Here is a 57671-nt window from a genome sequence, read left to right as displayed (position 1 = left end):
AGCCGGTCGGAGATGTCGGCGTAGTCGTCGAATCCGAGGACGCCGTCCGCCTCCGGCAGGGCCTCGGCGAGGTCCTTGCCGTAGCGCTCGGCCATGCAGCCGACGGCGACGACGGCCTGGGTGCGGCCGTGATCCTTCAGATCGTTGGCTTCGAGCAGGGCGTCGACGGAGTCCTTCTTGGCGGCTTCGACGAACCCACAGGTGTTGACGACTGCGACATCCGCGTCGGAGGCATCCTCGACGAGGTCCCAGCCGTCCGCTGCCAAGCGGCCTGCAAGCTCCTCCGAGTCCACCTCGTTACGGGCGCATCCAAGAGTGACAAGGGCGACGGTACGGCGTTCGGGCATGGACTCAAGACTACTTTGTTCCGGCGGCCCCCCTGCCGTGCAGGGTTGCCTGCCCTCACCGCCGCCCCTTCCCCGCTACGGGGAGTAACAGCGTCCGGGCCGGGGAACGCCGACGGGCGCCCGGCGCGGTGCCGGACGCCCGTCGGGACGTGTACGGAAGCGGAGGACGGCGGATCAGCCGGCCTCGGGGTCGCCCTTGGTGTAGGAAAGCCGTTCGACCTGGCCCGGACCGAAGCGGTCCTCGACCTGCTTGCCGTTGACGAAGAGCTCGATCGCCCCGGCGTCGCCGAGGACGAGGTCGATGCGCTCCTTGTCCTGGAAGGTCTTGGACTCGCCCTGGAGCAGCAGCCCGTCGAAGAGCAGCCGTCCGTTGTGGTCCTTGGCCGAGATCCAGCTCTTGCCCCGGTCGGCGCTGAGCTTGACCGTCACCTTGTCCCGGGGGGCGGCGGCGATGGCGCTCTCGGAGGGCACGGGCTTGGGGTCGGAGGGCTTGGTGGCGGTGGGCTTGGCCGCGGTCTTGTCGGGCTTGGAGCCCTCCGCGATCTGCGCGGTGTTCGAGGGCTCGTCCTCGCCGCTGAAGAGGGTGAAGCCGACGAACCCGATGACGGCGACGATGGCCGCGACCATGGCCGCGGTCCAGTTCGGCCGCCGCGGTTCCGAGCGGATGCGTTCCGCTTCGAACAGCGGCGCCGCGGGGGTCGGGGCGGGACGGCCGCCGTGATCGGCGTCGTACTCCTCGACCAGCGGTTCCGGATCGATGCCGACGGCACGGGCGAGCGTGCGGATGTGACCGCGGGCGTAGACGTCGCCGCCGCAGCGGGAGAAGTCGTCCTGCTCGATCGCGTGCACGATGGGGATGCGCACCCGGGTGGAGCTGCTGACTTCCTCGACCGTCAGAGCCGCGGCGATACGAGCCTGCTGAAGGGCACGACCGATCGAAGGCCGGTCGTCTTCGGGGGAGTTGCCGATGGACACGGGGGCGCCTTTCGAGCGTGAGCCACCTGCTGGATGTTCAGTCTAGGGGGGGTACGAAAGGGAGGGGCAACCGGGAGGGACGACTTTGTAGGCCATCGGGTTCGCCGGACGGGCCCGCCGTCGGCTCCGGTGCGGAGCGGGGACGGAGCACGGCCCCGATCGAGGACTGGGCAACCTGTAGTGGGCCGAACGGGGTGGGAGTACGGGTGAGGTGACGACGGAGCGGGCTTCGGGGAGAAGCACGGTTCCGTCCCTCCCTTCAACTGGACGTACGGCCGTACGAAACGGTTGCCCACAAAACCTTTACGGAGCGGATTCCCCGCGGATGACGGCCAACACCCCGTCGAGCTCGTCGGGTTTCACCATGACGTCGCGCGCCTTGGATCCCTCGCTGGGCCCGACGATGTTGCGGGACTCCATCAGGTCCATCAGCCGTCCCGCCTTCGCGAAGCCGACCCGGAGCTTGCGCTGGAGCATCGAGGTCGATCCGAACTGGGTGGAGACGACCAGTTCGGCGGCCTGGCACAACAGGTCCAGGTCGTCGCCGATGTCCTCGTCGATCTCCTTCTTCTGTTTCGTTCCCACCACGACGTCGTCCCGGAAGACCGGGGCCATCTGGTCCTTGCAGTGCTGGACGACGGCGGCGACCTCGTCCTCGGTGACGAACGCTCCCTGCATGCGGGTGGGTTTGTTGGCGCCCATCGGGAGGAAGAGCCCGTCGCCCTTGCCGATGAGCTTCTCGGCGCCGGGCTGGTCGAGGATGACGCGGCTGTCGGCGAGCGAGGAGGTGGCGAAGGCGAGCCGGGAGGGCACGTTGGCCTTGATCAGGCCGGTCACCACGTCGACCGAGGGGCGCTGGGTGGCGAGCACCAGGTGGATGCCGGCCGCGCGGGCCAGCTGGGTGATGCGGACGATCGAGTCCTCGACGTCGCGCGGGGCCACCATCATCAGGTCGGCCAGCTCGTCGACGATCACCAGCAGATACGGGTACGGGGACAGCTCCCGCTCGCTGCCCTCGGGCGCCTTGCACTTGCCGTTGCGCACCGCGTGGTTGAAGTCGTCGATGTGCCGGTAGCCGAAGTTGGCGAGGTCGTCGTAGCGCAGGTCCATCTCCCGCACGACCCACTGGAGCGCCTCGGCGGCCTTCTTCGGGTTGGTGATGATCGGGGTGATGAGGTGGGGGATGCCCTCGTACGCGGTCAGCTCGACGCGCTTGGGGTCGACCAGAACCATCCGCACGTCGTCCGGGGTGGCCCGCACCATGATCGAGGTGATCAGGCAGTTGATGCAGGAGGACTTGCCGGAACCGGTGGCGCCGGCGACCAGGACGTGCGGCATCTTGGCGAGGTTGGCCATCTCATAGCCGCCCTCGACGTTCTTGCCGAGCGCCACGAGCATCGGGTGGTCGTCCTCGGCCGCGTCCGCGAGGCGCAGCACGTCGCCGAGGTTGACCATCTCGCGGTCGGAGTTGGGGATCTCGATGCCGACGGCGGACTTGCCCGGGATCGGCGAGATGATCCGCACGTCCGGGCTGGCCACGGCGTACGCGATGTTCTTGGCCAGCGCCGTGATCTTCTCGACCTTCACGGCGGGGCCGAGCTCGATCTCGTAGCGGGTGACGGTCGGGCCCCGGGTGAAGCCGGTGACCGCGGCGTCGACCTTGAACTCGGTGAAGACGTTGGTCAGCGAGGCGACGACCACGTCGTTGGCGGCGCTGCGGGTCTTGCCCGGTCCGCCGCGCTCCAGCAGGTCGAGCGAGGGCAGCGAGTACGTGATGTCGCCGGACAGCTGGAGCTGCTCGGCGCGTGCGGGAAGCCCCTCGGAACGCTCCGGCGCGGGCTTCGTCAGGTCGGGAACGGCGCCGGACCGGCCGGAGACGTCACCGGAACGGTCACCGCCGGCCGCGTCATCGGCGCCGGGGGACCGGTCCGACCGGCGCCCGGCCCCGGCCTTCCCCGCGGCGTCCCGCTCGGCCTCCCGGGCCCCGGGCACGGGCGTCCCGGTGCGCTCCCGGTCCACGGAGACGCCCTGGGTCAGGTCGGCGACGACCGGCGAGGGCGGCATGCCGTTGAGCACGGCCCCGTCGAGCGCTGCGGCAGCGGCCGCGGCGACGTCCACCGCGTCCAGCGGCCGGTTCATCGCGGGCTGCGCGGAGGGCCTGCGGGGCCTCCTGCGCTTGGTGAGCGCCTCGGCCTCGGCCTCGTCGTGGTCGTGGACCGGGTCCTCGTCCGTGCGCCGCGCGCCACGCCGACGAGTCCGCTCGGGCAGCGCCTCGCGCCACTGTTCGTCGTAGCGCTCGTCGTCGTCCTCGTACCCCTCGCCGGTCCCGGGCGCCGGATCCACGATGCCGAGGCGGACGCCGAGCTGACGCAGCCGCCGCGGGATGGCGTTGACCGGGGTGGCGGTGACGACGAGGAGCCCGAACACGGTCAGCAGCACCAGCAGCGGTACGGCGAGCACCTCGCCCATCATGAAGATCAGCGGCTTGGAGGTGGCCCAGCCGATCAGCCCGCCCGCGTCCTGCATCGCCTCGGTGCCCGCGTCCCGGCCCGGCGAACCGCAGGCGATGTGGACCTGGCCGAGGACTCCGATGACCAGCGCGGAGAGTCCGATGACGATACGGCCGTTGGCTTCGGGCCGCTCCGGATACAGGATCAGCCGCACCGCCATCGCGCCCAGCAGTATGGGCACGAGCAGGTCGAGCCGGCCGAAGGCCCCGGTCACCAGCATCTCGACGAGGTCGCCGACCGGCCCCTGGAGATTGGACCAGGTGCCCGCGGCGACGATCAGCGCCAGGCCGAGCAGCAGCAGCGCGAGCCCGTCCTTGCGGTGGGCGGGGTCAAGTCCCTTGGCGCCACGCCCTATCGAACGGAACAGCGCGCCGACGCCGTGCGCCGCCCCGAGCCAGACCGCCCGCACCAGCCGGTAGACGCCTCCGGTGGGTGACGGTGCGGGTCTGGGCGCGGGCTTCCTGGCCGCCGCCTTCTTCGCGGGCGCCCTCTTCGCGGGAGCAGCCGACTTCTTGGGCGCGGTCTTCTTGGCGGGCGCGGCTTTCTTCGCCGGGCCCGCGGTACGGCCGACGCGCTTCGCGGTGCCCGCCGTGCCCTGGGAACCCTTGCCGGACGTACGTGAGGCCATGGTGCCGAGGTTACCGCTGTCGTCGCCCGTGAACACGTTCGCCTACTGGTTCACCCGACCGTGTCGCCTTCGCGGGGCCCGGAACTGACGTCGCCTCACGGCGGCGTCCGGCCGGCGTCGAGTCGGAGAGGTCGGAATCGTCAGCTCTGTGCGGGCAGTACGCCCGCGGCCCCGCCGGTGCCCGGCTCCAGCGCGTCGAGCGCGCGGCGCAGGCCGGTCAGCTTGCGTTCGAGGTGGGCTGCGGTGGCCACGGCGGCGGCGTCCGCGGATTCGTCGTCGAGCTGCTTGGAGAGCGCTTCCGCCTGCTCCTCGACCGCCGCGAGCCGCGCGGAGAGTTCGGCCAGCAGACCGGCCGGCTCCTTCTCGCTGTCGCCGCCCGCGTGGCCGTCGCCGTCCAACTGGAGTCGCAGCAGCGCGGCCTGCTCGCGGAGCTTGCAGTTCTTCATGTACAGCTCGACGAAGACCGAGACCTTGGCCCGCAGGACCCACGGGTCGAACGGCTTCGAGATGTAGTCCACCGCACCGGCCGCGTAGCCGCGGAAGGTGTGGTGCGGACCGTGGTTGATCGCGGTGAGGAAGATGATCGGGATGTCCCGGGTCCGCTCCCGCCGCTTGATGTGCGCGGCTGTCTCGAAACCATCCATGCCCGGCATCTGGACGTCCAGCAGAATGACCGCGAAGTCGTCCGTGAGCAGCGCTTTGAGCGCCTCCTCCCCTGACGATGCCCGGACCAGTGTCTGATCGAGCGCAGAGAGGATGGCCTCCAGCGCCAGCAGATTCTCCGGCCGGTCATCGACCAGGAGGATCTTGGCCTTCTGCACCATGGCCCGTCCTCCTCGCCCCGGAAATGCACCGGGTGCCGCCCCAGGGGACGACTCCCTTACGCCGTCCGTCCTTGTGCCGGTCATGGTAGCCGCACCCCGCCCGTCACCACACCCTGTCACCGCGATGTCACCGTGCACATACCGCAAACGCGGTGGGAGACCAGAAGGTTCCCCGAATACAGCGCGTTCACACCCGTTCGAGCACAGTCGGTCAACAACTGACACTCATTCGTTCCATTTTCCATCACTCTCCGTGCATCCACTGCTCCATCACCGCAAGCAGGTGATCAGGGTCGACCGGCTTCGTCACATAGTCGGAAGCGCCGCAGTCGATGGCCTTCTCCCGGTCGCCCTTCATCGCCTTCGCGGTGAGCGCGACGATCGGCAGCCCGGCGAACTGCGGCATCCGACGGATCGCGGTCGTCGTCGCGTAACCGTCCATCTCGGGCATCATGATGTCCATCAGCACGACGGTCACATCGTCGTGCTGCTCCAGGACTTCGATGCCCTCACGGCCGTTCTCCGCGTACAGCACCGCCAGTCCGTGCTGCTCCAGCACACTGGTCAGCGCGAAGACGTTGCGGATGTCGTCGTCGACGATGAGGACCTTCTCACCGCGGAAGCGGAACGTCCGCCGGGGCGCCTTCTCCTCCCCGGCCGCCTGGCCCTGAAGCCGGCTCTCGCCCTGACTCCCCTGCGCCTGCACCCACTCCTCCTGCCGCGGGGAGCTCTCGGGCGCGGTCCGGCCGGTCGGCAGCGCGGGCCTGCGAGCCGCGTCCCCCAGGGCCTTGCGCCGCCGCCGGAACATCCCGGCGGAGTTGGCCGGGTCGCCGAACGGAGCCGACGGCCCCTGCGGGGACTGCGCGTGCCCCATCTCGGCCGCGCCGCCCAGCACCTCGGCGGAACCGGAACCCACGGCGGGGTAGCCCTGGGGCGGCAGTTCGGCGCGGTGCAGCGGCAGGTACAGGGTGAAGGTGGAACCGCGCCCCGGCTCGCTCGCCGCGTGGATCTCGCCACCGAGCAGCCGGGCGATCTCCCGGCTGATGGAGAGGCCGAGGCCGGTGCCGCCGTACTTCCGGCTCGTCGTGCCGTCCGCCTGCTTGAACGCCTCGAAGATCACCAGCATCTTGCTGGACGCGATCCCGATCCCGGTGTCGGTGACCGAGAAGGCGATCAGATCGGCGTCCGCGTCGCGCAGCGAACCGGCCTCCAGCAGGTGCTCCCGGATCGCGTTGGGCACATCGGCGCCGGCCGGCCGGATCACCAGCTCCACCGCACCGCCGTCGGTGAACTTCACCGCGTTGGAGAGCAGGTTGCGCAGCACCTGCAGCAGGCGCTGCTCGTCGGTGTGCAGCGTCGCGGGGAGCTCCGGCGACACCCGTACGGAGAAGTCGAGCCCCTTCTCCGCGGTGAGCGGACGGAAGGTCGCCTCCACGTAGTCGACCAGCTGGACCAGCGCGATCCTGGTCGGGCTGACGTCCATCTTGCCCGCCTCGACCTTGGAGAGGTCGAGGATGTCGTTGATCAGCTGGAGCAGGTCGGATCCGGCCCCGTGAATCGTCTCGGCGAACTCCACCTGCTTCGGCGAGAGGTTGCCCTCGGCGTTGTCCGCCAGCAACTTGGCGAGGATCAGCAGCGAGTTGAGCGGCGTCCGCAGCTCGTGCGACATGTTCGCCAGGAACTCGGACTTGTAGCGCATCGAGACCGCGAGCTGCTCGGCCCGCTCCTCCAGCACCTGCCGCGCCTCCTCGATCTCGGTGTTCTTCACCTCGATGTCGCGGTTCTGCTGGGCCAGCAGCTCGGCCTTCTCCTCCAGTTCGGCGTTGGACGCCTGGAGGGCCTTCTGCCGGTTCTCCAACTCCTGTGAGCGGTCGCGCAGTTGCTCGGTCAGCTCCTGCGACTGCTCCAGGAGCTTCTCGGTCTTGGTGTTGACGCTGATCGTGTTGACGCTCGTCGCGATCATCTCGGCGAGCTGGTTGAGGAAGTCCCGCTGGATGTGCGTGAACGGCTGGAAGGAGGCCAGTTCGATCACGCCGAGGACCTTGCCCTCGAAGAGCACCGGCAGCACGATCACATGCGCCGGAGGGGCCTCGCCCAGCCCGGAGGAGATCTTCAGATAGCCGGGCGGCACGTTGTCCACCTGGATCGTCCGCTTCTCCTCGGCCGCCGTCCCGATGAGCGTCTCACCGGGCCGGAAGGAGGTCGGCATCGAACCCGCGGAGTAGCCGTAACTCCCCCGCATCCGCAGCTCGTACGCGCTGGCCGCACCGTCGTCCGGACCCACCTCGTCCGAGTCGCCCGCGCTCATGGCCAGGAAGAACGCGCCGTGCTGCGCCGACACCACCGGCGTCAGCTCGCTCATGATCAGCGAGGCCACGTCGTCGAGATCGCGGCGGCCCTGCATCAGACCGGAGATCCGGGCCAGGTTGCCCTTCAGCCAGTCCTGCTCCTTGTTGGCGAGGGTGGTGTCGCGCAGGTTCGCGATCATCGTGTTGATGTTGTCCTGGAGGACCTGGATCTCGCCGGCCGCGTCCACGTCGATCTTCAGGTTCAGATCGCCGCGGGTCACCGCGGTGGCGACGGCCGCGATGGCGCGGACCTGACGGGTCAGGTTCCCGGCCATCTCGTTCACCGACTCGGTGAGGTCGCGCCAGGTGCCGTCGACGTCCCGCACCCGCGCCTGACCGCCCAGCTGCCCCTCGGTGCCCACCTCGCGGGCCACCCGGGTCACCTGCTCGGCGAACGAGGACAGCTGGTCGACCATCGTGTTGATGGTGTTCTTCAGCTCCTGGATCTCACCGCGCGCGTCGATGTCGATCTTCTTGGTCAGGTCGCCCTTGGCGATGGCGGTGGTGACCGTGGCGATCTGCCGCACCTGGCCGGTCAGGTTGGAGGCCATCGAGTTCACGGACTCGGTGAGGTCCTTCCACGTACCGGCGACTCCCGGCACCCGCGCCTGACCGCCCAGCTCGCCCTCCGTACCCACCTCGCGGGCCACCCGCGTGACCTCGTCGGCGAACGAGGACAGGGTCGTCACCATCGTGTTGACCGTGTCGGCCAGCTCCGCGACCTCGCCGCGCGCCTCCACGGTGACCTTCTTCGTCAGATCGCCGTTGGCGACCGCCGAGGAGACCCGGGAGATGTTGCGCACCTGGCTGGTCAGGTTGTTGGCCATCAGGTTGACGTTCTCGCTGAGGTCCTTCCAGATGCCGGTCGCGCCGCGCACCCGCGCCTGACCGCCGAGAATGCCCTCGGTACCCACCTCGCGGGCCACGCGCGAGACCTCGTCCGCGAAGTTCAGGAGCTGGTCGACCATCGTGTTGACGGTCGTGACCAGTTCGAGGATCTCGCCCTTGGCGTCGACGGTGATCTTCTTGGAGAGATCGCCCTTGGCGACCGCGGTGGTGACCTCGGCGATGTTGCGGACCTGGAGGGTCAGGTTGTTCGCCATGCCGTTGACGGACTGGGTGAGGTCCTTCCACGTACCGGACACGCCCTGGACCTCGGCCTGACCGCCGAGGATGCCCTCCGTGCCCACCTCACGCGCTACCCGCGTCACCTGCTCCGCGAAGTTGGACAGCTGGTCCACCATCGTGTTCAGGGTGTTCTTCAGCTCCAGGATCTCGCCCCGGGCGTCCACGTCGATCTTCTGCGACAGGTCACCGCGCGCCACCGCCGTCGCGACCTGCGCGATGTTACGGACCTGAGCGGTGAGGTTTCCGGCCATGCCGTTCACCGAATCGGTGAGATCGCGCCACACTCCGGCGACGCCCGGCACCTGCGCCTGACCGCCGAGGCGCCCGTCCGTGCCCACCTCGCGGGCGACCCGGGTGACCTGGTCGGCGAAGGCGGAGAGCTGGTCGACCATCGTGTTGATGGTGTTCTTGAGCTCCAGGATCTCGCCCCGGGCGTCCACGTCGATCTTCTGCGACAGGTCTCCCCGCGCCACCGCCGTCGTCACCTGCGCGATCTGCCTCACCTGAGAGGTGAGGTTGCCGGCCATGAAGTTGACGGAGTCCGTGAGCTCCTTCCACGTACCCGACACACCGTCCACGCGCGCCTGACCGCCGAGGCGGCCCTCGGTGCCCACGTCCCGGGCCATCCGCGTCACCTGGTCGGCGAAGCTGGACAGCTGCGCCACCATGGTGTTGACGGTGTTCTTCAGTTCCAGCATCTCTCCGGCCACGTTCACGGTGACCTTCTGCGACAGGTCACCGTTCGCGACCGCCGTGGTGACCTGCGCGATGTCCCGGACCTGACCGGTCAGGTTGCGGAACGCGGTGTTCACCGAGTCGGTGAGGTCCTTCCACGTCCCCGCGGCTCCCGGCACCTCGGCCTGGCCGCCGAGCCGCCCCTCGACACCGACCTCCCGGGCCACGCGGGTCACTTCGGAACCGAAGGACTGAAGCTGGTCCACCATCGTGTTGACGGTGTTCTTCAGCTCCAGCATCTCCCCGGCCACGTCGACCGTGACCTTCTGCGACATGTCGCCGCTGGCCACCGCCGTCGTCACCTGCGCGATGTCACGCACCTGGGTCGTCAGGTTCCGGAAGACCGTGTTCACCGAATCGGTGAGGTCCTTCCACGTCCCCGCGGCTCCCGGCACCTGCGCCTGGCCGCCGAGCAGCCCCTCGCCACCGACCTCGCTCGCCACCCGCGTCACCTCGTCCGCGAAGGTGCGCAGCGTCTCGGTCATCTGGTTGATCGTCTCGGCGAGCTGCGCGACCTCGCCGCGCGCGCTCACCGTGACCTTCTGCGTCAGGTCACCGCTGGCGACCGCCGTCGTCACCTCGGCGATCCCGCGCACCTGGGAGGTGAGGTTGCCCGCCATCGTGTTGACGGAGTCGGTGAGGTCCTTCCACACACCCGCCACGCCCGGCACGGTCGCCTGACCGCCCAGCTCGCCCTCCGTACCCACCTCACGGGCAACGCGCGTCACCTCCGAGGAGAACGACGACAGCTGGTCGACCATCGTGTTGACGGTGTTCTTCAGCTGGAGCATCTCGCCGGCCACATGGACGGTGACCTTCCGCGACAGATCCCCCTTGGCGACCGCCGTCGTCACCAGCGCGATGTCCCGCACCTGGGCCGTCAGCCGGTACGCCATGGTGTTCACGGAGTCCGTGAGGTCCTTCCAGGACCCGGACATCCCGCGCACCTGCGCCTGCCCCCCGAGCTTGCCCTCGGTGCCCACCTCGACGGCTACCCGGGTCACCTGTTCGGTGAAGGCCGACAGCTGGTCGACCAGGTTGTTGACCGTACGGGCGACCTTCAGGAACTCGCCGCGCAGCGGCCGGACCGTCTCGTCCGTCGTGTGCGACCGCAGCTCCATCCGCTGCTCCAGATCACCGTCGGCGATCGCCGACAGCACCCGGCCCACTTCGGAGACCGGTCGCGCGAGATCGTCGACGAGCTCGTTGGAGGCGTCGATCGCGGCGGCCCAGGAACCCTCGCAGGCGCCCGTCTCCAGCCGCTCCGTGAGCTTTCCCTCCCGGCCGACCACGCGCCGTACACGGGCCAGCTCACCGGTGAGGTGAAGGTTCCGGTCGGCGACCTCGTTGAAGACCGCGGAGATCTCCGTCATCACACCGTCGCCGGAGACGGTGAGCCGCCGGCGGAAGTTGCCGTCGCGCATCGCCACGAGTCCCGCCAGCAGTCTGTTCAGAGCTGCCGCGTCGACCTCGACGGTGCCATTGCGCTGCTTTTTCACGGACTGTCCGCCTTTTGTACGCGCCTTCGAACCCCGCGCCGCCACGCCAGACTCCACCGTGTCCCTCCCGCAGGGGTTGACCGTTTCACTCGGGCCTATCAGGAAGCTTGCCCAGTTCCACTTTGGCTCACCGCCACAGCACACCGTCAACGGGCGACCGGGCGGACGTCAAATCGTTGCAACGTACCAGGCCGGGACCGGTCGGCGGGCGACCTGTCCCGGTTGCCCCCCATCCCCTGCACCGGGAGTCCATACTTGTGCGCCCGCGCACCACTGCCGGACCGTTCTGTCCCGAACTCGGCCCTCGTGTAAACGACACCCTCGGCGAACGTCTAGCCTGGCAAGCGAATCGAAGCGGCGATAAACGGGCACAGGACTCGGGGAAGCGACGAGACACCATATGGGGAGTGCTGTGATCACCGCGCGCGCGGCCGCCACCTTCGAACCGGTCGGGCGCTCCGTCGCGACCGCCCGCGCATTCGTCCGGGACACGCTCCAGGGGTGGGGCTACAACGATGTCGTCGACGACGCCGTCGTCCTCACGAGTGAGCTCGTGACCAATGCCGTCGTGCACGCCGGGACGGCGGCCGACGTGCTGTGCCTGCGCAGCGGGGACGGCGTACGTGTTGAGGTCGCCGACCACTATCCGGAACGCGAGGTCCCGCTCCAGAGCAACGGCCTGGACTTCGGCAGCCCCGACCGCGAGAACGGCCGCGGTCTGCTGCTCTGCGCCGCCCTGGCCTCCCGCTGGGGCGTCGAGTACTCCCCCACCCGCAAGCACGTCTGGTTCCAGCTGGACCTGCCCGACCGGCCCGTGGGCATCCGCTCCGCGGGCCCGGTCCTGCCCACCGCGCTGCTCCCCGTCACCGACCAGCGGGTCCGGGTCGCCGTCGTCCAGATCGACAGCACCGGCGCGATCAGCGCGTGGAACGACGACGCCGCGTACGTCTTCGGGCACACCGCGGAACAGGTCTCCGGCAAGCAGTTCACCGACTTCGTGGCCTGGCCCCACACCCCGGGGACCAACACCGGCATCGCCGACGCCCTCCAGCTCTCCCGCTGGGAGGGCAGCTACGGAATCCGCGGCGCCGACGGCCGGACCATCGCCGTCTACGCCTCGCACCTGAGGGTCCGCGACACCGACGGCGAACCCTCCACGGTCTGCCTCCTCGTCCGCGACGACGAGCGCGCCGTGCTCCAGTCCCCCGTCCGCGCCCCGGTCTCCGACGCCTCCTCCGACCACCGCACCGCGGACCCGTTCGAGGTGTTCATCGGCTCCCCGGCCCCCGACGACCTCGACGGCCTCCTCCAGCGGACGGTCGAGCGGGCCCGCGACATGCTCGACGCCGACGCGGCGTTCCTCCTGCTCGCCACGGACGACGAGACGGAGCTGGAGGTCCGCGCCACGACGGGCCTCCCCTCGGCCCGCCAGCGCTTCGCCCGGGTCCCCGTCGAGGCCGGCACGGGACGCTACGGCTCCGCCCGGATGCCGGCCGTCCACGAGGACCTCACCGCCGTCCCCGGCGCCGTGCCCCTGCTCACCGACACCGGGATGCGCTCGGTCGTCACGGTCCCGCTGAAGGTCGAGGGCCGCCTCACCGGCTCCCTCGGCGTCGCGGCGGAAGGTGCGGGCCGCTACACCAACGAGGAGGCCCTGCGCCTCCAGTTCGCGGCGGACCGCATCGCGCTGGCCGTGGAGTCCGCCCGCCTCGGCGAGCTGGAACGGCTGCGCCGCGGCTCCCTGTCCTTCCTCGTCGAAGCCTCCGACCTGCTGGCCGGCACGCTCGACCGGGACCAGACCCTGGCGCTCATGGCCCAGATGACGGTCCCGACCCTGGCCACCTGGTGCGCCGTCTACACGATCGCGGACCAGTCCTCCGAGCCGTATCTCTCGTACGTGCTCCACGAGGACGAGGACCTCATCGACGGGCTCAAGGCCCTGCTCTCCAAGATCGCCCCGCCGGACCCGGTACCGACCCCGGGCGCCCGGGTCTGGGCCGCGCCCTCGGAGGCCGGTCACCGTGCCGCGCTGAGCACCTCGACCCGCAGCCTCCAGCACGACGCTCCGCTGAGCATGAGCACGGCCACCCGCACCATCCTCGCCACGGCCCAGGCCGTCGGCGGCGAGACGGTGGTCCTTCCGTTGGTCGCCCGCAACCGCGTGATCGGCATGCTGACGCTCGGGAAGCCCTCCGACGACCACTTCCGCCAGGAGATCCTGGAGCTGGCCGAGGACCTCTCCCGCAGGGCCGCCCTGGCCCTGGACAACGCCCGCCTGTACTCGGAGCGCACGGCGATCAGCCAGTCCCTCCAGCGGAGCCTGCTGCCCCCGGGCCTCCCCGACGTGCCGAACGTCGAGATCGAGGTCATCTACCGCGCCGCGGGCGAGGGCAACGAGGTCGGCGGCGACTTCTACGACGTCTTCCCGATCAGCGACGGGGCGTACGGCTTCGCGATCGGCGACGTGTGCGGTACGGGGCCCGAGGCCGCCGCCGTCACGGGCCTCGCCCGCCACGCGCTGCGCCTGCTGGCCCGCGAGGGCTTCGGCGGTCCGGCGGTCCTGGAGCGCCTCAACGCGGCGATCCTCGACGAGGGCGCCCGCAGCCGCTTCCTGACCCTCCTGTACGGCGAGCTGTGGCCCCAGGAGGACGGCAGCGCCCTGCTGAAGGTCGTGTGCGCCGGCCATCCCCTGCCGCTGCGCCTGCGCCAGGACGGCTCCGTCGAGTCCGCCGCGGAGCCGCAGCCCCTGCTCGGCGTCATCGAGGACCTCGACCTGTACGAGCAGGAGGTCGTCCTCGACCCGGGCGACGTCCTGCTGTGCGTCACGGACGGCGTCACCGAACGCCGCGAGGGAAGCCGCATGCTGGGCGACGACGGCCTCGCGGACGTCCTGTCGACCTGTACGGGCCTGACGGCCGGAGCGGTCGCCTCCCGCATTCTGCGGGCCGTGGAACGCTTCGCGGCCGAGCCGGCCTCGGACGACATGGCGATCCTGGCCATGCGCGTCCCGGAGCCGCACAGCGTCTGACCTTCAACGCGAAAGGCCCCCGCCGGTGGCGGGGGCCTTTCGCGTTCTCTGAGCCCCAATGCGGAATCGAACCGCAGACCTTCTCCTTACCATGGAGACGCTCTACCGACTGAGCTATTGGGGCCTCGTTGCGCTGTGGCAACGAGGTAAACCATACACGGAATCCAGGGATGCTCATAATCCCGGCCGGCCCGGGTTCACGGGCCCTCCTACGGCCCTCGTGCAGCTCTTGGACGGCCCTCGTGCGGCCCTCGGTTGCCGGGGTCTCCCGGGTCCCGCTGGTCCCGCAGGCCTCACCGGGTCCCCACGGATCTCGGGTGTCGCGGATCGGTCCCGGAACGCAGAAAAGCCCCGCACCAAAAGGTGCGGGGCTTCCCGGAAAAATTGTTCGGCGGCGTCCTACTCTCCCACAGGGTCCCCCCTGCAGTACCATCGGCGCTGAAAGGCTTAGCTTCCGGGTTCGGAATGTAACCGGGCGTTTCCCTAACGCAATGACCACCGAAACACTATGAAATTAACCAACACCGGAAAAACACGGCCGTTCGTTATTTCAGAACTAACACAGTGGACGCGAGCAACTGAGGACAAGCCCTCGGCCTATTAGTACCAGTCAGCTCCACCCCTTACAGGGCTTCCACATCTGGCCTATCAACCCAGTCGTCTACTGGGAGCCTTAACCCTTCAAGAGGGTGGGAATACTCATCTCGAAGCAGGCTTCCCGCTTAGATGCTTTCAGCGGTTATCCTTTCCGAACGTAGCCAACCAGCCATGCCCTTGGCAGGACAACTGGCACACCAGAGGTTCGTCCGTCCCGGTCCTCTCGTACTAGGGACAGCCCTTCTCAATATTCCTACGCGCACAGCGGATAGGGACCGAACTGTCTCACGACGTTCTAAACCCAGCTCGCGTACCGCTTTAATGGGCGAACAGCCCAACCCTTGGGACCGACTCCAGCCCCAGGATGCGACGAGCCGACATCGAGGTGCCAAACCATCCCGTCGATATGGACTCTTGGGGAAGATCAGCCTGTTATCCCCGGGGTACCTTTTATCCGTTGAGCGACAGCGCTTCCACAAGCCACTGCCGGATCACTAGTCCCGACTTTCGTCCCTGCTCGACCCGTCGGTCTCACAGTCAAGCTCCCTTGTGCACTTACACTCAACACCTGATTGCCAACCAGGCTGAGGGAACCTTTGGGCGCCTCCGTTACTCTTTAGGAGGCAACCGCCCCAGTTAAACTACCCATCAGACACTGTCCCTGATCCGGATCACGGACCCAGGTTAGACATCCAGCACGACCAGAGTGGTATTTCAACGACGACTCCACAACCACTGGCGTGGCCGCTTCAAAGTCTCCCACCTATCCTACACAAGCCGAACCGAACACCAATATCAAACTATAGTAAAGGTCCCGGGGTCTTTCCGTCCTGCTGCGCGAAACGAGCATCTTTACTCGTAGTGCAATTTCACCGGGCCTATGGTTGAGACAGTCGAGAAGTCGTTACGCCATTCGTGCAGGTCGGAACTTACCCGACAAGGAATTTCGCTACCTTAGGATGGTTATAGTTACCACCGCCGTTTACTGGCGCTTAAGTTCTCAGCTTCGCCACCCCGAAAGGCAGCTAACCGGTCCCCTTAACGTTCCAGCACCGGGCAGGCGTCAGTCCGTATACATCGCCTTACGGCTTCGCACGGACCTGTGTTTTTAGTAAACAGTCGCTTCTCGCTGGTCTCTGCGGCCACCCCCAGCTCAAGCAGCAAGTGCTATCACCAGTGATGGCCCCCCTTCTCCCGAAGTTACGGGGGCATTTTGCCGAGTTCCTTAACCATAGTTCACCCGAACGCCTCGGTATTCTCTACCTGACCACCTGAGTCGGTTTAGGGTACGGGCCGCCATGAAACTCGCTAGAGGCTTTTCTCGACAGCATAGGATCATCCACTTCACCACAATCGGCTCGGCATCAGGTCTCACCCTTAACGTGTGACGGATTTGCCTACCACACGGGCTACACCCTTACCCCGGGACAACCACCGCCCGGGCTGGACTACCTTCCTGCGTCACCCCATCGCTTACCTACTACAAGTCTGGTTCATCGGCTCCACCACTACCCTCAACTCCGAAGAGATCGGGCCGGCTTCACGGACTTAGCATCGCCTGATTCAGTACTGGGCGTTTCAAAGCGGGTACCGGAATATCAACCGGTTGTCCATCGACTACGCCTGTCGGCCTCGCCTTAGGTCCCGACTTACCCTGGGCAGATCAGCTTGACCCAGGAACCCTTAGTCAATCGGCGCACACGTTTCTCACGTGTGTATCGCTACTCATGCCTGCATTCTCACTCGTGAACCGTCCACAACTCGCTTCCGCGGCTGCTTCACCCGGCACACGACGCTCCCCTACCCATCCGTACTCCCGTTGGGGATATATGTACGAATGACACGACTTCGGCGGTACGCTTGAGCCCCGCTACATTGTCGGCGCGGAATCACTTGACCAGTGAGCTATTACGCACTCTTTCAAGGGTGGCTGCTTCTAAGCCAACCTCCTGGTTGTCTCTGCGACTCCACATCCTTTCCCACTTAGCGTACGCTTAGGGGCCTTAGTCGATGCTCTGGGCTGTTTCCCTCTCGACCATGGAGCTTATCCCCCACAGTCTCACTGCCGCGCTCTCACTTACCGGCATTCGGAGTTTGGCTAAGGTCAGTAACCCGGTAGGGCCCATCGCCTATCCAGTGCTCTACCTCCGGCAAGAAACACACGACGCTGCACCTAAATGCATTTCGGGGAGAACCAGCTATCACGGAGTTTGATTGGCCTTTCACCCCTAACCACAGGTCATCCCCCAGGTTTTCAACCCTGGTGGGTTCGGTCCTCCACGAAGTCTTACCTCCGCTTCAACCTGCCCATGGCTAGATCACTCCGCTTCGGGTCTAGAGCGTGCAACTCAATCGCCCTGTTCGGACTCGCTTTCGCTACGGCTTCCCCACACGGGTTAACCTCGCTACACACCGCTAACTCGCAGGCTCATTCTTCAAAAGGCACGCAGTCACGACTGCATGTGCAAGCACATACAGCGACGCTCCCACGGCTTGTAGGCACACGGTTTCAGGTACTATTTCACTCCGCTCCCGCGGTACTTTTCACCATTCCCTCACGGTACTATCCGCTATCGGTCACCAGGGAATATTTAGGCTTAGCGGGTGGTCCCGCCAGATTCACACGGGATTTCTCGGGCCCCGTGCTACTTGGGTGTCTCTCAAACGAGCCGTTGATGTTTCAGCTACGGGGGTCTTACCCTCTACGCCGGACCTTTCGCATGTCCTTCGCCTACATCAACGGTTTCTGACTCGTCCCACAGCCGGCAGACTGTGAAAGAGAGATCCCACAACCCCGCATGCGCAACCCCTGCCGGGTATCACACGCATACGGTTTGGCCTCATCCAGTTTCGCTCGCCACTACTCCCGGAATCACGGTTGTTTTCTCTTCCTGAGGGTACTGAGATGTTTCACTTCCCCTCGTTCCCTCCACACTGCCTATGTGTTCAGCAGCGGGTGACAGCCCATGACGACTGCCGGGTTTCCCCATTCGGAAACCCCCGGATCAAAGCTTGGTTGACAGCTCCCCGGGGACTATCGTGGCCTCCCACGTCCTTCATCGGTTCCTGGTGCCAAGGCATCCACCGTGCGCCCTTAAAAACTTGGCCACAGATGCTCGCGTCCACTGTGCAGTTCTCAAACAACGACCAGCCACCCATCACCCCACCCCTAAGGGCGAGTTCACTGGGGCCGGCAACCGAAGGACAGACTCAAACGAGCCCGTACCCTCAGATACCCAACAACGTGCCCGGCCCGATGCCCTGTTCACCACGTTCCACGCCGAAGCAGTACTAGTGACCAACAAACCATCGTGCCGAATAGTCAACGTTCCACCCATGAGCAACCAGCACCGAACATTCGCCGGTGTACTGGCCTCTGACCAAGCGAACCTGGTAAGAAGTGCTCCTTAGAAAGGAGGTGATCCAGCCGCACCTTCCGGTACGGCTACCTTGTTACGACTTCGTCCCAATCGCCAGTCCCACCTTCGACAGCTCCCTCCCACAAGGGGTTGGGCCACCGGCTTCGGGTGTTACCGACTTTCGTGACGTGACGGGCGGTGTGTACAAGGCCCGGGAACGTATTCACCGCAGCAATGCTGATCTGCGATTACTAGCAACTCCGACTTCATGGGGTCGAGTTGCAGACCCCAATCCGAACTGAGACCGGCTTTTTGAGATTCGCTCCGCCTCGCGGCATCGCAGCTCATTGTACCGGCCATTGTAGCACGTGTGCAGCCCAAGACATAAGGGGCATGATGACTTGACGTCGTCCCCACCTTCCTCCGAGTTGACCCCGGCAGTCTCCTGTGAGTCCCCATCACCCCGAAGGGCATGCTGGCAACACAGAACAAGGGTTGCGCTCGTTGCGGGACTTAACCCAACATCTCACGACACGAGCTGACGACAGCCATGCACCACCTGTATACCGACCACAAGGGGGGCACCATCTCTGATGCTTTCCGGTATATGTCAAGCCTTGGTAAGGTTCTTCGCGTTGCGTCGAATTAAGCCACATGCTCCGCTGCTTGTGCGGGCCCCCGTCAATTCCTTTGAGTTTTAGCCTTGCGGCCGTACTCCCCAGGCGGGGAACTTAATGCGTTAGCTGCGGCACCGACGACGTGGAATGTCGCCAACACCTAGTTCCCAACGTTTACGGCGTGGACTACCAGGGTATCTAATCCTGTTCGCTCCCCACGCTTTCGCTCCTCAGCGTCAGTAATGGCCCAGAGATCCGCCTTCGCCACCGGTGTTCCTCCTGATATCTGCGCATTTCACCGCTACACCAGGAATTCCGATCTCCCCTACCACACTCTAGCTAGCCCGTATCGAATGCAGACCCGGGGTTAAGCCCCGGGCTTTCACATCCGACGTGACAAGCCGCCTACGAGCTCTTTACGCCCAATAATTCCGGACAACGCTTGCGCCCTACGTATTACCGCGGCTGCTGGCACGTAGTTAGCCGGCGCTTCTTCTGCAGGTACCGTCACTTTCGCTTCTTCCCTGCTGAAAGAGGTTTACAACCCGAAGGCCGTCATCCCTCACGCGGCGTCGCTGCATCAGGCTTTCGCCCATTGTGCAATATTCCCCACTGCTGCCTCCCGTAGGAGTCTGGGCCGTGTCTCAGTCCCAGTGTGGCCGGTCGCCCTCTCAGGCCGGCTACCCGTCGTCGCCTTGGTAGGCCATTACCCCACCAACAAGCTGATAGGCCGCGGGCTCATCCTTCACCGCCGGAGCTTTTAACCCCGTCCCATGCGGGACAGAGTGTTATCCGGTATTAGACCCCGTTTCCAGGGCTTGTCCCAGAGTGAAGGGCAGATTGCCCACGTGTTACTCACCCGTTCGCCACTAATCCACCCCGAAAGGCTTCATCGTTCGACTTGCATGTGTTAAGCACGCCGCCAGCGTTCGTCCTGAGCCAGGATCAAACTCTCCGTGAATGTTTACCCGTAATCGGGTGCACACATCACGAGAGCGGAACAACCGGTCGGAATAAGACCCGTTGTTCACAGCGTCCTCGCTGTGTAATTGCCTGCCGGCCACCGAAGTGGACCCGCAGGACTTTCAAAGGAACCACCAACCTGCCGAAGCAGGCCGGGGTATCAACATATCTGGCGTTGACTTTTGGCACGCTGTTGAGTTCTCAAGGAACGGACGCTTCCTTCGGTCCCGTATCACCGGGGCCCTCCGGGCGCTTCCCTTCGTTTACTTCTTCTGTCTCGCTGTCTTGCGTTTCCGACTCTATCAGACTCTTTCGTGTCCGATTCCCGGTCGAAGCGGGTCTCGCATCCCGCCTTCCAGGTCCTTCGCTTTCGCGTTTTCCCTTTCCGGCGAGTCCGACTTTACCAGACTCTTTTTCGTTCCGTTTCCGGTCCGAATTCGATTTCCGGTGGCCTGCGGAGCGGCCTTGCCTTTCGGCGGATCCGACTTTATCAGAGATTCTGAGTCGGAATTCCCGCCCCGTTCGGGGTTCTCCAAGCGCACGAGTGCGCGCGGTGCTTCCCGTTCAGGCGGAGACGTAAACGTACTGGAGCGGGGCTCCTCGATGCAAATCGAGAGCCCCGCTCCAGGTCAGGCGGTCGTGAGGGGTCAGACCTCGACGACGACCGGAAGGATCATCGGACGCCGGCGGTAGGTGTCGGACACCCACTTGCCGACCGTCCTGCGGACCATCTGCTGGAGCTGATGGGGCTCCATCACGCCGTCCTGCGCCGACTTGTCCAGGGCTTCCTGGATCTTCGGCGTGACGGCCACGAAGGCGCTGTCGTCGATGCCGGAGCCCCGGGCCTGGATGTGGGGGCCGCCCACGATCTTGCCGGAGGAGCTGTCGACCACGATGAACACCGAGATGATGCCCTCGTCGCCCAGGATGCGTCGGTCCTTGAGGGAGGTCTCGGTGACGTCTCCGACGGAGAGGCCGTCGACGTAGACGTAACCGGCCTGGACCTTGCCGACGATCTTCGCCTTGCCGTCGATGAGGTCGACGACCACGCCGTCCTCGGCGATGACGATGTGGTCCTTCGGTACGCCGGTGAGGGCGCCCAGCTCGGCGTTGGCGCGCAGGTGGCGCCATTCGCCGTGGACCGGCATCAGGTTCTTCGGCTTGCAGATGTTGTAGAAGTACAGCAGCTCGCCGGCCGAGGCGTGGCCCGAGACGTGGACCTTGGCGTTGCCCTTGTGGACGACGTTGGCGCCCCAGCGGGTCAGGCCGTTGATCACGCGGTAGACCGCGTTCTCGTTGCCCGGGATCAGGGACGACGCGAGGATCACCGTGTCGCCCGGGACGATCCGGATCTGGTGGTCGCGGTTGGCCATCCGGGAGAGGGCCGCCATCGGCTCGCCCTGCGAGCCCGTGCAGACCAGCACGACCTCGTCGTCCGGGAGGTCGTCGAGGGTCTTGACGTCGACGACCAGTCCGGCGGGAACCTTCAGGTAGCCCAGGTCGCGGGCGATGCCCATGTTGCGGACCATCGAGCGGCCGACGAAGGCGACCCTGCGGCCGTATTCGTGTGCGGCGTCCAGGATCTGCTGGATGCGGTGCACATGGCTGGCGAAGCTCGCCACGATGATGCGCTTCTGGGCGTTCGCGAAGACCGTGCGCAGGACGTTGGAGATGTCCCGCTCCGGCGGCACGAAGCCGGGAACCTCGGCGTTCGTGGAGTCGGAGAGGAGGAGGTCGATGCCCTCCTCGCTGAGGCGCGCGAACGCGTGCAGGTCGGTGAGACGGCCGTCCAGCGGAAGCTGGTCCATCTTGAAGTCACCGGTGGCCACGGCCATGCCCGCGGGGGTGCGGATGGCGACGGCGAGAGCGTCCGGGATGGAGTGGTTGACCGCGATGAACTCGCAGTCGAAGACGCCGATGCGCTCGCGCTGGCCCTCGGTGACCTCAAGGGTGTACGGGCGGATCCGGTGCTCCTGGAGCTTCGCCTCGATGAGCGCGAGGGTCAGCTTGGAGCCGATGAGGGGGATGTCCGGCTTCAGGCGCAGCAGGTACGGGACACCACCGATGTGGTCCTCGTGGCCGTGCGTGAGGACGATGCCCTCGATGTCGTCCAGGCGGTCCCGGATCGTGGTGAAGTCCGGAAGGATCAGGTCGATGCCCGGCTGCTCCTCCTCGGGGAAGAGGACGCCGCAGTCGACGATGAGCAGGCGGCCGCCGTACTCGAAGACCGTCATGTTCCGGCCGATCTCGCCCAGGCCGCCGAGCGGGGTGACCCGCAGGGCGCCCTTCGGGAGCTTCGGCGGGGTACCGAGTTCAGGATGCGGATGACTCAAAAGACTCTCCTTACCACGCGCGCCACGTACCGCTGAGGCACGTGGCGCGCATGTCATTCGTGCACTTGCTGTTGTCTTGGGGTGGTGCTCGATGCGAGTCGCCTCGCGTATTCAGTTGTGAAGTCCGTGTTCAAAGAGGTCGGTGCCTAGAGCTGTACCCCGCCGGCGGCGAGATCGATCTTGAGCTGGGCCGTCTCCTGGGCGCTGAGCTCCACCAGCGGCAGGCGCAGCGGTCCGGCCGGGAGTCCCTGGAGGGTCAGGGCGGCCTTCGTGGTGATGACGCCCTGGGTGCGGAACATCCCGGTGAAGACCGGGAGCAGCTTCTGGTGGATCTCGGTGGCCTTCTGGACGTCGCCGCTCGCATACGCGTCGATCAGGGCCCGCAGCTCGGGGGTGACCATGTGGCCGACCACGGAGACGAAGCCGACCGCGCCGACCGAGAGGAGGGGCAGGTTGAGCATGTCGTCGCCCGAGTACCAGGCGAGTCCCGATTCGGCGATGGCCCAGCTGGCACGGCCCAGGTCGCCCTTGGCGTCCTTGTTCGCGACGATCCGCGGGTGGTCGGCCAGCCGGACGAGGGTCTCGGTGTCGATCGGCACCCCGCTGCGGCCGGGGATGTCGTACAGCATCACGGGCAGGCCCGTGGAGTCGGCGATGGCCGTGAAGTGCCGGAGCAGGCCCTCCTGCGGCGGCTTGTTGTAGTAGGGCGTCACCGCGAGCAGGCCGTGGGCGCCGGTTCGCTCGGCCGTCCGGGCGAGCTCGACGCTGTGCCGGGTGTCATTGGTGCCGATGCCGGCGACGACATGCGCGCGGTCGCCGACCGCTTCGAGCACCGCCCGTACGAGCTGGTCCTTCTCCGTGTCACTGGTGGTCGGGGACTCACCGGTGGTGCCGTTGACGATCAGGCCGTCATTGCCTGCGTCCACCAGGTGGGCGGCGAGCCGCTGGGCGCCGTCGAGGTCGAGAGCGCCGTCCGCCGTGAAGGGCGTGACCATAGCGGTGAGGACCCGCCCGAAGGGGGTCTGCGGAGTGGAGATCGGAGCCATGGGTAACACGCTACTCGCTGCTCAGCGCGCGGGGTCCCCTCGGGGGGACGGGGAAGAGGAGCCCGGCACTGCCTGCTCGGGGGTTCAAGCAGTGCCGGGTCCGTTTGATCAGCCTAGATGAACTTCTCGAAACGCCGCAATACGGACACCGCCTACGGGGCTACCCGTCCATTTTTGTTGAAGGCCGCATGAGTGAGCGGCATGAGCCGCTCCCAGTGGGCTTCCATCTGCTCGCCGACCATCTCGATCTCGCGCTGCGGGAAGGACGGAACCTTCGCCAGCTCGTGCTGGGTGCGCAGGCCGAGGAAGTGCATCAGGGAGCGTGCGTTGCAGGTGGCGTACATCGTGGAGAAGAGGCCGACCGGCAGCACCGCACGGGCGACCTCGCGGGCCACGCCCGCGGCAAGCATCTCCTGGTACGCCGCGTAGGAGGCCCGGTAGGACTCCTCCATGGCGCGGGTCGTCAGGTCGTACTGCTCCTCGGTGCCCTCGACGAACTCGTACTTGCCGGGACGGCCCTGCTGGACCAGCTTGCGGGAGGTTCCGGGGACGTAGAAGACCGGGTCCAGCTCCCTGTAGCGGCCCGATTCCTCGTTGTACGACCAGCCGACGCGGTGCCGCATGAACTCGCGGAAGACGAAGATCGGGGCGCTGACGAAGAACGTCATCGAGTTGTGCTCGAACGGGCTGCCGTGCCGGTCCCGCATGAGGTAGTTGATGAGCCCCTTGGAGCGCTCGGGGTCCTTGGTGACCTCTTCGAGCGACTGCTCGCCGGCGGTGGAGACCCGGGCGGCGAACAGCACGTCCGCGTCGCGCGCGTCGCTCTTCACCAGCTCGACGGTGACGTCACTGCGGAAGTGGGGCTTTGCGGGTTCGGGGGTGTCGGTCACCGACAGGGGTCCTTCCAATGGCGTCGCTCGGGCGGCGACCACTTTACGGGCCGGGCGGACGGGGCATGCACGCGGCGGCCTCGGGCAGCCGTTCGTGGAGTCCTTCAAACGTTACGGCGATTCGGGGCACCGATCGGGCCGTTCGTACGTCTGACTCATTAGCAGCACCCGTCACTGAGATCAAGGAGAGTTTCCTCATGTTCCGCCGGCGTGAAGCCGTCCCGTTCTCGTTCGTCGCCGAGTCCGACCGATTCCGCAGCAATGTCACTCCCCCGCCCGCGACCCGTGCCACCGTTCCCGAACTTCTGGGGCGGTCCCTGGTCGGGCTCACCGTGGTCGCCGGCCTCGTGGGCTCCCTGCTGCTGGGGCTCCCGGCTCTCGAATCCCCGCAGTCCCCGGCGCACGGCAAGCAGTCCGAGGCGTCGCAGGGCCGCTGACCCGTACGCCGCTGACTCGTACGGACCCCCTGGGGTGGTCGGGCCGGTGGCACTCTCGGTAGCCTCACCGGGCACAGCAATCGAGCGTGCTTGTGAGTGAGGATGAGTCGTGCCCCTGCCCTTTCTGACGGCCGACCGCGCATTCGACGCGAGCGCGGAGGACGTCGCGCTGCCGTTCGACGACCACGACAGCTGGCGGCGGCCCTACCGCCCCGGCCCGTGGCGGGTCGCGGCGGCGGCCACCCTGTTGTTGCTGGCCTCGTTCGTTCTGCTCGCGGCCATGATCATCGGGGTGGCCGGAGCGCCTTCGGGCGCCACCGTGTGTCTGGCTCTGGCCGGTGCGCTGATCGCCGCCGCCCTGCGACTGCTGCGGGTCGGCGCGTGGGTCAGCCGCCACGGAGTGCGGCGCGTCGCGTTCTTCCGGACCACCACGGTGGCCTGGAGCGGCACGTCCGCGGTCCGTACGGTCCAGCAGCCCGTGAAGTGGATGGGCCTTCCCCGTACGGTCCAGGGCCAGGCGCTCGTCGTGGTCCGGCAGAACGGTGAGACGCTGCCGCCGCTGACCACCGACCACAACGCGGACTTCCTCGGGCGCGAGGAGGCGTTCGAGCGGGCCACGGACGCGGTGGAGGCCTGGGCGGACGAGTACCGGCAGGGGTGAGCCCCTGCCTGCCGCGACCTGTACGTGAGTGAGCCCGGGACCGTGATCGGTCCCGGGCTCACTCGCGTACGTCGGGGAGGACGTCCTCAATCTCCGGACGGGCCGGGAGCCGCGGACGGGCTGAGCACGGGGGACGGCCTGGACCGGTGCAGTGCGATCGCCCTCTGCATCGCCTTGCGGGCTCGCGGGGTGTCCCTCGCGTCCTGGTAGGCGACCGCCAGCCTGAACCAGGTGCGCCAGTCGTCCGGGGCGTCCTCGGTCTCCTCGCGGCGCTTGGTGAAGACCGCGTCGGCGGCGTCCCGGTCGATCCGGCCGGACGGCGTGCGGGCCAGGTCGTCGACCGGCAGGCCGCCCTCCGCGTCCAGCTCGGCCGCCAGGGCGTTGGCGCGGCGGACGAACTGGGTGTTCTTCCAGAGGAACCAGACGCCGATCACCGGCAGGATCAGCACGGCGACCCCGAACGTGACCGTGACCAGCGTGCCGTGCCGGATGAGCATCAGGCCGCGGCTGCCGACCAGGACGAAGTAGAAGACCAGGACGGCGGCCGTGACGATGTAGGTGATCTTTGCGCGCATGGTGGGCTCAGTCAGTTCAGGTCGAGGAAGTGTTCCAGGCCGAACGTGAGGCCGGGAGTGGTCACCACACGGCGGACGCCGAGCAGGATGCCCGGCATGAAGCTGCTGTGGTGGAGGGAGTCGTGGCGGATGGTGAGGGTCTCGCCCTCACCGCCGAGCAGCACTTCCTGGTGGGCCAGCAGCCCGCGGAGCCGGATCGCGTGGACCGGGACGCCGTCGACGTCCGCGCCGCGCGCGCCGTCCAGGGCGGTGGTGGTGGCGTCCGGCTGGGGCGCGCTGCCCGCCTTGGCGCGGGCCGCCGCGATGAGCTGGGCGGTGCGGGTGGCGGTGCCGGAGGGGGCGTCGACCTTGTTCGGGTGGTGGAGTTCGACGACCTCGACGGACTCGAAGTAGCGGGCGGCCTGCTCCGCGAACTTCATGGTCAGGACGGCGCCGATGGAGAAGTTCGGGGCGATCAGGACGCCCGTCCCCGGGGAGTCGTCCAGCCAGGTGGTCAGCTGCGCGAGCCGTTCGTCGGTCCAGCCCGTGGTGCCGACGACGGCGTGGATGCCGTGCCGGACGCAGAAGTCGAGGTTGCCCATCACCGACGCGGGGGTGGTGAGCTCGACGACGGCCTGGGTGCCGGTGTCGACGAGGGTCTCCAGCTTGTCGCCCCGGCCCAGGGCCGCCACCAGCTCCAGGTCGTCGGCGGCCTCGATCGCGGTTACGGCCTCGGAGCCGATGCGGCCCTTCGCACCGAGAACGGCTACGCGCAGCTTACTCATGGTGATTCCTTAAGGGATTAGGAGACCGCTTCGTGGAGGCGGTCCGCCTGCTTGTCCTTGAGCGGGCCGATGACCGAGAGCGAGGGGCGCTGGGTGAGGAGTTCGCCCGCCACCTCCCGTACGTCGTCGGGGGTGACCTCCGCGATGCGCGCGAGCATGTCGTCGACGGACATCTGCTCGCCCCAGCACAGCTCGCTCTTGCCGATACGGTTCATCAGCGCGCCGGTGTCCTCCAGGCCGAGGACGGTGGAGCCGGAGAGCTGCCCGATGGCGCGGGCGACCTCGTCGTCGTCCAGTCCGTGCGTGGCGACCCGGTCCAGCTCGTCGCGGCAGATCTTGAGGACGTCGTGGACCTGGTTCGGGCGGCAGCCCGCGTACACGCCGAAGAGGCCGCAGTCGGCGAAGCCCGAGGTGTACGAGTACACGCTGTAGGCCAGGCCGCGCTTCTCCCGGACCTCCTGGAAGAGGCGGGAGCTCATGCCGCCGCCGAGGGCGGTGTTGAGGACGCCCAGCGCCCAGCGGCGCTCGTCGGTGCGGGCGAGGCCCGGCATGCCGAGGACCACGTGGGCCTGCTCGGTCTTGCGGTTCAGCAGCTCGACCTTGCCGGCGGTGCGCAGGGTGCGGGAGCCCTCGCGGGGCGCCATGGGGACGGCGTCGTGGCGGGAGAGCGCCCCGGCGCGCTCGAAGGCCCTGCGGACCTGTCGTACGACCGTGGCGTGGTCGACGTTGCCGGCGGCGGCGACGACGAGGTGCGTGGGGTCGTAGTGCTTCTTGTAGAAGCGGGCGATCTGGCCGCGGTTCAGCGCGTTGATCGTGTCGACGGTGCCGAGGACCGGTCGGCCCAGGGGGGTGTCGCCGAGCATGGTGTGCGCGAACAGGTCGTGCACGCAGTCGCCCGGGTCGTCCTCGGTCATCGCGATCTCTTCGAGGATGACGCCGCGCTCGGCGTCGACGTCCTCGGGGGCGATCAGCGAGCCGGTCAGCATGTCGCAGACGACGTCGATGGCCAGCGGCAGGTCGGTGTCCAGGACCCGCGCGTAGTAGCAGGTGTACTCCTTCGCCGTGAAGGCGTTCATCTCGCCGCCGACCGCGTCGATCGCGGAGGAGATGTCGAGGGCGGTGCGCTTGGCCGTGCCCTTGAAGAGGAGGTGTTCGAGGTAGTGGGTCGCGCCGTTCAGGGTGGGCGTCTCGTCGCGGGAGCCGACGTTGGCCCAGATGCCGAAGGTGGCGGACCGGACGGAGGGCAGGGTCTCGGTGACGATCCGCAGACCGCCGGGGAGGACGGTCCGGCGGACGGTGCCGATGCCGTCCTTGCCCTTCAGAAGCGTTTGGGTACGGGCGACGGCCCGCGCCTCGGAGGAGGCGCGGGCCGTCGTCGCGGAACTACGGGACGTCACTTGTCGGTGTCGTCCTTCTTCTCGTCCTCTTCGCCCTCGATGACGGGGATGAGGGAGAGCTTGCCGCGGGAGTCGATCTCGGCGATCTCCACCTGGACCTTGGCGCCGACCGCGAGCACGTCCTCGACGTTCTCCACGCGCTTGCCACCGGCGAGCTTGCGGATCTGCGAGATGTGCAGCAGACCGTCCTTGCCCGGCATGAGCGAGACGAACGCACCGAAGGTGGTGGTCTTGACGACCGTGCCCAGGTAGCGCTCGCCGACCTCCGGCATGGTCGGGTTGGCGATCGCGTTGATCGTGGCGCGGGCGGCCTCGGCCTGCGAGCCCTGCTGGGCACCGATGTAGATGGTGCCGTCGTCCTCGATCGTGATGTCGGCGCCGGTGTCCTCCTGGATCTGGTTGATCATCTTGCCCTTGGGGCCGATGACCTCACCGATCTTGTCCACCGGGATCTTGACGGTGATGATCCGCGGGGCGTTCGGGGACATCTCGTCCGGGACGTCGATGGCCTCGTTCATGACGTCCAGGATGTGCAGACGCGCGTCACGGGCCTGCTTCAGCGCGGCGGCCAGGACCGAGGCGGGGATGCCGTCGAGCTTGGTGTCGAGCTGGAGCGCGGTCACGAACTGCTTGGTACCGGCGACCTTGAAGTCCATGTCGCCGAAGGCGTCCTCCGCACCGAGGATGTCGGTGAGGGCGACGTAGTGGGTCTTGCCGTCGATCTCCTGGGAGATCAGGCCCATGGCGATACCGGCGACGGCGGCCTTGAGGGGCACACCTGCGTTCAGCAGCGACATGGTGGAGGCGCAGACCGAGCCCATGGACGTCGAGCCGTTGGAGCCCAGCGCCTCGGAGACCTGGCGGATCGCGTAGGGGAACTCCTCGCGCGAGGGCAGCACCGGCATGATGGCGCGCTCGGCGAGCGCTCCGTGGCCGATCTCGCGGCGCTTGGGCGAGCCCACGCGGCCGGTCTCGCCGACGGAGTACGGCGGGAAGTTGTAGTTGTGCATGTAGCGCTTGCGGGTCACCGGGGAGAGGGTGTCCAGCTGCTGCTCCATACGGAGCATGTTGAGGGTGGTGACGCCCAGGATCTGGGTCTCGCCACGCTCGAACAGCGCCGAGCCGTGCACGCGCGGGATGGCCTCGACCTCGGCGGCGAGCGTACGGATGTCCGTGACGCCGCGGCCGTCGATGCGGACCTTGTCCTTGATGACGCGCTCGCGGACCAGCTTCTTGGTCAGCGAGCGGTACGCGGCGGAGATCTCCTTCTCGCGGCCCTCGAAGGCCGGGAGGAGCTTCTCGGCGGCGATCTCCTTGACGCGGTCCAGCTCGGCCTCGCGGTCCTGCTTGCCGGCGATGGTGAGCGCCTGCGTCAGCTCGGAGGTGACGGCCTTGGAGAGCGCCTCGAAGACGTCGTCCTGGTAGTCCAGGAAGACCGGGAACTCGCCGACCGGCTTGGCGGCCTTGGAGGCCAGGTCGGACTGGGCCTTGCAGAGCGCCTTGATGAAGGGCTTCGCGGCGTCCAGACCGGCGGCGACGATCTCCTCGGTGGGAGCCTCGGCGCCGTCCTTGACGAGCTGGATGGTCTTCTCGGTGGCCTCGGCCTCGACCATCATGATCGCGACGTCGCCGTCCTCCAGGACGCGACCGGCGACGACCATGTCGAAGACGGCGTCCTCGAGCTCGGTGTGCGTCGGGAACGCGACCCACTGGCCCTTGATCAGGGCGACGCGGGTGGCGCCGATCGGGCCGGAGAAGGGCAGGCCCGCCAGGATGGTGGAGCAGGAGGCGGCGTTGATCGCGACCACGTCGTACAGGTGGTCGGGGTTGAGCGCCATGATCGTCTCGACGATCTGGATCTCGTTGCGCAGGCCCTTCTTGAAGGAGGGGCGCAGCGGCCGGTCGATCAGGCGGCAGGTGAGGATCGCGTCCTCGGAGGGCCGGCCCTCACGGCGGAAGAAGGAGCCGGGGATCTTGCCGGCCGCGTACTGCCGCTCCTCGACGTCCACCGTGAGGGGGAAGAAGTCGAGGTTGTCCTTGGGCCGCTTGGAAGCGGTGGTGGCCGACAGCACCATGGTGTCGTCGTCCAGGTACGCGACGGCGGAGCCGGCGGCCTGCTTGGCCAGGCGGCCCGTCTCGAAGCGGATGGTGCGGGTGCCGAAGGTTCCGTTGTCGATAACGGCCTCGGCGTAGTGGGTCTCGTTCTCCACTAGTGATTTCTCCATACTCGTCGTCTTTCGTCCTCACGCCCGTGTGGCGGGGGACGGTGCGGGAGAGGCGCACCGTGGATGCGGGCCGGTCTTCGATCGAAGCTCCCGGGCATGTTCCCGGGGGCCACTACCGAGGACCGGCGGCGGCGTCGTCGCGCCTCTCCCTCGTTCTTGCGTCGCGCGTGTTCGTCGCGCTGGTCGTGCGGGTGTCGCTGCACCCAGGTTACTGAGCTTGACACCGGTCGTGCACGTACGGCAAAGGGAGCGGTCCCCTCGAACGCGGGCACCGCTCCCTTTCCACAGCGTCCTTACTTGGCGCCGCCGGCCGCGCCGCGGCGGATGCCGAGGCGGTCGACGAGCGCACGGAAGCGCTGGATGTCCTTCTTGGCCAGGTACTGCAGGAGGCGGCGACGCTGGCCGACCAGGATCAGCAGACCACGACGGGAGTGGTGGTCGTGCTTGTGCGTCTTGAGGTGCTCCGTCAGGTCCGAGATCCGGCGGGAGAGCATGGCGACCTGGACCTCGGGGGATCCGGTGTCACCCTCCTTCTGGGCGAACTCGGACATGATCTGCTTCTTCGTAGCGGCGTCGAGCGGCACGCGTACTCCTCTTGATGTTCGAAGCGCCCACGAGTGCCCCTGGTCTTGATCTCAGGGGAGCTTCCGTGACTCGGAGGCGAAGGTCCGATGAGCGCAGCCCCCAGGATGATCCGAGGACGCGTACACAAACGGCCACTGGACAGAGTACCAGCCATTCGGGTCACGCCTCGCCGCTGGTCAGCCTGTGCCCGATCAGTGTTCACCGCTGGTCAGCCGGTGCTCGCCGCTGATCAGCCGCTGTCCTTCGGCGATCGGTCGGCGCCTGTCGACGCCTTCCGATGATCAGCTGGTGAGGGCGCGGATCGAGTGGTAGACGTCGAAGACCGCGAGGCAGAGCGGGAGCAGCGTCAGCAGGACCACCGTCTCCGCGATCTCCAGGAAGCGCCCCCAGAACGGGGTCACCCCCTTGCGTGGCACGATCAGGCCGATGGCGGTGATCAGGACGGCGACGCCGGCGACCGCCGCGGCGAGCCACACCGTACGGATGTCGAGTGCGGCGCCCTCGCCGCGCAGCGCGTCGCGCACCATGGCGGCCGGCGGGTTGAGGGAGAGCCCCAGGCCCAGCAGGACGAGGGAGCCGAGGCCCGCGGCGAGCGCGCAGCCGACCTGGGCCGTGTAGCGGAACAGATGGGCGCGCATCAGCATGGCGACCCCGGTGGCCAGGGCGAGCAGCTGGCCCCAGACGTTGTTCGAGAACCCCAGCACCGCCGCGGCCGCCACGGCCACCAGGGCGCAGCCGCCGACCAGGCCGAGGAGCAGTTCATGGCCGCGCCGCGCCTGGGCGGCGAGGCGCACGGCGTCCACCGGGCCCGTGGCCGCGGGCTCGGAGGTCCCGTAGTCGCCGACCGTGGTGCGGGGCGGCTCGAATCCGATGGGCAGCCGGGCGAAGCGGGTGGAGAGACCCGGCAGGAAGGCGAGGGCCCCCACGGCGAGCGGGGAGCAGACGGCGGCGGCCTCGATCGGCTTCATGTCGCTCAGGATCGCGACGAAGGTGACCAGGAGGCCGACGGCGCTGGCGAAGACGAACGCGACGAACGGCCCGTCCCCGCCGGGCGCGACGATCATCAGAATGACCGCCACGACCAGGACCGCCGCACAGGCGAGCAGGAACTGGAGCCGTCCGATGCCCTGACCGGCGCTCGGCGGAAGCAGGCCGGAGCCGGCCACCGCCGCGTTCACCAGGGCGCCGGTGCCGAGCGCGATCGACGAGGCGCGGTCGTCGTACACCCGCGCACGCACGCAGGCGAAGGCGAGCAGGAGCAGGGCGACGACGGCCGCCAGGATGCCCGGCAGGCCGTGCATGTCGTGGAGCGGGTCGGCCGTCCACAGCACGAAGCCGAGCAGGGCCAGCAGGACGGAGCCGCCGAAGAGGCCGGCGCCGCGCATGAGTGCGTCACCCCAGAGCGTGCGGTCCTTGGCCACGGCGGTGGCCACGGCGTCCGAGACGTCGTCGAAGACGGCGGGGGGCAGTGATTCGGAGAAGGGCCGCATCGACAGCAGCTCGCCGTCGAGGATGCGGTGGCCGGCGAGTGTGCGCGCGCTGTCCAGGACGGTGCCGTCGCGGCGCACCAGGTGGTAGCCGACCGGTGCGCCGGGTGCGGGGCTCTGTCCGGACAGCCGGAGGATCTCGGGATACAGATCGGCTACGGGGATGTCCTCGGGCAGGGCCACGTCGACCCGGCTGTCGGGCGCGACGACCGTGACCCGGCAGAATCCGGTGCCGCTGCCGGACGGGGTCCCGTGACTTTGCCGACCGGATCCGGTGGCTGCCGCTTGGGCCGTCATGGTCACCTGGTGCTCCCCCTACTACTGGCTTGACTAGCTTGTTCTGCGCTCTTTGTTCTGCGCTTCCACGGCCGTTCGCCCTGTTGCCGCTGTCCTGCTCTGTGACTGCTGTCGTGCTCTGCTGCTGTCTTGCCCTGCTGTTGTCCGGCTCTCTTGCTGGTTGCTGCTGTCCTGCTCTGCTGCCGCCGTCCGGCCTCTGCCGCTGTTGCGCACAGCTGTCGCCGCGGCTCCCGCCGACCGGATCTCCGCTGCCCCGCTTCCGCCGGGCCACGTCCGCTTCCGTCGGAAACACACCGCCGGGACCACGGATCGCACCGCACGTCCCGAATGACCGTCTTCTCTCGACAGTTAGCGGATGCGTACACGCGTCGCGACACCCTACCGCCATGGGACCGCCGTCACGCCAGTAGGATCCTTCCCGCGGATGGAGCCCGTCGCCACGGGGGCGCCGATAGGAACACTTCCGTCCGGCAAGGGAATTGGTGAGCTGTGAGCCAGATCGTCGTCAAGCGCCCACCGCGGGCCCTGCCCACCGAAGTGCCGGTCGAGCAGGTGCAGTTGCAACCTCCGCCGGAACTCCCCCGGGGCCAGCAGGAGGGGGCGCTGATGCAGCTCCTGCCGATGCTGGGCATGGGTGGTTCCGTCGTCTTCTTCTTCATGACGCCGAACCCGATCATGCGGATCATGGGCATGATCATGATTGCCTCGACGTTGGCCATGGCCATCGCGATGCTCGTGCGGTACCGGCGGGGCACTCAGGGAGAGCTGGCGGATCTGCGCCGCGACTATCTGAAGTACCTGACGCAGACCCGGCGCACGGTGCTGAAGACGGCCCGCAAGCAGCGGGACGCGCAGTTCTACCTCCACCCGTCCCCCGAGCAGCTGTGGGCGCTCGTCGCCGAGGGCAGCCGCGTGTGGGAGCGGCGTGCCGGTGACGCGGACTTCGCGCAGGTGCGCATCGGGCTGGGCAGCCAGGAGCTGGCCACACCGCTCATCGCGCCCGAGACGGCGCCCGTGGACGAACTGGAGCCGCTGGCCGCCGGGGCGATGCAGCAGTTCCTGGCGACGCACTCCACGCTGGACGGTCTGCCCATGGCCGTCTCGCTGCGGGCGTTCTACCACCTCACGATCAGCGGCCACGCGGATTCCGCGCGCTCCGCGGCGCGGGCCATGGTCGGCGGGCTGGCCTCTCTGCACTCCCCGCAGGACCTGGTGATCGCGGTCGCCACCGGTGCGGAGGCCGCGCCGCAGTGGGAGTGGGCGAAGTGGCTCCCGCACGCCCAGACCTCCGGGCCCGTGGACGGTGCGGGGAGCCGGCGCCTCATCACCACCAACGCCCTGGCCCTGGAGGAGTTGCTGGCGGGCCGCCTGGAGGGCAGGCCCCGCTTCCAGCCCGGCGGCCAGCCGCTCCTGGAGCAGCCGCACGTCGTCGTGGTCCTGGACGGTGAGTCGGTGCCGCCCATGTCGGTGCTCGCCTCGGCGGAGGGCCTCCAGGGTGTGACGGTCATCGAGGTGGTGCCGGGTGAGGTCACCGGGTCCCGCGGAGGCCTCTCCGTCGTGGTGCAGCCGACGTCGTTGCAGCTGGAGTCGGGCCAGGGGCTCGTCTACGACGGCCTTCCGGACCTGCTGAGCTACGAGGCCGCCGAGGCGCTCGCCCGCCAGTTGGCCCCGCTGCACATGGCGACGGGCGGGGACGACGACGAACCCCTGCTGGCGAACCTGGAGTTCACCGATCTGCTGAACCTCGGGGACGCCGCCTCGATCGAGGTCAGCCGGACCTGGCGGCCGCGCTCGCAGGCGGAGCGGCTGCGGGTGCCGATCGGTGTGGGCGAGGACGGTTCGCCCGTGATGCTGGACCTGAAGGAGGCCGCCCAGGAGGGCATGGGCCCGCACGGTCTGTGCGTCGGCGCCACCGGTTCCGGCAAGTCCGAGCTGCTGCGTACGCTGGTGCTCGGTCTCGCCGTCACCCACACCTCGGAGACGCTGAACTTCGTTCTCGCCGACTTCAAGGGCGGCGCGACCTTCGCCGGTATGGCGCAGATGCCCCATGTCGCGGCCGTGATCACCAACCTCGCGGACGACCTGACGCTGGTCGACCGTATGGGTGACTCCATCAGCGGTGAGCTCAACCGCCGGCAGGAGATGCTGCGCGACGCGGGCAACTACGCCAACATCCACGACTACGAGAAGGCGCGCGCGGCCGGTGCGCCGTTGCAGCCCATTCCCTCGCTCGTCCTGGTCATCGACGAGTTCAGCGAACTCCTCACCGCCAAACCGGACTTCATCGAGATGTTCGTCCAGATCGGCCGTATCGGCCGTTCGCTGGGTGTGCATCTGCTGCTGGCCTCGCAGCGTCTGGAGGAGGGGCGGCTGCGCGGTCTGGAGACGTATCTGTCCTACCGGGTGGGTCTGCGGACGTTCTCGGCGGCCGAGTCCCGTGCGGCGATCGGTGTGCCCGACGCGTACCACCTGCCCAACGTGCCCGGTTCGGGGCTGCTCAAGTTCGGTACGGAGGAGATGGTCCGGTTCAAGGCCGCGTACGTCTCCGGGGTGTACCGCTCGGGCGCGCACCGGGCCGCCGCGCCGGGTGCGCCGCTGCCGGTGGACCGCAGGCCGGTTCCTTTCACGGCCGCGCCGGTTCCGGTGCGGTACGTCCAGCCGGCCGCGCAGCCCGGAGGCGTACCGGATCAGCGCTCGGCGCAGGACGACGCGCTGGCGGACACGGTGCTCGATGTGATCGTGCGCCGCCTGGAGGGCCGTGGAGCCTCCGCCCACCAGGTGTGGCTGCCGCCGCTGGACAATCCGCCGTCGCTGGACGAGCTGCTGCCCGGGCTCTCCCCGGTGCAGGGCCGGGGGCTGACGCAGCCCGGCTTCGAGGGATCGGGCCGACTGGTCGTGCCCCTGGGCGTCATCGACAAGCCGTTCGAGCAGCGGCGCGACACCCTCTACCGGGACTTCTCCGGCGCCGCCGGCCATATGCAGATCACCGGAGGGCCGCAGTCGGGGAAGTCGACGCTGCTGCGGACGCTGATCGCCGGCTTCGCGCTCACCCACACACCGGAGGAGGTCCAGTTCTACGGCCTCGACTTCGGTGGCGGCGGCATGTCCTCGATCGCGGGTCTGCCGCACGTCGGCGGCATCGCGTCCCGCCTCGACCCCGAGCGGGTACGCCGTACGGTCGCCGAGGTGTACGGCATCATGGCCCGGCGCGAGGAGTACTTCCGCAGCGCCGGGATCGACTCCATCGCCACGTTCCGCAGGCTGCGGGCGCGCGGTGACATCTCCGCGACGGACCAGCCGTGGGGTGACGTGTTCCTGGTCATCGACGGGTGGGGCAACTTCCGCGCGGACTACGAGGCGCTGGAGGCGGCTGCCACGGACATCGCGGCACGCGGGCTCGGTTACGGCATCCACCTGATCGTCACGGCGTCGCGTTCCATGGAGGTGCGGGCCAGCCTGAAGGACCACCTCATGAACCGCCTGGAGCTGCGGCTCGGCGACGTGATGGACTCCGAACTGGACCGCAAGGTGGCGGCCAACGTGCCCGCCGGGGTGCCGGGCCGCGGCCTGACCCCGGAGAAGCTGCACTTCATGGCGGCGGTGCCGCGCATCGACAGCATCAACTCCGACAGCGACCTCTCGGAGGCCACCGCGGCGATGAACCAGGAGGTCGCCCGCCACTGGACGGCCGCGCCCGCCCCGACGGTGCGTCTGCTGCCGCGTGCGCTGCCGGCGGGCGAGCTTCCGGCCGGCTTCGCGGTACCGGAGCGCGGCGTCGCCTTCGGCATCGACGAGAACAACCTGGAGCCGGTGTTCCTGAACTTCGAGCAGGACCCGTTCTTCCTGGCGTTCGGCGAGAGCGAGTCCGGGAAGTCCAACCTGCTGCGGCTGCTCATCAAGCAGCTGACCGAGCGGTACGACGGCGATTCCTGCAAGCTCTTCGTCATCGACAACCGGCGTTCGCTGCTCGATGTGACCCCGCGGTCGCACCTGGCGGAGTACATCCCGATGTCCAACAACATGGAACATCACATGGCGGCGCTGCACGATCTGATGAAGCGCCGCACACCGTCCGCCGACGTCACGGCGCAGGAGCTGCGCGACCAGAGCTGGTGGCAGGGCCCCACGGTGTACGTCGTCATCGACGACTTCGACCTGGTCTCCACGTCGAGCGGCAACCCGCTCTCGGCGATCACGGAGCTGCTGCCGTTCGCCCGCGACGTGGGCGTCCGCTTCATCATCGCCCGCAACACGGCGGGGGCCAGCCGGGCCCTGTACGAGCCCTTCCTCCAGCGCATGATCGAGCTGGGCGCGCAGGGCGTGATCCTGTCGGGCGATCCGAACGAGGGCGACATCCTCGGCAACGTACGACCGCGCCCGATGCCTGCGGGCCGGGGCATCTTCGTCACCCGGCGCCGGGGGAACCCGCTGGTGCAGACGGGGCTGATGGAGGGGTAGCGACGGGTCGCGGAGGCAGAGGGGGCGGGGGCGGGACACACAGATGGTTCTGAGTGTCCCGCCCCCGCCCCCTCTGCCTCCGCCTGCGATTCGACGGTCTTGAGCAGGCCCGCCTCGGGAAACAGCTCAGGGTGGACACCTCCCGCGCGTGTCCACCCTGATGTGTTGTGCAGTGCTGTGGAGCTCTTGGTGCTGTGGAGCCGTGAAGCCGTGCTCGAACTCCGTTGCTCGAACTCCGTTAGAAGTTCGCTGCCGCCCGCTTGTCACCGCTGCGGTAGATGGGCGACGCCTCGCTGACCTTCCTGGCGATCTCATCGAGGTTGCCGCGGATGGCGTCGGCGTCCGTCCTCCACCTTTCCTGAGCGGCGGTGTAGGCGCGCTTCGCCTCGCCCTCCCACACCTCCGAGACCTTCGCGATCATCGACTGGATCTCCTTGAGGTCCATGTCGAGCTGCTTGGCCTGCTTCTTGATCTCAGCGGCCGCGAGATCCAGGCTCGCATAAGTGACGACCGTCGTACCGTCGTTGTTTCCCATGTGGTCCTCCGCTTCTTTCGAGTTACGCGATGAGGGTCAGAAGCTGTTCAGGCTGGAAGACTGTTCCTTCGCAGCGGTGTTGTGCCCGGCGACAACGTCCACACCCGCGAGGGCCTGGCGGATCTCGTCCTCGTTGTCGCCCGAGATGGTGCGGGCGGCCTTGATGGACTCCTGGAAGCGGACAAGCTGCTTGGCCAGGCTGACCATGCGGTTGTTGATCTCGGTCTGCTTCTGGTTGAAGTGGTTGGCGCCGATGCCCTTCCACTTGCCTTCGAGGTTGTCGATCGTCGCGTGGAGCTGCCGGAGCTGCCCCTTCACCGAGTCGAACTTGATGCTGAGGTCACCCTCCAGCTTCAGAAGCGCGGCATCTGAGACCTTCTGATCTGCCATGGTTCTCTTTCCCTTTCGGTTGGTTCTGCAAGGCCGGCATGGGTCGCCGGCCGGTACATGCGGAACGTGCGGGTCAAGCGGCCTTACGCCTGCGGACCACGGCGTAGGCCACTCCTCCGAGCACGACCACAACTGCGGCCACTCCGAGGATCAGGCCCAACTGGCTTTCGTCCCCCGAGGACTTGGTTCCTTCCGCCGCTACGGGCTTGTCGCCTTCCGGGCCGTTCTTGGCGGGCTGCGGCGAGGCGGAGGCCGAGGCGTCGGGCTCGGAGGACGCGGCGGCGCCGGTCGTCCTCTCCTTGGTGAGCGGGCTGACGTCCGGGTCGCCGGGGTCGCCCTTGCCCTTGAGGACGTTCATCGAAGGGCGGATCAGGCCGTGACCGAGGTACTTGCTGGTCTCGCCCTTCTTCCAGTCACGACTGGCCGTGTCGAAGAGGACGTTGAGCACCTGGTTGGCGGTCCAGTCAGGGTGGAGGGACCAGACGAGGGCGGCGGAGGCGGAGGCGATGGCGGTGGCTGCGCTGGTGCCGCCGTCGCCGTCGCAGTAGCTCTGGAAGGAGTTGTCGCACCACCCGGGAACGTCGCTCCCCGGGGAAGCGATGTCTACCGCATCCGAGTGGCTCGAAAAGGACGAAACTCTACCTTTACGGTCTGCTGAAGCCACACCCACTGCCTCGGCGTATGAGCCCGGATAACTTTGGATATTTTCTCGCTCCCCCTCGTTCCCGACGGAAGCAAGGAACAGCTTTCCCTTACTTTCAGCATATTCGACCGCTTTATGCTCCGAAATCTCTCGACCCTCACTGCCGAAAGACATGCTGATGATTTGTGCATCACTGTCGGCCGCGGCTCTGATGGCATCCGCGGAGTCGCTGAAGACGGTGGAGCGCTTCTTCATCAAATCGGCGTCACTCATACGGATAGGGATGATCTTGGCTCCCGGGGCAAGTCCTTTCAGACCTCCCCCCTTGCCGGTCCCTGCGATCAGCTCAGCCATCGTCGTACCGTGACCGTGGTAATCATCGGTCTCGTCACCCGGTGCCCCAGTTACGTCGACCCCCTTGAGAACCTGCCCACGCAACGACGGCGTGGACGAGTTCACACCGGTGTCGATGACAGCGACTTTGATGCCTTCGCCGGTCGTGACCTTCCACATTTCCTCAGCCTGCATGGCGCTGAGGTACCACTGCTTCGACTGTGTATCGGCTGCGGCAGGCTGCGCCGCACCGACGAACACCACACTCCACGAAGCGGCCACAGCCAGCGCGCCGAGCACACGCACACGCCTCCGAGCTCGGCCCATTCCTGCTGTCATCCCGGCTTCCGTACCTTCCCTGGGGCTGCTACTCGACCACCGGCGGGACGGCCCCGCGCCGCCCGGCATTCCACGTCTCTTCGTCTTCCGTCAGGTAGTCGGGACGGGTCGAACCGTTGTCATCGTCCTCACGACGGGATTTCTGCCGACCGGCAGGACCGCGTACAAGCCCTGCCCCGCCAGATGTGAAGCCCTTGGCATTCGAGCCGCCGCCGGCGGCGTTGCGGGGGGCACCCACGACTCCGTTCGCGCCCGAAGGCTGGGCGGGGCGACCGCCGGGTCGAGACGTGGCAGCTGCTGCTCCGCGCCCTCCGATCACTCCCCGCTGGCCGGAAGCGCCAGCAGCGGCTCTGCCCTGAGGCGCGCTCTGGGGGGTTCCGCCGACGATGCCGGTCCTGCCTCCCCCGCGAGGTCCGCCGACTGTGGACGTACCGCCTTGGCCGATGACCGGTCGGCCGCCCGTCGCCGTGGAACGGCCGGTGATCGGCGACTGCGGGCCAACCGGCGGACGGCTCGTGGACGATCCTCCCCCGGCCATGGGGCTGGGGCGTCCCACCGGGGGCCCGCCACCTGGCCCCTTGGCTACGGGACCTCCCCCTGTGGGCTGCGCCTTGCCCACGCCCAGGCCGGTCTGGGGGTTCGCCATCCGTTGCGTCGGAGGCCCTGCCGTACGCGACGGGTTTCCTTGCATGGTGTTCATGAAGGGCGGCGACACCGTCGTCGGCGGCATCCCGGTCGGACCCGTCGAGGTCGTGGGAGACGGTAGCGGAGGCGTTGCGGTGATCGTCGTCGGAGCCTGTGGAGGCGCGACACTGTTGATCTCTGTAGCCGTGCTTCTGTCCGGCAGGGGCGCAGAGCCGAGAACCTCACCCTGTGGCTGACTGACCACGCCTACTGAAGCAGAGTCACCTGCGGTCGAGCGCAGCGAAGCGTTCGACACTGCGGGTCTGTCAAGGGCTTCGGCGCTCCCGGAGGAAGCACCAGGGACGGGAGAGGGGTTGCCATTGCCGTGCGGTTTCGGCATCCGGATACCGAGGCTTTCCTCGAACCGCGGCGGCTCCTGCCCCGCCAGCACTTCCTCCGAAACGGAGTAGTACGACGCCAACCGGTTGATCTGGTTGATGGCTTCCTGGCGGTTCTTCTCCACCTCAAGCGCAGCCGCGTACTGCGGGTTGGTCTCCGTCCGGGCCGGGAACAGGATGTCCTTCACGTCCGTCTGGATCATCCGGCGGTCGCGCGGCGGCATGGCGCTCTTGACCGACGCCAGGCCGGTGCCCGCGACCGTGATCTGGGTGCCGGCTGCATCCGCGAAGTCGCCCAGCTTCTCGGCGTGAGCGACCAGGCCCGTGCCGAAAGCGCGGAAGGCCGTGCCGGACTCCCCCTGCCAGTCGACCCCTTTGAGGTGGTCCTTCAGTTCCTTCCCTGCGCGCCGGATGGCGTCCCTGGCCTTCCAGAGTGCCTCGCCCGCACTCTCCAGGTGCTCCGGGTTGGAGTTCTCCACCATGTCGATGAGGGCGTTGAGCTGGTGTCCCTCGAAGGAAGTACGGCCGCCGGTGCGAGGGTTGCCGAAGCCGAAGGATTCCAGAGCCCGGCCGGCCATCTCCGTCATGTCCGTGACGACGATCTGGGTCTGGACCCGCCCCTCGTCCTGCTCCGACTGCTCGGCAGGCGTCAGGTCCTGCTGCTTCTCGTCGCTCATTCCGCTGCCCATCCGGAGTCCGACTGCTTCTTCTCATCGGCCTGTTCGGGCCGCGCGTGCTTCTCTCGGTCCGCATCCATACGGTTCTGGATCTCGTAGAACCGCCGCCTGATGTCGTCCTCGACGTTGTCGAAGCCGACGGCCGCCGCGTGCACGCCCAGGCTCAGGTACTCGATCTGATCGCCGAGGGACTTGGAGAGCGAGACGAGGGAGGAGTGGACCCGGTTGTACTGGGTGTAGAGGCCGTCCGCCTCGGCGAAGCGTGCGTTCGGGCCGCTCAGTGAGGCCCGCGAGACCTTCTGGTCGGCGACCTTCGTCTTGCTGGCGGCCGAGCCCTCGAAGTCCGCCAGCAGGGCGTCGACACGACTCTTGAACGTCTCCAGCGCACCCACTCCGCGCCTGAGGTCACCCGTACCGCCACCGCCACCTGGATCGGTCACAATGCCGTCCTCCCCGTTCCGCATCCCCGTTTGCTCGGATCGTTCCGCGTTGCTATCGCACTCGCGCGAGCCGATCCGATCTCATCCCGACAACTCTAGTCACTGTGTACGACAGCGCCAATCGACTTGAGAGTCACGTGACTTGTCTCATGACCGAGTCTTCACTGTTCTTCACCGTTCCCGTCGTTATGCCTCGCCCGCCAGTCGCCGCACGCGTCTCCGCTTGTCCCGCACCGCCACAGCCGTACCCGCGATGGCCGCCACCAGGACGCCGCCGCCGACCATCACGTACGTCGCCAGGCGGGCGTTCCGCTCGTCGGCCGTTTCGCCCAGGTGGAGTTCTGCGGGTGTGGGGGCTTTGCCCTTGCTCATCCCCTCGCCGGCGATCGGGCGGTCGATCGGCTTGTCGTCCTCGGTGAGGGCGCGTACCGGGTCGACCACCCCCCAGCCGACCAGGCGGTCGTGGCCCGCCACCGAGCGTTCCGCCGTCTGCTGCATCTGCGCGACGATCTGCTCCTGCGTCCACTCGGGGTGCTTCGCCTTGATCAGGGCGGCGACGCCTGCGACGTAGGGGGCGGAGAAGCTGGTTCCGTTGTCGGCGCAGTGTCCGCCGCCGGGGACCGTGGAGATCATGTCCACGCCGGGGGCGGCGATGCCGACGAAGTCGCCGGACTGGGAGAAGGCCGCCCTTTCGTTGTTCCGGTCCGAGGAGGCGACGGCGAGGACGCCCTCGAAGGACGCCGGGTAGGTCTCCTTGACGTTGCCGCCCAGCCCGTCGTTGCCTGCCGAGGCCACGACCACGACCTCCTGGGCGAGGGCGTTGTCCACGGCCTGCCGCAGCAGCTCGGACGGCTTCACGGCGTCGGCGGTGTCCTGGGAGATGTTGATGATGTCCGCGTCCGCGTCGTCGACGGCGTACTGAATCGCTCGGGCGAGGCTGTCGGTCGTACCGTTGCCCTCGGCGTCGTTCTGCTGGATCGGGATGATCGTCGCGTCGGGGGCGAGGCCGCTGAAGCCCGTGCCCTTCATCTCGCGCGCGGCGATGATGCCGGCGACCTTCGTGCCGTGGCCCACGGTGTCCGTGGTGCCGTTCTCCTTGCCGCGCTCGATCTTCGTCCCGTCGTCGGCCTTGAGGTTCTTCGGCAGGAAGTTGCGGCCGGCCCCGGTGTCCACGGCGGGCTTGAGCTGTTTGTTCCTGACGTCGACGCCGGTGTCGATGACCGCGACGCGTACGCCCTTGCCGGTGGACTGCTTCCACACCTCGTCCAACAGGACGCGTTGCAGCGCCCAGGGGCGGCCCGGGTAGTTCTTCGAGGGGAACGTGCACTGGGTGGAGTCGTCCGCTGCGGCGGGCAGTGCCGGCAGGGTGACGACCAGGACGGCCGCGGCCGCCGTGGCGATGAGCAGGCGGCGGGCCGGGCGGGGGTGGTCGTGGGTCGCCATGTCCGTGCCCCCGTTCACGAACCCTGCGGCTGACTGGCCGCGCCGGTGGAGAGCCGGGGGCCGGTCGGCAGGAGGGCGGACCAGACCGCCGGTACGGGGTTGGGGTCGACGTCCTTGTAGCCGAGCCGGTTCTGCGCCTGCTGCGCCTCCTGCTGCTGGGACTCCCGGTCCTTCTTCGAACCGGAGGCGCCGATGCCGGAGTCGTCCTGGCCGCTGTCGCTGTTGGACTGCATCGCGTAGCGCAGGCCGGTGTCGGTGACCAGGAACAGGAAGCCGGCGCTGGTCGTGGAGCCCTTGAACTGGCGGAAGAACTCGCCCGATCCCGGCGTGACGTAGGCGCTGCTGGAGCCGGTGGGGAGCGTCGCGGGGAAGCCCGTACCCACCCAGGTGCTCAGCGTGGTGGCACCGCTGTCCGCGTCGACGCCGCGCAGTACGTTGCACACGGTGTTCCGGCTGCCCTTCTTGACGTCCGGGGAGTTGACGGGCTCGGGCTTGCTGACCGGCCAGTCCTTCTTCTGGTTGAAGGGGGCGCCCGGTTCGAGTTCGGCGGCGCTGACCGGCTTGGCGTTGCCCGCCTGCTGCAGGTTGACCAACTGCCGGCTGCTGAGCAGGAGTTTGGCGGTGAAGTCCGAGACGGGGGCGACCCTGCCCGGCAGGACGACGTAACTCTGCGTCCTGGTTCCCGCCGTGGCGGTCAGGACCATGCCGACCCGGTTCGACTGATCGTCCAGGGTGCCGGGGGCCCCTGCGGGCGCCCCGGGCGTGCCGTCCACGGTCGGGAAGGTGATCGGGGCCCCGGTGTGGAGCGTCGCCAGCCAGGCGGCCGAGACCCGTTGGGGCTTGGCGTCCTGGTCGACCAGGGTGCGCAGGAGCAGTTCGTCCTTCTGGACGGGGTAGGCCTTGCCCGAGGCGTCCACGATGTAGCGGGTCCGGTCCGGTCCCTCGATGTACATCAGCTCACCGCCGCCCAGGGCGTTCTTGCCCTCGGTCTTCTTCTCCTCGCGCTCGGCGAAGATGAAGGTCGCCTTCTGGATGGCCCTGCCGCCCTCGCCGGGCCGTTCGCAGACCGCCCAGCGCTTGGCCGCGCCCGCTTCCTTGGAGTCGGGGAGCCGGTCGGGGGCGTACGGGATGCCGAGCGTCGCGCCGTGCGGAATCTTGCCGCTGTCCAGGACCGACTCGTTGACGTTGACGACGGTGCCCTTGTCCGGGGCGAGCAGGAGCTTGGCGGAGGCCATGTTCAGGACCGGGTGCAACTGCTTCTTGCCGTCGGTCTCCAGCACCACGTACCGGGTGGTGGACTTGCTGGCGATGATGACGTGTTCCTTGGCGGCGTCCCACTTCTGTGGGGCCACCGGCTTGAACATGCCCCAGGCGCCGAAGACGGCGAGAACCACGACGGCGACGATGGCCCCGGGCAGTACCGCACGCAGCGGTTTGGGGGCGCCTTCCTCGGAGCCTGTGGGGTTGGGTTGCAGGAACTGTGCGATCAACCTCCGCTTCGCAAAGGTATAGGCGTTGAGCTCATCCCGCCGTGATGCCATGTGTCCGCTGACCCTTCTCCCCAGTGATCGAACGGGGTCCCACACGCACCGTCGGCCCCCGCTGCCGTACCGCGCCCCTACTATGCCTGCTGGGGTTCCCCTCCCTGTGCTCAGGTAGGGTGACGACCCGATCAACACCCGTGTAAAAAGCGGTGAATACGGACACGAGGGGGCAACGCGGCGATGGGTGCAGCTACGCGCGAGCGTACCGGGCGGGCCGGCCGTCGAACCTCCGGGACTTCCCGGAGGCAACGTAGCAACGGGTCGCCCGCGACACCTCCCGCGCAGCCCTCCGGCGCCCCCGGGCCGAACGCCCCCGCCGCGACGACGCTGCGTTCGATCTCCCGGACCGACCGGGTGCGTCCCGTGCTGCGGCAGTTGGTGATCGTCGAGGCTGGCCTCGTGATCGCCGCCGTGGGCGCGGCGCTCGGTGGGGCCTGGCTGATCCCGTCGCTCGTGGTGCTCTGTCTGCTGGTCGCCCTCGCGGTGGTACGCCGTCGGGGCCGCGCGCTCCAGGACTGGGTGTCGGGCGCCCTCGGGCTCCGGGCCCGGCGCAGGTCCGCGGCCACGCCGCCCTCGGACGCGGAACCGATGCTGGCGCCGGTCGCCGAGAACGTGCCCGGCTTCGGCCCGCAGGTGTACGTGGACCGGTCCCACCGGACGGTCGGCATGCTCGGCGACGGCACGTTCCTGACGGCCGTGGTGCGGGTGGAGGCGAGCGGTGAGTCGCTGCGGCCCGCGTTCGGCGCCCGGTCGCTCCCGCTGTCACTGCTGGGCGACGCGCTCCAGGTGGACGACATCGTGCTGGAGTCGGCCCAGTTGGTTCAGCAGGTGCGGTGCGCACCGGCCCCTCATCTGCCGCAGCAGTCGGTGGCCCGGCTGAGTTACGCCCCGTTGCAGGACCAGACGGGGGCGCCCGCCCTGCGGATGACGTGGGTGGCGGTGAAGCTGGATCCCGAGCTGTGCCGTGAGGCCATCGAGGCGCGCGGCGGCGGGCTGGAGGGTGCGCAGCGCTGCCTGGTGCGGGTCGCGGACCATGTGGCGAGCCGGGTCACGGGCGCCGGTTTCCAGGCCGCGGTGCTGGACCAGGACGAGTTGAACTCCGCCGTGGCCACCTCCGCGTGCGCCAATCCCATCCTGTCGGGGCGGGCGGGCCGGCCGGACGCCGCTCCGCAGCGCCGCACGATGGAGACGTCCCGGGTCTGGCGGTGCGACGACCGCTGGCACACCACGTACGCCGTGGACCGCTGGCCCGAGCTGGGCCGGGGCGCGACACCGCTGCCGCAGCTGGTCGCGCTGCTGACCTCGGTGCCCGCGTACGCGACGACGTTCAGCCTGACGGTGCGCCGCGGGGTGCGCCAGGGCTCGACGAGCGTGGCCGGACATGTGCGGGTGACCGGCGGTTCGGACACCGAACTCATCGGTGTGAGAAGGACGTTGGAGCAGGCAGCCCGGCACGCCAAGGTCGGGCTGGCACGACTGGACCGCGAGCAGTTGCCGGGCGTTCTGGCCACGCTCCCGCTGGGAGGCGCACAGTGAGCAACCGGACCGAGCCCCGGCGCGGGCTGCGCGGCCCCCGCCACGCGGGGCACACCGTGGCCGCCGATCACCTGGGGGCGTTGTCGCTGCCGGTCGGCGACGACGGCGTGATCATCGGCAACGACGCGAACAACAAGCCGCAGCTGATCGGTTTCCACCGCCCGGTGCCGTACGACGTCACCCTGATCGGCGGGCTGTGGACGGCACAGGTCCTGGCGCTGCGGGCGGCGGGCACCGGAGCGCGGGTCGCGGTCGAGACCGGTCGCGTCCAGGCCTGGACGACGCTCGCCCAGGCGGCGGGCGCTGGGCTGGAGTGCGTCTCCCTGTACGACGTGGGCCGTGTTCCGCCGACGGGAGCGACCGTGGGCAGCCCCGTGGTCGTCGTGCGGGACTGCGGGATGCGCCCGCCGCGCGGCCGGGTGGTGTCCTCGCCGTGGCAGTCCGTGCTGACGCTGCTCCCCTATCTGAGCCCTGTGGCACCGCGGTTGATGCGGTCGTCCGCGCTGGTGGGCATCCAGCGGGTCTCGCCCGGCGAGGCCGAGCAGATCGGCCGGATCCTGGGGCTCGCGCGCGCGGAGTACGAGGCGCTGCCCACGCTGGCGGACGGTGTCACCCTCTGGGTGGCGGGGCCGGAACACCATTGGGTGATGACGAACGCGACGGACGCCGAGACCGGACTGCTGGGCACAGCTCGCCGGATGGACTGATTCCTGCACCGTTCGGCACACGGACCCCCCTCCCTCCGGGGAACATGGACCACGCACCGAATCCGTTCGATCGAAGGGACGCCGTCATGGGCACCCAGCAGGAAAAGGACGAGCTCTACGCTCTCGACATCTCGGATGTGACGTGGCTCAGCGCGCCCGGCACCGAGGAGGCCGAGGAGCGGGTCGAGATCGCACATCTGCCGGGCGGCGCCGTCGCCATGCGCTCCTCGCTGGACCCGGACACCGTCCTGCGGTACACGGAGGCGGAGTGGACGGCGTTCGTCCTGGGCGCCCGCGACGGTGAGTTCGACCTCACGTAGCTACCCCGGCAGCTCCCTGAGGCAGCTCTCTCACGCATCACGTAACTCCCTCACGCAGATCCGGCGTCAGGCGGGTCCGGTCTCGCCGCTTCGCGGAGCGCCCCGCGAAGGGTGGTCGCCCAAGTGAGCTGCCACCCTTCGCCCTGTACGCGTATGGCATGGATTGACCGTCTCGTCGTTCCCTTTCCGACGCACGTCCTTCACCGGGGTGTGACACGCGGTCCGTGGGGCGGGGTTTGCCGTGCCCCACGCCCTGCCTGAGTTCGCCGGATGGCGATTAGGGTGGGTGGGGCGCGGCAGAAGAAACCTGCGAGCGGGTGATGCGCGTCGCAAGGGGGAGAGCCGGGCGGACCGGCACATCGGGAACGGTCGCCCCCACCCACCACGGCACAAGGGTGCTCGACCACACCAGGAGGCAAAGTGAACGGCGATCGGGACGAGATCCGCGGCGGATGGGACCTGCCCGTCGACGAGTCGTCCGACGCGGATCCCGCCGAGATGACGGGTGAGTTCACCATCGACTACACCCCTCCCGCCTGGTACACGCAGAACGCGGCGGGGGACTCGTCGGGAGGAGCGGGCTCCCACCTGGCGCCCCCTCCGCCGCCGGTCGGTGCGCCTCTGTCATCGCCCGACCTGTCGGCGGTGCCCGGCGGCTTCGACCCCAACTGGGCGCCCGCCCCTCCGGCACCCGCCGAGCCGGCCGTCCCCGCGGCTCCGCAGGCCCCGGCCCCGGTCTCCCCCGCCGTGCCGGAGACGCCGCACGCACAGACTCCGCAGGCACAGGGGCAGGGGCCGCACGATCCGGCTCCGCACGATCCGGCTCCGCACACCCAGGTTCCGGATGCCACGCGGGCTCCGGCGGATGCCCCGATCGCTCCCGCGGCCGACAGCGGGGACGCCGGTCCGTTCGGCGGCGGCGATGTGGAGAGCGGCTCGACGATGCGGTTCTCGCCCGCAGCTCTCAAGCGGGAGATGGCGGAGCGCGAGGCGGAAGCCGCAGCAGGATCCAGCGACGGGACGGGGGCCGGGTCCGCCTCTGATCGCCTGCCCGGTGCCGGGACGGCGGACGACGCGAAGGCCGACGCCTTCGCCACCGGTACGGACTCCGAGGAAGCGTCCCCGTCCGCTACGTCACCCGGGTCGGCCGCCCCTCTTCCCTCGCTTCCGCCGCTCGCCGATACGGATTCCGAGGCCGCCGCCCGTACGGACGCGGGCTCCCCGGGTTCCGAGGACGGCGCCGCGGCCGGTGCGAGCACCGCCGGCGCCCAGGGCCGCCCCGGCGACGCCCCCGCCCCCGACACCGCCGCGGGCACGGGCACGGGCGCGGGCGCGCAGGGTGTCGTACCGCAGGGCGCGGGTCCCCAGGACGTGCCGCCCGCCGTCGCCGACGCCCCGCAGGCCGCAGCCGCACCGGTGCCGTGGTCTCCGCCCGCACAGGGCGGCGCGCTGCCGCCGCTGCCGCCCGCCTTCCAGCCGGCAGCTCCGGGGCCCTCCGCACCGCAGCCCGCGGCGCAGTGGCCCGGTTCCGGCCCGGCGAACGAGGCGCCCGGCGGCTATGGCTTCCCGCCGCAGGGACAGCCGCCGCAGGCACCCCAGGCGATCCAGCCTCCTCAGGCCCCTCAGCAGCCGCACCAGCAACAGCCGTTCCCCGGTTACCCGGGTCACCCGGGTAACCCCGGTCAGCAGGGAGCCGGCGCACCGCTGCCGCCTCAGGCGCACCCCCAGGCCCCCCAGGACGCGGGCGGCTACGGCTTCCCGCCCCAGGGCGGCTACGGCTTCCCGCAACCCGGCCAGCCGGGCCAAACGCCCCACGCTCCGCAGCCGCAGCCGCAGCCGCCGCACGCGCCCTTCCCGGTCCAGGGCACCCCGAATCTCCCCGCCCCCGTCGCCCCGCAGCAGCCGGCCCCGTACGGGCAGCAGCCCCACGCCGCCCAGGCCCGGCCGCCGCAGCAACAGCAGCCGCAGCCGCCCGTCGACCCTCGTGCGGGCGGAGCCTGGCCCACCCCGGTCGCGCACGACCAGCGGGAGCGGTCGGTGCCCGGCGCCCCGCTCGGGTACACGGCGGCCGTCGAGCTCTCCTCCGACCGCCTGGTGCGCGGCAAGCAGAAGGCCAAGAGCAGCCGTAACCCCTCCGCAGCCTCCCGGTTCAAGCTGGGCGGCAAGAAGGAGGAGGCCGAGCGGCTGCGCAAGCTGGAGCTGATCCGCACCCCGGTGCTGTCCTGCTACCGGATCGCCGTCATCAGCCTCAAGGGCGGTGTCGGCAAGACCACCACGACGACCGCGCTGGGCTCGACGCTGGCCACCGAGCGGCAGGACAAGATCCTCGCCATCGACGCCAACCCGGACGCCGGCACGCTGGGCCGCCGGGTGCGCCGGGAGACCGGGGCGACCATCCGCGACCTGGTGCAGGCGATCCCGTACCTCAACTCGTACATGGACATCCGGCGGTTCACCTCGCAGGCGCCCTCCGGTCTGGAGATCATCGCCAACGACGTGGACCCGGCGGTCTCCACGACGTTCAACGACGAGGACTATCGGCGCGCGATCGAGGTGCTCGGCAAGCAGTACCCGATCATCCTCACCGACTCGGGCACCGGACTGCTCTACAGCGCGATGCGCGGGGTGCTCGACCTCGCCGACCAGCTGATCATCATCTCGACGCCCTCGGTCGACGGCGCGTCCAGCGCGTCGACGACGCTGGACTGGCTCTCGGCGCACGGCTACGCCGACCTGGTGCAGCGTTCGCTCACCGTCATCTCCGGCGTCCGCGAGACCGGCAAGATGATCAAGGTGGACGACATCGTCCAGCACTTCGAGACGCGCTGCCGCGGTGTCGTCGTCGTCCCGTTCGACGAGCACCTGGCGGCGGGCGCCGAGGTCGACCTCGACATGATGCGGCCCAAGACCCGTGAGGCGTACTTCCACCTCTCGGCGCTGGTGGCCGAGGACTTCGCTCGGGCCCAGCAGCAGCAGGGGCTCTGGACGGGGGACGGCCAGAACCCGCCGCCGCAGTTCGCCCCGCCCATGCCCAGCCAGCAGGGCTACCCGGCTCCGGGACAGCCGATGCCCGGACAGCCGATGCCGGGACAGCAGATGCCCGGACAGCAGGGCGGCCCCGGCCAGCCCGCGGCGGGGCAGCAGGTTCCCGGACAGCAGATCCCGGGCCAGCAGATCCCGGGCCAGCAGCCGTACGCGCCGCAGCAGCCCGGCCCCGGCCGGCCCTACCCGCAGCAGCAGCCGCAGCCGCAGCACCCCGGGCAGCCCCAGCCGGGACACCAAGGACACCAGCAGCCCTACGCCCAGCAGCAGCCCTACGGTGGACAGCCGCCGTACGGGGGATATCAGGCGGCCGGTCAGCCGGGTGGCCCCTACGCCCCGCAGGGGGCGCCGGGCGGACCGCAGAACGGGTGGCTCCAGGCGCCTCCCCCGCAGGCCAGGCCCGGCGCGCCCGGAACAGGCGCGCCGCAGCAGGCGCAGCCGGAGCAGCAGGGCGGGCAGGCCAACCCGGCGGCCCAGCCCGAGTTGCAGGGTCCGGTGCCTCCCGCCGACTGGCAGCAGACACCTCCGCAGCCCCCGCCGGCGCCCCAGCAGTAGGCCCCAAGTGGTAGAGACCAATGAGGGCAGGTGAAGGGCCCGTACCGCTCGCGCGGTGCGGGCCCTTCCGCTATTCCCGCAGCCCACACGCTGTTTGACTGACCGTTGACGAGCCTCGACCACCGCTGATAAACCTTCGCTTCACCAACTGGCGAACCAGAGATCTACCCGCCTTATTCAGCGAGTGATGACGCGAGGTCCCCGTCCATGGTCACTAGAGTTCCCCACCACTCCACCCGGCCACGCCGACGCCTGCGCCTCCTGCTGGCCTCCGGTGTGGCCGCCCTGGCGCTCACCGCCGGATCCGTCGTACCCGGAAACCCGCTCGCGCCCGCCCCCTCCGAGGCGCGCGCGGACGACGGGAAGACGACGCTCACGGTCGCCGTCGCACAGAGCGTCGACTCGCTCAGCCCGTTCCTGGCGCAGCGGCTGCTCAGCACGAGCGTCATGCGGCTGATGTATGACTTCCTCACCAACTACGACCCCAAGGACAACAAGGCGGTCCCGGGCCTCGCCACCGCGTGGGAGCCCTCCGCGGACAAGCTGACGTGGACGTACACGATCCGCTCGGACTCGAAGTGGTCCGACGGGCAGCAGGCCACCGCCGAGGACGCGGCCTGGACGTTCAACAAGATGATGACGGACGAGGCCGCCTCGACCTCCAACGGCAGCTTCGTGGGCAACTTCGAGAAGGTGACCGCGCCCAGCAAGGACAAGCTGGTCATCACGTTGAAGGAGCCGCAGGCCACGATGGCCGCGCTCGACGTGCCGATCGTGCCGAAGCACCTCTGGGAGAAGGTCGGCGACTTCTCGAAGTTCAACAACGACAAGGAGTTCCCCATCGTGGGGAACGGTCCGTTCATCGTGACGGACTACAAGGTCGACAGCTATGTGAAGCTGAAGGCCAACAAGGACTTCTGGCGCGGCTCCCCCAAGTTCGACGAACTGGTCTTCCGCTACTACAAGGACCAGGACGCGGCCGTGGCCGCCCTGCGCAAGGGCGAGGTGTCCTTCGTCGCGGGCAGCCCCAGCCTGACCCCGGCCCAGTCCGCCTCGCTGGAGAGCGCCCCGGACATCAAGGTGAACGACGCCCCGGGCCGCCGCTTCTTCGCGCTCGCCGTCAACCCCGGCGCCCGCACCAAGGACGGACAGAAGTTCGGCGACGGGCACCCGGCGCTGCTGGACCAGAAGGTGCGGCACGCGCTGTTCATGGCGGTCGACCGCAAGACCATCATCGACAAGGTCTTCCAGGGCCACGCCGTCGAGGGCGAGGGCTACATCCCGCCGCGCTTCGGCGAGTACTTCTGGAAGCCGTCGGCCGATCAGAAGCTGGCCTACGACCCGGCGAAGGCCGCGGCCCTGCTGGACGAGGCCGGGTACAGGAAGAACGGCGCGGGCAAGCGCGTCGGCAAGGACGGCAGGGCGCTCGACTTCCGTATCCTCTGCCACGCCACCGACCCCAACGACAAGGCGATCGGCAAGTACCTCCAGGAGTGGTGGGGCGAGCAGGGCATCGGGCTGAAGGTCGACTGCCTCGACAACGTTTCCGACCCCTGGTACGCCGGTGAGTACGACCTCGCCTTCGACGGCTGGTCCGTCAACCCCGACCCCGACTTCGTCCTGTCGATCCACACCTGCGACGCGCTGCCGACGAAGGCGAAGGAGACGGCCTCGACCGACAACTTCATCTGCGACAAGCGGTACGACGAGCTCTACAAGAAGCAACTGGCGGAGTACGACCCCGCCAAGCGGGCGGATCTGGTCAAGCAACTGGAGTCGCGGCTGTACGACACCGGGTACATGAACGTCATGGCGTACCCGAATGCCGTCGAGGCCTACCGCACCGACCACATCGCGTCCATCACCACCATGCCGTCGGCCGCGGGCAACATCTACGGCCAGGACGGCTACTGGAGCTGGTGGTCGGCGGTCCCGGCCGCCGGGGCCTCCTCGTCCGGTTCCTCCGACTCCGGTGGCAGCTCCACCGGGGTGCTCATCGGGGTCGGGATCGCCGTCGTCGTCCTCGCCGGTGGCGGACTCCTGTTCGCCATGCGTCGCCGCTCCACCGCGGAAGACCGTGAATAGTCCATGAGCTCAGAAAGCACTCCCGCCCTGCTGAAGGGCGCGGCGGGCGTGGAGAGCACCGAATCCGGCGGCCCGGCTCCGGCCGGGCCGTCGGCCCGCTCCCCGCGCTCCCGCTCCACCGCCGCCTACGCCCGCTACGCGGCGGGCAAGCTCGCCGGGGCGGCCGTCTCCCTCTTCGCCGTCCTCGTCACCAGCTTCTTCCTCTTCCGGCTGATCCCCGGCGACCCGGTCAAGCAGATGACCGGCGGCCGTCAGGTGTCGACCGAGCAGATCGCGGCGATGCGCCGAGAGTTCGGCCTCGACCTGCCGCTGTGGGAGCAGTTCACCCGGTACTGCGGCAAGGCGCTGACCGGCGACTTCGGTACGTCGTACCAGTTCCGCGCGCCGGTCGTCGACAAGATCGCCGAGGCGCTGCCCGCCACCCTCCTGCTGACCGGCACCGCCTTCGTGATCTACACACTGCTCGGCATCTGGCTGGGCGCGCGCTCCGCGTGGCGCAACGGAAGTGCCGGGGACCGTGCCAACACCGCGTTCGCGCTGACGCTGTACTCGGTGCCCTCGTTCTGGCTCGGTCTGCTCCTCATCATCACCCTGTCGGTGGGCATCGGCCCGATCCCCGGGCTCTTCCCGACCGGCGGTATGGAGTCCGGCAGCACCGAGGGCTTCGACCGGGTGCTGGACATCGCCCACCACATGGTGCTGCCCGTCATCACGCTCGTCGCCGTGGAGTACGCGCGCACCCTGCTGGTGATGCGTTCCTCGCTGCTGGACGAGATGGGCAGCGACTATCTGACGACCGCCCGCGCCAAGGGGCTGCGCGACGACCTCGTGCGCCGGAAGCACGCCGTGCCGAACGCGATGCTGCCGACCGTGACGCTGCTCTTCGTGAACCTCGGCACGACGGTCGCCGGGGCGATCCTGGTGGAGACGGTGTTCTCCTGGCCGGGGCTCGGCGGCCTCTTCTACCAGGCGCTGAGCGTGCCCGACCTGCCGTTGGTGCAGGCGCTGTTCTTCGTGTTCGCCGCCGCGGTGATCCTGATGAACACGCTGGCCGATGTGATCTATCCGCTGCTCGATCCCCGGGTGGGCCGATGACGACGTCGATGGAGAAGCCCTCCGAGCCGCGCGGGCCGGACGCGCGGAAGCCCTCCGGGCAGCCGGGGAAGGCGGTCCCGGCGCAGAGCCCGCGCGCCCTGACCCGGGCCCGGCGGCGGCAGGCGGTGGCCCGCTTCTGGCGGCAGTACCGCACGCACCGCGCCGGTCTCGTCGGACTCGCCGTGCTGGCGGTGATCGCCCTGCTCGCGCTGACCGCCCCGCTGCTGGTCGGGGCCGACTCGCAGAGCGTGACCAATGCCCCGGGCGGCCCGATGGAGGCGCCGAGCCGTGAATTCCCGCTCGGGACGGACCAGTTCGGCCGCAGCCTGCTGGCGCTGATGCTCTGGGGCACCCGGGTCTCGCTGACGGTCGGCCTGCTCGCCGCCTTCCTGTCCGTGGCGATCGGCACCCTCATCGGGATCACCGCGGGCCACTTCAAGGGCTGGTACGCCACGGTCGTCATGCGGGTCACCGACTGGTTCCTGGTGATGCCGACCCTGGTGCTGGCCATCGCCCTGGCCACGGTCCTGTCCCGGTCGGTGTGGACGACGATCCTGGCGATCGGCGTGACGACCTGGCCGACGACCGCCCGCCTGGTCCGCGCCCAGACGCTGTCGGTCGAGTCCCGCCCGTACATCGAACGCTCCCGGGCGCTCGGCGGCGGACACCGGCACATCATGTCGCGTCATGTGCTGCCCAATGTGATGCCGCTGGTGCTGGCCCAGACCACGCTCGTGATCTCCACCGCCATCCTCACCGAGGCGACCCTCGCCTTCCTCGGGCTCAGCGATCCCACGATCGTCTCCTGGGGCGGTCTGCTCCAGGACGCCCGCGAGGCCGGCGCGGTCAGCTCCGGCAACTGGTGGTACCTCGCTCCGCCCGGACTCGCCATCGCCGTGGTCGCCCTCGCCTTCACGCTGTGCGGCCGCGCCATCGAGTCCGTGCTCAACCCCAAGCTGGGGGTGTCCCGTTGACCGCCACGACCACGACCACCACGCCGAACCCGGACCCGTCCGGCTCCCCCGGCCCGTCGAAGCCGGTCGGCGATCCGCCGCTCCTGGAGGTGCGGAACCTGACCGTCACCTACGGGCGCGGGGCCGACGCCGTCCCCGCCGTACGGGGGGTCGATCTGCGGGTCGAGGCCGGGCAGAAGCTCGGCATCGCGGGGGAGTCCGGCTGCGGCAAGTCGACGCTGGCCCTCGCGCTGCTGCGGCTGCTGCCCGCGACGGCCACGCCGACCGGCGAGATCCTGCTCGACGGCGAGGACGTCCTGACCATGAAGTGGGGGCGGCTGCGGGCGGTCCGCTGGGCGGGCGCGTCGATCGTCTTCCAGGGCGCGATGCACTCGCTGAACGCCGTGCACCGGGTCGGGGACCAGATCGCCGAGCCGATCCTCCTCCACAGCAGGGCCACCCCCGCCGCCGCCCGCAGGCGGGCCGGTGAGCTGCTGGAGCAGGTGGGGCTGCCCGCCGCCCGGGCCCAGGCCTATCCGCACGAGCTGTCGGGCGGTCAGCGGCAGCGCGTGATGATCGCCATGGCGCTGGCCTGCGATCCGCGGCTGATCGTCGCGGACGAGCCGACCACCGCCCTCGATGTGATGATCCAGGCGCAGATCCTGCGGCTGATCGAGGCGCTCGTCGCGGACCAGGGCGTCGGGCTGATCATGATCAGCCACGACCTCGCGGTGCTCGCCGACACCTGTGACCGGCTCTCGGTGATGTACGCGGGCCGGGTCGTCGAGGAGGGCCCCGCCCGGCAGGTGTACACGGACGCCCGCCACCCGTACGGCAAGGCGCTCTCCGCCGCGTTCCCGAGGATCGGGGACCTCTCCTCCCGGCACGCCCCGCGCGGTCTGCCGGGGGACCCGCCGGACCCCTCGGCGCTGCCGGGCGGCTGCACCTTCCATCCGCGCTGCCCGGTGGCGCTCGACTCCTGCGCCACCGAGGACCAGGAGCTGCGGGACGCGGGGGCCGAACGCCGGGCCGCCTGCGTCCTGGTGGACGCGCCCGCCGCCGACGACGCGAGGAGCACGACATGAGCACCACCCCTCCGACCGGCGCCGCGCCGCCCGTCGCCACCGCTCCCCTGCTCAGCGCCGAGACGCTGAAGGTCGCCTTTCCCGGCCGGCGCGGGGCCGCCACCGCCCGCGCGGTCGACGGCGTCGACCTCGACATCCGGCCCGGCGAGATCGTCGCGCTGGTGGGCGAGTCCGGCTGCGGCAAGACGACGCTGGCCCGGTCCCTGCTCGGCCTGGTCGCGCCCACCTCGGGCCGGGTCACCTTCGGCGGCGCACCGCTCGACTACACGGGCCGGGCGCTGAAGGCGTACCGCAAGCGCGTGCAGCTGGTCCTCCAGGACCCGAGCGGCTCGCTCAACCCCCGGCACACGGTGTACGACGCGGTGGCCGAGGGACTGCGCATCCACGGGTACGCGGGCGACGAGCGGGCGGCCGTCTCGGAGGCCCTCTCCCGGGCCGGGCTCCGGCCGCCGGAGCGGTTCTTCCTGCGCTTCCCGCACGAGCTGTCGGGCGGTCAGCGTCAGCGCGTGGTGATCGCCGGTGCCCTGGTGCTGGAGCCGGAGCTGATCGTGGCCGACGAGCCGGTGGCGTCGCTGGACGCGTCGGTGCGGGGCGAGATCCTGGCGCTGCTGCTGCGCCTGCGGGACGAGCTGGGTCTCTCGGCCCTGGTGGTCACGCACGATCTGGGGCTCGCCTGGAACATCGCGGACCGGGTGGCGGTGATGTATCTGGGACGGATCGTCGAGACGGGCCCGGTCGAGCAGCTGCTCACGGCCCCTCGACACCCGTACACCCGGGCCCTGTTGTCCGTGCTCCCGGAGGCGGAGGGCGAGCCGGTCGTGCTGGCCGGGGAGCCGCCGGACCCCTCGAAGGTGCCCGGCGGCTGCCGGTTCCACGTCCGTTGCCAGGTCCTGGCCTCGGGCGAGGCGGAGCGGGCGGGAGTGGCGCGGGCGTGCCGCACGGTGGATCTGCCGGTGCTGAGCGGCGGCGGGGACACCGGGGTGGCGTGCCACTGGGCGGCGGCGTGCGGCGGGGAGGAGGACCGGCGCGGTCCCGCCTGAGGCCGGTGCCGCACGGCGGGTCCCGTAGCGGGCGACACGAGACCCAGACCGCAAAGAGTTCTTCGCGAACAAGTCTTCGCGAAGAACTCTTTGCGGTCTAGGCTGTGCCGCATGACAACAGATGACACAGCGGACCGGCCGGCCGCCCCGGCCGCCCCGGACGCCGGAGAGGGATCGGTCGTCCTGGACGCCAAGGGGCTGCGTGCTCTGGCGCATCCGGTACGCGTGCGGCTGGTCGGGCTGCTGGGCAAGCACGGCCCGTCCACAGCCACCCGCCTCGCGGAGCGGCTGGGGGTGAACTCCGGGACGGCCAGCTACCACCTGCGTCAGCTCGGCGCGGCCGGCTTCGTCGAGGAGGACACGGAGCGGGGCAACGCACGCGAGCGCTGGTGGCGTTCGGTGCACCGGACGATCTGGTTCAGCGATCCGGAGCTGACCGAGCGGGAGCCCGAGGCCGCACTCGCCTACCAGCGGTCCGTCGCCGCCCTCCACACCCTGCGCACCCAGCAGACCCTGAACGGGCTGCGGACGATGGACCGCCCCTGGCGGAACGCCTTCGACATGAGCGACTGGGCCCTAAGGCTCACGCCCGAGGAGACCGCCGCGCTCTACGAAGAGCTGGCCGAGGTCGTCGCGCGCTACCGGCGGGACACCCCCGGGACAGCGGCGAACGCCCCCGAGGGCGCCGAGCGGGTCGGCGTCATCACCCACATCCTGCCCGAACCGGACGCCCCCGCACCGGGAGCGGAAGCGCGATGACGGCGGACGCCCCCGGCGGCGCCGGCGGAGCATCCGCGAAGCGGTCCTTACGGCCGCTGGCCGGGGTGCTGGCGGCCATCGCCGTCTCCGTGACCGGCACGCGGATCTCGCTGGTGGCCCTGCCCTGGTTCGTGCTCGTCACCACGGGCAGCGCCACCCTGACCGGTCTGGTCGCCTTCTGCGAGATGGCGCCCTACGTGGTGGTCAAGGCGTTCGCCGGCCCCCTGGTGGACCGGATCGGACCGCGGGCCGTCTCCTGGACCACCGACCTGGCGAGCGCGGCCGCCGCGGCGACGATCCCGCTCCTCCACAGCCTGGACCTGCTGTCCTTCCCCGTCCTGCTGGGCCTGGTCGCGGTGATCGGCGCGGCACGCGGCCCCGGCGACCTGGCCAAGGAGGTGATGGTCCCGGAGGC

36 protein-coding genes, 1 tRNA gene and 3 rRNA genes (2 of these 40 cut by a window edge) are annotated in these 57671 nt (G+C 68.9%); 15 read left to right on the top strand and 25 right to left on the bottom strand.

All coding sequences use genetic code 11. The features are described from left to right. The 5 genes from rimO to OG245_RS28520 all read right to left on the bottom strand — a co-directional run. Positions 1-347, bottom strand: the 5' portion of a protein-coding gene (gene rimO, locus OG245_RS28540; RefSeq protein ID WP_371626254.1) for a 30S ribosomal protein S12 methylthiotransferase RimO. 1135 nt of this gene lie to the left of the window's left edge; only the first 347 of its 1482 coding nucleotides appear in the window; it begins with the start codon at positions 345-347; the stop codon falls past the left edge of the window. Between the two features lie 174 nt (positions 348-521). Further along, entirely contained in the window at positions 522-1322 is an 801-nt protein-coding gene (locus tag OG245_RS28535) for a RodZ domain-containing protein (protein WP_371626253.1), read from the bottom strand. A gap of 303 nt (positions 1323-1625) precedes the next feature. Beyond that, a complete protein-coding gene (locus tag OG245_RS28530) occupies positions 1626-4460 on the bottom strand; it encodes a DNA translocase FtsK (protein WP_371626252.1) in 2835 nt (944 codons plus the stop codon). 140 nt (positions 4461-4600) lie between these two features. After that, positions 4601-5284: a two-component system response regulator gene (locus tag OG245_RS28525; protein WP_371626251.1), complete on the bottom strand. Its 684-nt coding sequence runs from the start codon at positions 5282-5284 to the stop codon at positions 4601-4603. A 244-nt stretch (positions 5285-5528) separates the two neighbouring features. Next, complete coding sequence (locus tag OG245_RS28520; protein ID WP_371626250.1) at positions 5529-10994, bottom strand: HAMP domain-containing protein; 5466 nt, start codon at positions 10992-10994, stop codon at positions 5529-5531. 400 nt (positions 10995-11394) lie between these two features. Here OG245_RS28520 and OG245_RS28515 point away from each other — a divergent pair, with 400 nt between their 5' ends. Beyond that, positions 11395-14022 carry a SpoIIE family protein phosphatase gene (locus OG245_RS28515; RefSeq protein WP_371626249.1) on the top strand — a complete coding sequence of 876 codons (2628 nt, stop codon included), beginning with the start codon at positions 11395-11397 and terminating at the stop codon, positions 14020-14022. 51 nt (positions 14023-14073) lie between these two features. On the opposite strand, the gene OG245_RS28510 is transcribed toward OG245_RS28515, so the two are convergent. The 7 genes from OG245_RS28510 to thyX all read right to left on the bottom strand — a co-directional run bounded on the left by OG245_RS28510 (position 14074) and on the right by thyX (position 23827). Next, a tRNA-Thr gene (locus OG245_RS28510) sits at positions 14074-14146 on the bottom strand. A gap of 262 nt (positions 14147-14408) precedes the next feature. Next, a 5S ribosomal RNA gene (gene rrf, locus OG245_RS28505) occupies positions 14409-14525 on the bottom strand. A gap of 77 nt (positions 14526-14602) precedes the next feature. After that, positions 14603-17727, bottom strand: a 23S ribosomal RNA gene (locus OG245_RS28500). 303 nt (positions 17728-18030) lie between these two features. After that, positions 18031-19556: ribosomal RNA gene (locus OG245_RS28495) — 16S ribosomal RNA — on the bottom strand. Together the 16S, 23S and 5S rRNA genes with 1 tRNA gene alongside form the textbook arrangement of a ribosomal RNA operon. Before the next feature lie 649 nt (positions 19557-20205). After that, positions 20206-21891: a ribonuclease J gene (locus OG245_RS28490; protein ID WP_164611654.1), complete on the bottom strand. Its 1686-nt coding sequence runs from the start codon at positions 21889-21891 to the stop codon at positions 20206-20208. Positions 21892-22037: 146 nt separating this feature from the next. Further along, entirely contained in the window at positions 22038-22937 is a 900-nt protein-coding gene (dapA, locus tag OG245_RS28485) for a 4-hydroxy-tetrahydrodipicolinate synthase (protein ID WP_371626248.1), read from the bottom strand. Between the two features lie 152 nt (positions 22938-23089). Then, a complete protein-coding gene (gene thyX, locus OG245_RS28480) occupies positions 23090-23827 on the bottom strand; it encodes an FAD-dependent thymidylate synthase (RefSeq protein ID WP_371626247.1) in 738 nt (245 codons plus the stop codon). A gap of 197 nt (positions 23828-24024) precedes the next feature. Between thyX and OG245_RS28475 the strand changes: the two genes are divergently transcribed. Continuing rightward, positions 24025-24264, top strand: a complete 240-nt coding sequence (locus OG245_RS28475; RefSeq protein WP_371626246.1) for a hypothetical protein — start codon at positions 24025-24027, stop codon at positions 24262-24264. Positions 24265-24373: 109 nt separating this feature from the next. Further along, a complete protein-coding gene (locus OG245_RS28470) occupies positions 24374-24925 on the top strand; it encodes a hypothetical protein (protein WP_371626245.1) in 552 nt (183 codons plus the stop codon). 86 nt (positions 24926-25011) lie between these two features. On the opposite strand, the gene OG245_RS28465 is transcribed toward OG245_RS28470, so the two are convergent. The 6 genes from OG245_RS28465 to eccD form a co-directional block, all read right to left on the bottom strand. Next, complete coding sequence (locus OG245_RS28465) at positions 25012-25500, bottom strand: hypothetical protein (protein WP_371626244.1); 489 nt, start codon at positions 25498-25500, stop codon at positions 25012-25014. Positions 25501-25511: 11 nt separating this feature from the next. Beyond that, positions 25512-26264, bottom strand: coding sequence for a 4-hydroxy-tetrahydrodipicolinate reductase (gene dapB, locus OG245_RS28460; RefSeq protein ID WP_371626243.1), 753 nt, complete (start codon positions 26262-26264; stop codon positions 25512-25514). A 17-nt stretch (positions 26265-26281) separates the two neighbouring features. Continuing rightward, entirely contained in the window at positions 26282-27661 is a 1380-nt protein-coding gene (locus OG245_RS28455; protein WP_371626242.1) for a M16 family metallopeptidase, read from the bottom strand. Next, positions 27658-29871, bottom strand: a complete 2214-nt coding sequence (locus OG245_RS28450; protein WP_371628013.1) for a polyribonucleotide nucleotidyltransferase — start codon at positions 29869-29871, stop codon at positions 27658-27660. Before OG245_RS28450 ends, OG245_RS28455 begins: the two co-directional genes overlap by 4 nt. 308 nt (positions 29872-30179) lie before the next feature. Next, a complete protein-coding gene (gene rpsO / locus OG245_RS28445; protein ID WP_003965855.1) occupies positions 30180-30470 on the bottom strand; it encodes a 30S ribosomal protein S15 in 291 nt (96 codons plus the stop codon). A gap of 282 nt (positions 30471-30752) precedes the next feature. After that, positions 30753-32255, bottom strand: a complete 1503-nt coding sequence (eccD, locus tag OG245_RS28440) for a type VII secretion integral membrane protein EccD (RefSeq protein WP_371626241.1) — start codon at positions 32253-32255, stop codon at positions 30753-30755. A 489-nt stretch (positions 32256-32744) separates the two neighbouring features. Here eccD and eccCa point away from each other — a divergent pair, with 489 nt between their 5' ends. After that, complete coding sequence (eccCa, locus tag OG245_RS28435) at positions 32745-36713, top strand: type VII secretion protein EccCa (RefSeq protein ID WP_371626240.1); 3969 nt, start codon at positions 32745-32747, stop codon at positions 36711-36713. A gap of 238 nt (positions 36714-36951) precedes the next feature. Here eccCa and OG245_RS28430 read toward each other — a convergent pair whose 3' ends face one another. The 7 genes from OG245_RS28430 to eccB all read right to left on the bottom strand — a co-directional run bounded on the left by OG245_RS28430 (position 36952) and on the right by eccB (position 44076). Then, entirely contained in the window at positions 36952-37248 is a 297-nt protein-coding gene (locus OG245_RS28430) for a WXG100 family type VII secretion target (RefSeq protein WP_371626239.1), read from the bottom strand. A gap of 36 nt (positions 37249-37284) precedes the next feature. Further along, entirely contained in the window at positions 37285-37638 is a 354-nt protein-coding gene (locus OG245_RS28425) for a WXG100 family type VII secretion target (protein ID WP_371626238.1), read from the bottom strand. A 73-nt stretch (positions 37639-37711) separates the two neighbouring features. Further along, a complete protein-coding gene (locus OG245_RS28420) occupies positions 37712-38953 on the bottom strand; it encodes a S8 family serine peptidase (RefSeq protein ID WP_371626237.1) in 1242 nt (413 codons plus the stop codon). Positions 38954-38981: 28 nt separating this feature from the next. Further along, positions 38982-40652, bottom strand: a complete 1671-nt coding sequence (locus OG245_RS28415; RefSeq protein ID WP_371626236.1) for a hypothetical protein — start codon at positions 40650-40652, stop codon at positions 38982-38984. Continuing rightward, entirely contained in the window at positions 40649-41116 is a 468-nt protein-coding gene (locus OG245_RS28410) for a hypothetical protein (RefSeq protein ID WP_371626235.1), read from the bottom strand. The genes OG245_RS28415 and OG245_RS28410 overlap by 4 nt, the downstream gene beginning before the upstream one ends. A 162-nt stretch (positions 41117-41278) precedes the next feature. Continuing rightward, the gene (gene mycP / locus OG245_RS28405; RefSeq protein WP_371626234.1) at positions 41279-42535 is read right to left on the bottom strand and encodes a type VII secretion-associated serine protease mycosin; all 1257 of its coding nucleotides are present in this window, start codon (positions 42533-42535) and stop codon (positions 41279-41281) included. Positions 42536-42549: 14 nt separating this feature from the next. Beyond that, positions 42550-44076, bottom strand: a complete 1527-nt coding sequence (eccB, locus tag OG245_RS28400; RefSeq protein WP_371626233.1) for a type VII secretion protein EccB — start codon at positions 44074-44076, stop codon at positions 42550-42552. A 183-nt stretch (positions 44077-44259) separates the two neighbouring features. Between eccB and eccE the strand changes: the two genes are divergently transcribed. The 11 genes from eccE to OG245_RS28345 all read left to right on the top strand — a co-directional run. After that, complete coding sequence (gene eccE, locus OG245_RS28395) at positions 44260-45615, top strand: type VII secretion protein EccE (RefSeq protein WP_371626232.1); 1356 nt, start codon at positions 44260-44262, stop codon at positions 45613-45615. Then, positions 45612-46322 (top strand): hypothetical protein, encoded by a 711-nt coding sequence (locus OG245_RS28390; RefSeq protein WP_371626231.1) that lies wholly within the window; start codon positions 45612-45614, stop codon positions 46320-46322. The genes eccE and OG245_RS28390 overlap by 4 nt, the downstream gene beginning before the upstream one ends. Before the next feature lie 86 nt (positions 46323-46408). Then, positions 46409-46642, top strand: coding sequence for a DUF397 domain-containing protein (locus OG245_RS28385; RefSeq protein WP_003965867.1), 234 nt, complete (start codon positions 46409-46411; stop codon positions 46640-46642). A gap of 420 nt (positions 46643-47062) precedes the next feature. Beyond that, complete coding sequence (locus tag OG245_RS28380; protein ID WP_371626230.1) at positions 47063-50239, top strand: SCO5717 family growth-regulating ATPase; 3177 nt, start codon at positions 47063-47065, stop codon at positions 50237-50239. A gap of 207 nt (positions 50240-50446) precedes the next feature. Next, on the top strand, positions 50447-52324 hold the full coding sequence (locus tag OG245_RS28375; protein ID WP_371626229.1) for an ABC transporter substrate-binding protein: 1878 nt from the start codon (positions 50447-50449) through the stop codon (positions 52322-52324). 3 nt (positions 52325-52327) lie between these two features. Beyond that, positions 52328-53419: an ABC transporter permease gene (locus tag OG245_RS28370; RefSeq protein WP_371626228.1), complete on the top strand. Its 1092-nt coding sequence runs from the start codon at positions 52328-52330 to the stop codon at positions 53417-53419. Beyond that, positions 53416-54393 carry an ABC transporter permease gene (locus OG245_RS28365; RefSeq protein WP_371626227.1) on the top strand — a complete coding sequence of 326 codons (978 nt, stop codon included), beginning with the start codon at positions 53416-53418 and terminating at the stop codon, positions 54391-54393. The genes OG245_RS28370 and OG245_RS28365 overlap by 4 nt, the downstream gene beginning before the upstream one ends. Beyond that, entirely contained in the window at positions 54390-55457 is a 1068-nt protein-coding gene (locus tag OG245_RS28360; RefSeq protein WP_371626226.1) for an ABC transporter ATP-binding protein, read from the top strand. The genes OG245_RS28365 and OG245_RS28360 overlap by 4 nt, the downstream gene beginning before the upstream one ends. Further along, on the top strand, positions 55454-56497 hold the full coding sequence (locus OG245_RS28355; protein WP_371626225.1) for an oligopeptide/dipeptide ABC transporter ATP-binding protein: 1044 nt from the start codon (positions 55454-55456) through the stop codon (positions 56495-56497). Before OG245_RS28360 ends, OG245_RS28355 begins: the two co-directional genes overlap by 4 nt. Positions 56498-56608: 111 nt before the next feature. Continuing rightward, complete coding sequence (locus OG245_RS28350; protein ID WP_371626224.1) at positions 56609-57256, top strand: ArsR/SmtB family transcription factor; 648 nt, start codon at positions 56609-56611, stop codon at positions 57254-57256. Beyond that, a protein-coding gene (locus OG245_RS28345; protein ID WP_371626223.1) for an MFS transporter crosses the window boundary here: on the top strand, positions 57253-57671 show its 5' portion. The gene runs 925 nt beyond the window's last position; the window shows 419 of its 1344 coding nt (coding positions 1-419); it begins with the start codon at positions 57253-57255; the stop codon falls past the right edge of the window. The genes OG245_RS28350 and OG245_RS28345 overlap by 4 nt, the downstream gene beginning before the upstream one ends.

The sequence above is a fragment of the Streptomyces sp. NBC_01116 genome, assembly GCF_041435495.1.
Taxonomy (GTDB): domain Bacteria; phylum Actinomycetota; class Actinomycetes; order Streptomycetales; family Streptomycetaceae; genus Streptomyces.
The sequence above is the reverse complement of the archived record's forward strand: the minus strand, read 5'-3'. Positions and strand labels throughout refer to the sequence as shown.

Bases quoted from the DNA above. Each gene is read 5' to 3' on its own strand.
- OG245_RS28530 (WP_371626252.1), bottom strand. From the start codon at position 4,460: ATGGCCTCACGTACGTCCGGCAAGGGTTCCCAGGGCACGGCGGGCACC.
- OG245_RS28525 (WP_371626251.1), bottom strand. From the start codon at position 5,284: ATGGTGCAGAAGGCCAAGATCCTCCTGGTCGATGACCGGCCGGAGAAT.
- OG245_RS28515 (WP_371626249.1), top strand. From the start codon at position 11,395: ATGGGGAGTGCTGTGATCACCGCGCGCGCGGCCGCCACCTTCGAACCG.
- dapA (WP_371626248.1), bottom strand. From the start codon at position 22,937: ATGGCTCCGATCTCCACTCCGCAGACCCCCTTCGGGCGGGTCCTCACC.
- OG245_RS28475 (WP_371626246.1), top strand. From the start codon at position 24,025: ATGTTCCGCCGGCGTGAAGCCGTCCCGTTCTCGTTCGTCGCCGAGTCC.
- OG245_RS28465 (WP_371626244.1), bottom strand. From the start codon at position 25,500: ATGCGCGCAAAGATCACCTACATCGTCACGGCCGCCGTCCTGGTCTTC.
- dapB (WP_371626243.1), bottom strand. From the start codon at position 26,264: ATGAGTAAGCTGCGCGTAGCCGTTCTCGGTGCGAAGGGCCGCATCGGC.
- eccD (WP_371626241.1), bottom strand. From the start codon at position 32,255: ATGACGGCCCAAGCGGCAGCCACCGGATCCGGTCGGCAAAGTCACGGG.
- OG245_RS28430 (WP_371626239.1), bottom strand. From the start codon at position 37,248: ATGGGAAACAACGACGGTACGACGGTCGTCACTTATGCGAGCCTGGAT.
- OG245_RS28425 (WP_371626238.1), bottom strand. From the start codon at position 37,638: ATGGCAGATCAGAAGGTCTCAGATGCCGCGCTTCTGAAGCTGGAGGGT.
- OG245_RS28420 (WP_371626237.1), bottom strand. From the start codon at position 38,953: ATGACAGCAGGAATGGGCCGAGCTCGGAGGCGTGTGCGTGTGCTCGGC.
- OG245_RS28415 (WP_371626236.1), bottom strand. From the start codon at position 40,652: ATGAGCGACGAGAAGCAGCAGGACCTGACGCCTGCCGAGCAGTCGGAG.
- OG245_RS28410 (WP_371626235.1), bottom strand. From the start codon at position 41,116: ATGCGGAACGGGGAGGACGGCATTGTGACCGATCCAGGTGGCGGTGGC.
- mycP (WP_371626234.1), bottom strand. From the start codon at position 42,535: ATGGCGACCCACGACCACCCCCGCCCGGCCCGCCGCCTGCTCATCGCC.
- eccB (WP_371626233.1), bottom strand. From the start codon at position 44,076: ATGGCATCACGGCGGGATGAGCTCAACGCCTATACCTTTGCGAAGCGG.
- eccE (WP_371626232.1), top strand. From the start codon at position 44,260: ATGGGTGCAGCTACGCGCGAGCGTACCGGGCGGGCCGGCCGTCGAACC.
- OG245_RS28385 (WP_003965867.1), top strand. From the start codon at position 46,409: ATGGGCACCCAGCAGGAAAAGGACGAGCTCTACGCTCTCGACATCTCG.
- OG245_RS28375 (WP_371626229.1), top strand. From the start codon at position 50,447: ATGGTCACTAGAGTTCCCCACCACTCCACCCGGCCACGCCGACGCCTG.
- OG245_RS28370 (WP_371626228.1), top strand. From the start codon at position 52,328: ATGAGCTCAGAAAGCACTCCCGCCCTGCTGAAGGGCGCGGCGGGCGTG.
- OG245_RS28365 (WP_371626227.1), top strand. From the start codon at position 53,416: ATGACGACGTCGATGGAGAAGCCCTCCGAGCCGCGCGGGCCGGACGCG.
- OG245_RS28355 (WP_371626225.1), top strand. From the start codon at position 55,454: ATGAGCACCACCCCTCCGACCGGCGCCGCGCCGCCCGTCGCCACCGCT.
- OG245_RS28350 (WP_371626224.1), top strand. From the start codon at position 56,609: ATGACAACAGATGACACAGCGGACCGGCCGGCCGCCCCGGCCGCCCCG.